Source organism: Paenibacillus sp. GYB004, from assembly GCF_036577605.1.
In the GTDB taxonomy this organism is placed as follows: Bacteria; Bacillota; Bacilli; order Paenibacillales; family NBRC-103111; genus Paenibacillus_AB; species Paenibacillus_AB oceani.
In genome coordinates, this window is the sequence record NZ_JARBDB010000002.1 from 230,687 (window position 1) to 288,357 (window position 57,671).

Here is a 57,671-nt window from a genome sequence, read left to right on the forward strand (position 1 = left end):
CATTTGACAGCAGCGCTTAACGGTGCAAACGCTAACGATTTTGTGATCACGCAGCCCAATCCGACATTAAACAGCGGTTCGCCGGCTACAAGCTTTACGGTTAAAGCCAAAAACGGCCTGACTGCGGGCACTTATACGGCAATGGTAACGGTGTCGGCAGACCAGATGACGGATGTGACATTTACAGTTACCCAGGTGGTGAGCTTGCCAAACGCTACGCATCCGCTAAACCTTACGGCTTCCGGAGGGGATCGTCAGATTGCATTAAATTGGAACACGGTTTCCGGAGCGACTTATTATAACCTGTTCATGTCGACGGTCTCGAATCCAGCTAGCTATACATCCATTGCTACCGTGAGTGGCTCTACCTACAACGTGCATAACCTGACTAACGGCACAACTTATTACTTTATCGCGAAAGCAGGCAATCTGGGAGGCTGGATCGCGGAATCCAATCAGGCATACGCGACACCGGCAACCGCTCCGGAGCTGCCGTCAGACGACACCGGCAACAGTGGCACCCAGACGCCGTCCGTGCCTGCAACACCGCCGACAACGGATAACACGAAAGCCAATGTCGACGTGCTCGTAAACGGTAAATTAGAGAAGGCGGGAACCGCATCCACGACCAGACGGAACGATCAAACCGTAACTACGATAACCATTGATCCGAAAAAGCTGAATGACAGGCTGGCGCAGGAAGGACAAAGTGCGGTGGTAACGATTCCGGTAAACGCCAAATCCGATGTAATCGTTGGGGAACTGAACGGCCGAATGATTAAAAACATGGAAAACAAGCAGGCCGTACTAGAGATCAAAACGGATCGGGCAACGTATACGTTGCCTGCCCGGCAGATCCATATTGATTCTATCTCCAAACAAATGGGCAATTCAATCGACTTGCAGGATATTCAGATCCAGATCGAAATTGGGGCACCTGCAGCGGAGTTGGTGAGGATCGTGGAGAATGCGGCAGACCAAGGTTCGTTTACATGGGTTGTACCGCCAATAGATTTTACGGTGAAAGCTGTACACAAGGGAGTAACAATCGCAGCTTCGAAGTTTAATGCCTACGTGGAACGAACCATTACGATTCCAGACGATGTCGATCCGACTAAAATTACAACGGGAGTCGTTATCGAACCGGACGGAACGGTACGTCATGTACCGACGAAGATCGTTGTACGAGACGGCAACTATTATGCGATAGTGAACAGCTTGACCAACAGCCTATACTCCGTCGTGTGGAATAAGGTGGAGTTTCAAGATGTAAGGAACCATTGGGCGAAACATGCGGTAAACGATATGGGGTCGCGAATGGTCATCAGCGGTATCAGCAGGGACGAGTTCAGCCCCGATCGCGACATTACCCGCGCTGAATTTGCGGCCATCATCGTTCGCGGCTTGGGATTAAAGCCGGAGACCCAAGGATCGCCGTTCGCAGATGTGCAAACGACGGACTGGTACAGCGGCGTAATCCATACCGCCTACGAGTATAAGCTGATCAATGGCTTTGAGGACAAAACGTTCCGCCCGAATGACAAGATCACACGGGAGCAAGCGATGGTGATTCTGGCTAAGGCGATGACCATCACCGATCTTAAAGCAAAACTTCCTGCAAGTGCAGCAGAACGTACGCTCCTTGCCTATCAGGATGCGTCGGATGCATCCGCTTGGGCGCTTGGCAGCATTGCCGACAGTATTCAAGCGGGAATCGTGTCCGGAAGAAACGCTGCTGAACTGGCGCCCAAAGCGTATATTACGAGAGCTGAAGTAGCGACCATCGTACAAAGACTGCTCCAACAATCGGATTTAATTTAAGTTGTTTTTCTAAGCTGTAACTAGATCGTTCGGGCTATTCTGCAACAGTAGCGCATGCTGCTGCAGGATAGCCTTGTTTTTTAGATATCGGATTTGAAGAATACAGATCAGAGAATATAGAAAATAAGTCCTTTCCCTCGGCGGCAGTCTCACCGTAGAATCGCCGGATGGCCTAAAATGTTCCAGCATATAGGCAAAATGCTCCTCATCCTCGTCAGAAACAATCGGAACTACCGTCTGTCAACTGGAAACAATAAGGAGGAACCGGATGAACCAAGAACCGTTAAGGAGAGAAATCGAATCGAATCGAATCGAATCGAATCGAATCGAATCTGGAGAGGAAAGTCGCATCCGATCCGAAGCTCCATAATGTTTGCTTTAGCCGGTCAATCCTTCTGACAGCTTTGCGCTTATTGACGGTAAAAGACAACGGTTATTATAATTTAGTTATGACCATTCCAATTGTAACAACGAAATTATATATCCCTCCTTTCCGGCCTAATGCGGTAATCCGCCCGCGGCTGATCGAGCGGCTGAACGACGGCTTGCGCCGCAAACTGACCGTCGTCTCCGCCTCCGCCGGCTACGGCAAAACGACGCTCGTCAGCGGCTGGGCCGCCGGTTGCGGACGCCCTGTCGCCTGGCTGTCGTTGGACGAAGGTGACAACGACCCGGCCCGGTTTCTGACCGGTCTCTTCGCTGCCTTGCAGACGATATCGAGGCATAGCGGAGACAGCGTTTTCGCCATGCTTCCATCCCCCCAGCCGCCTCCAATCGAAGCGGCAATTAACGCGCTGCTTCATGAAATTAATGCGAACCCGGAACCTTTCATTCTCGTCCTTGACGATTATCACGTCATTCAGGCCGATCCGGTTCACCGTACGCTCTCCTTGCTGCTTGACCATATGCCGTCACACCTGCATCTGGTCATCGCCACTCGCGAGGAGCCGCGTCTCCCCCTTCCCCGGCTGCGCGTGCGCGACCAACTGACGGATTTGCGGGCCGAAGATTTGCGTTTTACTTATGCCGAAGCTTCCGAATTTCTCGGCGGCGTCATGGGGCAACCTCTCTCTTCAACTGACGTCGCCCTCCTGGAGTCGCGTACAGAAGGCTGGATTGCAGGACTGCAGCTGGCGGCCCTGTCCATGAAGGAACATAGCGACGTCTCCGGCTTCATCCGTTCGTTCACCGGCAGCCACCGTTACGTCCTGGATTATCTGGTTGAAGAAGTGCTTCAGCGGTTGCCCGAAGACGTTCTTACTTTTTTACTGCACTCATCCATTTTGGACCGGTTATGCGGTCCGCTTTGCGATGCCGTCGTTGGCGATCAGGTCCCAAGCCGGCCCCCCTTTTCCCTTTCCGCCTCCGGACAAGACATGCTAGACGATCTCGAACGCGCCAATCTGTTCATTGTCCGTCTGGACGAGGAGCGGCGCTGGTACCGTTATCACCATCTGTTCGCCGAGCTGCTGCGAAAACGGCTGCAGCATAACCCCTCTCAGACCATAGAAACCCTGCATATACGGGCAAGCATATGGTATGAGAACAACGGCTTGGCCCTTGAAGCATTCCGTCACGCCGCAGCTGCGAACGATATCGGACGTGCAGCCCGGCTGGCGGAGGGCGGCGGCATGCCGTTGCTTTTTCGGGGAGCGGTCGCTCCGGTGAAGGATTGGCTGGACACTTTACCCGCAAAGGAACTGGACGCCAGGCCTTCGTTGTGGGTGATGTACGCCTCCGCGATGCTGATGACAGGCCAAATGAGCGGCGTCGAGCCGAAGCTGCTGGCCGCCGAGAAGGCGCTCCATCACGACGGGCAGGACGATAAAACCCGAGATCTGATCGGACATATCGCCTCCATACGCGCTACACAAGCCGTCAGCAGGCACCAGGCGGACACGATTCTCGCCGAGTCGCGCCGCGCGCTGGACTATTTGCACCCGGACAACCTGCCTGTCCGCACGGCGACGACCTGGTCGCTCGGGTATGCTTACCAGTTGAAGGGGGATCGCGCTGCCGCAAGCAACGCCTATATGGAGGCGTTATCGGCCAGCAGGCAGATCGGTCATCTCATCGTAACCATCATGGCTTCCCTTGGCCTGGGGGCCGTGCAGGAGGCGGAGAACAGGCTGGATCTGGCGGCTGAGACGTATCGGAACGTTCTGAAGCTGGCGGGTAATCCCGCGTTTCCGGCGGCATGCGAAGCGCATCTGGGCTTAGCGCGAATAACTTATGAATGGAACGACCTGGAGGCTGCAGTGGAACACGGGCGGCAGAGCGTCCGGCTGGCACAGCAGCTGGAGCGGACGGACCGGGCCGTTGCAGGCGAATTGTTTCTCGCCAAGCTGAAGCTTGCCCAGGGAGACATACGAGGAGCAGCCGGTTGTATCGCGACTGCCGATCACTTCGCCCGCAGCCACAACTTCGTGAATCAGTTGCCTGCAATTGCCGCTGCTCAAATCCTTGTCCTGCTTCGTCAAGGCAATCTGACGGCAGCCGCTCATCTGGCGCAGAAACACGAGCTTCCCATCAGCGGGGCAAGGGTACATTTGGCCCAAGGGAATACGTCCGCAGCGCTGGCGGTATTGGAGCCATGGCTCCGGCAGTCGGAGGCGAATAAGCTGGTGGAAGAACGCGAGCGGCTTCAAGCGTTGATTTTGCTGGCGGTTACCCTGTATGCGCATAACGAGACCGCAAGAGCCGTACAAGCTCTAAGGGATGCTATATTTGCAGCAACGGCAGGCGGTTTTGTGCGTATTTTTGCCGATGAAGGGGTTGTGATGTATCGTTTATTACGCGAAGCGGCTGGACAGGGAATTATGGCAGACTCTTTGAACAAGCTGCTAACCGTGATGGAAGCCGAAGACCGGAGTAGCGGGACCGGGCCTCCTCATAGGCCGATCTTATCCGGGAAGGGGTTGATCGAGCCGCTTAGCGGGCGGGAGCTTGAGGTTTTGCGACTGATCGCCAAAGGGCTGTCCAATGCTGAGATCAGCGGGCGGCTGTTCCTCTCCCTTAGCACAGTGAAGGGACATAACCGGAATATTTTTGATAAATTGCAGGTCAAGCGGCGCACCGAAGCGGTTGCTTATGCTCGGCAATTAGGTTTGCTGTAAGCTTGATTCCTGGAACGATACCACTAAAACCTGCTTCAAACCATACTTTAGTATCTTCAAGACAACTCCATGTACAGCTATACTCCTTACAAGACGACATGTGTAGGAGGAAGCCCATGAAAGCGATGGTATGCACCAAATACGGATCCCCGGACGTTCTGCAGCTCCGGGAGGTCGCTATGCCCGTCCCCAAAGATAAGGAAGTGCGGGTCAAAATTCACGCGACCACCGTAACCTCAGGAGATTGCCGAATCCGAAGCTTCAACAGCCCCGCCTTATACTGGATTCCGATGCGGATCGTACTGGGCTTGAGCAAACCGCGAAACCCGATTCTCGGAGTAGAGCTGGCCGGAGAAGTCGAAGCCGTCGGCAAAGCGGTTACAAGGTTCAAGAAAGGCGATCAGGTTTACGCGATAAGCGGATTCGCTTGCGGTGCCAATGCCGAATACATTTGTCTGCCGGACAACGGCAATCTGTTCCTTAAGCCGGCCAATGCCACCTATGAAGAAGCTGCAGCCCTTCCGTTCGGGGGAACCACGGCGCTGCATTTTTTTCGCAAAGGCCGCATTCGCCAAGGACAGCGGGTTCTGATCTATGGCGCTTCCGGATCGGTGGGAACCTCAGCGGTACAACTTGCCAAGTATTTCGGGACAGATGTTACGGGCGTATGCAGTACGTCGAATCTGGAATTGGTGAAATCGCTTGGAGCCGATCAGGTCATCGATTATACTCACGAACCGTTTACGGATCGGGGAGACCGGTACGATATTATTTTCGACGCCGTCGGCAAAATCTCGAAATCGTCCTGCAAAAACATGCTGAAGCCTGGCGGGAGGTTCCTGACTGTCGATGGTCAAGGTATAGCAAAAATACTTACGGAGGATTTAATACTCCTCAAGGAGCTGTTCGAGGCAGGCGGCATCCGTTCGGTCATCGATCGATTCTATTCCCTCGAGCAGTTGCCCGAAGCTCACCGGTATGTTGAGGCAGGACACAAAAAAGGAAACGTAGTGATCCGGGTGAGCCGCGGTAACCACTAGACGGAATCGCTAACATCTCAGCTTGTAAAAAAATCGCTCTGCCTTTCTTCGCGAAGGGGCAGGGCGATTTCTATAATTGGGGTATTCCTATTCGACGATTATGGCTTATCCGGCATGGCTCTATCGCTTTTACCAAGCGATTCGGATCAAGCAACTCCGACATCTTACGAGTCAACTCCGTTTCTTTTCATTATACCATGGCTGATGGAGGATTCTACAGGTTGACCGCTGGCTGCAAGTGAATAATTAGGCGGGACTTGGATGCCTCAGAGCCGGATAAATCCAAGACGCTTTGCAGAAACTTTATTCGTAATCCATCTCACGCGTACAACGTATAAGGAGGTTGGGGTCATTAAAAAATATATTATCATCGCCGCCCTTTTAACCGTTACAGCCTGCGGGAATCATACGGTCACCAAAAAACAGGCGGCTCCCGATTCGATTAAGCTCGAGTCCAGGTCGCATCAGGCTTCACCGTCGCCAAATTTAACGCAAGCATCCTCCCTCTCCACGGCGGATGGCGAAAATCCGTCGATTACGATGAAGCAGATTCCCTACGACGGTACAGGCTGGATGGACTGGCTCAATCGGATCAGCCAACCGGTCCCTCAGCAATACCCGGTGAATCCGCCGGTCAATCAGCCGGTGCAGCAATATCCGGCAAACCCGCCGGCGAGCGTGCCTGCGAATCCCAGCACTCCGGCGAATCCGGCAGCTCCTCAGCCGTCGGCCGATCCATCCCAGTATGCTTTGCAAGTGCTGGAGCTGGTGAATAAGGAAAGATCGAATGCCGGCTTGAATCCCTTGGCTATGGACGACAATCTGACGAAAGTCGCGATGGCCAAAGCTCAAGACATGTACAACAACAATTATTTTGACCATCAGTCTCCGACTTACGGGTCCCCGTTCGATATGATGAGGGCGTATGGCATCACTTACAACTCGGCAGGCGAAAATATCGCCAAAGGCCAGACAAGCCCGGCCGAAGTCATGAATCAATGGATGAACAGCCCCGGCCATCGCGCCAACATCTTAAACACCAGCTTCACCAAAATCGGGATCGCTTTTTACAATAACGAATGGGTTCAAGAATTTACAGGTTAAGTGTAGGATGCCCATTAGCGCAAAAAACACGCTGAATCAGCGTGTTTTTTGTACGGTCTTTACCGAAGACCGGTACACCATGACCTTGCTTCAAATGGCCAGCGCCGCCCTGCTTCGGATAACTCCCTTATGGACCAGACGGCTCCGAAAGAGACGGATCGCAAATCGGCCCATTTGGGCTTGCTAATGGTGTGGCTCGGGGACCATGTGTTAGATGCGATGGATGTGGAGCTATCGCCACTGGGCATTACCGAGAGCAAACTGGACCTACTTCTGCTGCTTACGCTATATAACGGCAGAGAACGCGTCACCCCCTCTTCCCTTGCCGACAGGCTGGGTATTCGGCGCGCTTCCGTGACGGCGCTGCTGGATTGGCTGGAGAAGAGAAAGTGGGTTGCCCGCGAGCAAAGTGAACTGGATCGTCGCATGATCCATGTCAGCATCACGCCGGAGGGCCGGCAACTGGTTCATCAAGCTTTGCCCGTCTTCTGGTCCACCTGCGCCTCGCTTGTAAGCGATATGACCCCCGAGGAACAAAAGACAGCAGAACTCATACTGAACAAGCTGAATGAGCGGATAGAAAAAAGGCTGGGCGTGGGCAGGTAATTTTTTTGCGAATATAGTTAGATTATCTAATCACCTTACAAGTACAAGCTTATATGTAACTATCCCCCTGCTATCGACATTTGCAGACACTTTCTTGATATCCCTGACGCAAGCGGCGGCTACAGGCAGCGTATTCTCGATGGGGTCTGCACCCTATTCGCCGATTTTAGAAGGCCCAAATCGCTCTTTTTTCCCCATCCACACGGATTTTGGACAAAATAAAAGCTGCGAACCGCTCTTATCCGGCTGCATCCTGCCCGGCAAGCAGGATGGCAGGACTGAGCGGCCGCGAACATCCTGCCGATTCATCCCCGGTTCGTTCCTCCGATCCCGGACCGAAGCCGAAGGCATTCCTTACGGACTCGCAAGCAGGTCCTCCGGGATATCCAGTCCGGCCTTTTCGGCCTCCCGAATATGATATTCCGCCAAAGATTCATCCGCTTCCTCATTCCCGCTCCTATAGATTCGGGCCAGCTCGATATGAGCGGTCGGGTAATCCCGCTCCAGAGCGACCTGGAAATACCGGATGGCCGAATCCGTATTTTTCGTTATGCCTATCCCTTGGCTGCAGCAAATTCCCATATTAAAAGCCCCCACCCCGCAGCCGTCCTCGTAAGCGAGACGGTAGTAGGAAACGGCCTTCTCGGCATCTCCGCGCCGCTCATGGATATAGCCGAGCCTAATGTAATTCGGAGTTTCCAGCGCTTCCCCTTGCTCATAATGGCCGAGCGCCTTGCCGAGATCGTGCGGGACCAGCAGTCCGTCAAAATAAAGGTCGGCCAAGTTGTTATGGGCGTACGGATTGTTCCGCTCCGCAGCCTCGCCAAGCCAGTGCAGCGCCTGATCGATATCCGTCGCTGTGCCGACGCCGTCCAGGTAGCAGACGCCCAGGCCGTTCATCGCATCGACGTCGCCCGCCTCGGCACCCTTTTCATACCAGTAAAAAGCTTTGTCGCCGTCGGCATACCCTTCTGTCGAATAATACGTGCTGCCGAGATTGTTCATCGAGGGGCCGTACCCTTTCTCCGCCGCGATCGTATCGTACAGAATCGCTCGCTCGAAATCGCCCCTTTCATATGCATCCTGAGCCTGGTTGTACAGTTCATGCGTCGGGTTCTCATCCGCAGCATCGCCCCCCGGGTCGTCCGAATAAGCATACGCGAGCAGGAGCTTGAGAACGTCCGTTTCAAAATAACGGCTGTAATATTCGTCTTCCGCTTCCTCTCTCACCGCCAGTCGGTCGGCACTCGTCAGTCCTTCCGGGCTCACGACATACACGTCCGGGCCTGCAATGGCGTAGGCGCTGGCTTCCTCCAGCATTCTCCGCTCCACATAATCGAATTCGAAGCCGCTCCTCCAGTGGTCATGCGAATCTGCGATGCCCCACCGTCCATTCCGCCGCAAGGCGAAAACATGCCCGTACAGCCAACAGACCGCCTCGTAGTCGTCCAAAGGAAACAGCCAGGACGGATGATCGGGGTCGCCGTTAAATACGCCTGTTTTCCCGTCCTTGCGCGCCAGCACCAGGTTTCTTGCCCCTCCTTCCCGATCGGCGGCCTGCAGATCAATAAGCGCATCGTACCCGTAAGGAAGCAGAAACGTTTCCTGCTTGATGCCGAGGAGACCGTATTGTTTCCCTTTGCGTACGATGAGCATGTTCGGGAAATCGGTTTGCCGGTTTAATTTATCGAAGCCCGATGCTAGAAGAGTGCCGTTTTTGCTGTACAAGGAGCTGCAGTTTACATTCGTATGCGGTTTTACTAGGAGAAGCCCGTCGCCGACCGGTTCCAGGGCGCTAACCGGAAATTGGCCGACGTAGGTAAATTGCTCGTTGAAGATGTGCCGGCCGGGTTGACCCTTTACGGCGGTATGGTAATAACCGAAGCCGTTCTCGAACGGTTCGTCATAGGTTATAGGAACGATGACGGAGCCGCTGCTGTCCAGCACGCCCCACTTCCCGTCCTGCTGCGCCGCAAAATAACCGCTGTAATCAATGGCTTCCAGCTGGTCATACCGGGGGTTGGCGACCAGGCCGCCGCTGGCGTTTATCAGGCCGAAACGGCCGCCGCGTTTGACAATGGCGGAGCTGCAGCCGTATTCGAAGTTGGAAGCATCCTCCCATTCAAGAGGGATCGTGACGACTCCGGATTTGTTCACATAGCCGAACTTGCCGTCTTTGGAGACGACGGCGACGCCTTCGGGGCCGAAATCGGCAAACACGTCGAATTGCGGTTGGAGCAAGATGCTGCCGTCCTTGTCCTTCAGTCCCCGCAAGCCGTTCTCCTCGAAAATGTCCACATCGGCTTCCTCTTCAAACGGCAGCCAGATGCATCCCCAGCCGTAGTCGTAGCCTTTATAGTTGAGCAGCTCGGCAAATGAGCGGAAGCCGGGGCTGACGCCCATCATATCGCCATAACGGAGCAGGGAAAGATCGTTCTGCTCCATCGCGTTTTGAATCATCGCATTGTTATGGGCAATTTCGGCCATCCAAGCTTTCGCCTGTTCGGCGTGAGGGATCTCGTCCATATTAAACACATCCCAGGCGTCGAGGTGAAAATAAGGCTGCTCCAGCCGATCCAAATAATCGAACAAACGGTATTTGGCTTCCGCAAAAGCTTCATGATCGCCGATAAGCCCGTCCTGCTTCTCCAGAAAGCTGTAAAAAGCTTTCAGATGCTCGATGCCGACCCGGGCATTGTAATAAAGCCCGGCATTGTCAGGCTCCGTATGATTATTATAGTTGTTGCCGGATATAAACCCGCCTTCGACCAGAAGCGGCTGCAGCAACAGGGGCAGCTCATAGCCCCATTCCATCATCATCGTATCGCTGTCCTTTGCTTGAGCGGGTTCGCTGACATTGTATAAGTAGACTCTATGCGACATGGCCGTCGATGCTCCTTCTGTATCGTTTTGCAAGTAAACGGAAGTCTTGTACTGCATTATAGCAGTTGTTCTTTCCCGCCTGTATGATCCTCTGGTAGGAATCAACCCGCGATTTCTGCGACTTTCGTTTCGAGCCCTTAGTTAATGCCGCAGTAACGTTATATGGAAAACCGTATCGTTTTTGTGACAACGCTCCGCATTCATTGACCTCGGCTCCGAGTTTGTTGATAATATAGGGGACAATCTATCGTTCGACTTGGGTTATCACGATATATACGGAAGTACCCGGCCTGCGCAAGCGGGTATTATCTTCAAGGGATTGGGGTCTTGCAGGTGAGATACAGCAATCTGGAGCAATGCATCATCGACTTGGAAAATCACGGACATCTGGTTCGCATCCGCGAGGAAGTGGACCCTCATCTGGAGATGGCGGCCATCCATCTGAAAGTGTACGCGGCGGGCGGTCCCGCGCTGTTATTCGAACATGTAAAAGGCTCGAAGTATCGCGCCGTATCCAATCTGTTCGGTACGATCGAGCGCAGTAAATTCATCTTCCGCGAGACGTTCGAATCGACTCAAAACGTCATCGGGGTGCGCAACGATCCGATCAAGGCTCTGAAAAATCCGTTTAATTACATCGGAACGGGCTTGTCGGCCCTGAAGGCGCTGCCGATCAAGCAGTCCGGCGGTCTTCCGCCCGGATTTCAGGAAATTCGCATCTCCGATATGCCGCTGATCAAGCATTGGAAGGAAGACGGCGGAGCTTTCGTTACCCTGCCTCAAGTGTATTCCGAGGACCCGGAGAAGCCGGGCATTATGAACTCCAATCTGGGGATGTACCGGGTGCAGCTCAGCGGCAACGATTACGAGCTGGACAAGGAAGTCGGCGTCCACTACCAGATTCACCGCGGCATCGGCATTCACCAGGATAAGGCGAACAAGCTCGGCCAGCCGCTGAAAGTAAGCTGCTTTATCGGCGGACCGCCCGCCCATACGTTGTCGGCGGTTATGCCGCTGCCCGAAGGGATGAGCGAGCTGACGTTCGCCGGACTTCTCGCCGGACGCCATTTCCGCTACAGCTATGTCGACGGGTATTGCATCAGCCATGACGCCGATTTTGTCATCACGGGAGAGATCCATCCCGGGGAGACGAAGCCGGAGGGGCCGTTCGGCGATCATCTCGGCTATTACAGCTTGACCCACCCGTTCCCCGTCATGAGGGTGCACAAAGTATACGCGAAGCAAAATGCGATCTTTCCCTTTACCGTCGTCGGCCGTCCTCCCCAGGAGGACACTTCGTTCGGCGAGCTTATTCACGAGCTGACGGGCGGAGCGATCAAGCAGGAGATTCCGGGGGTCAAGGAAGTTCACGCCATCGATGCGGCCGGCGTGCATCCGCTTCTGTTCGCGATCGGCAGCGAGCGTTATACGCCTTATGAGCAGGTGAAGCGGCCGGCCGAGCTGCTCACGATCGCCAACCGGATTCTCGGAACGGGCCAGCTCAGCCTCGCGAAATATTTGTTCATCGCAGCTGAAGAGAAGCGGACGTTAAGCACGCATCATATCGAGGATTTTTTGACGTATATCTTGGAGCGGATCGATCTTCATCGCGACATCCATTTCCAAACGAATACGACGATCGACACGCTCGATTACTCGGGGACCGGCTTAAATACCGGAAGCAAGGTCGTATTCGCTGCGGTTGGCGATCCGATCCGGACGTTGTGCAGGGAGGTGCCGGACGCACTGCACGGACTGCGGGATTATGAGCCTGCCCGCCTGATCATGCCCGGCATCGTGGCCGTCAAAGGCCCGGCGTTTACAAGCTACGCGAACGTGGAGCAGGATATCAAGAAGCTGATCGAGTCGATTCGCGACATAAGCGCGCTCTCCTCTTGCCCGATGATCATTTTGTGCGACGACAGCCACTTTATGAGCGCGTCGATCGACAATTTCCTCTGGGCGACGTTCACGCGCAGCAATCCGTCCCACGATATTCACGGGGTGAACGGCTATTACGAGCACAAGCATTGGGGCTGCGACAATGTCATTATCGACGCCCGGGCGAAACCGCATCAAGCTCCCCCGCTCGTGCCTGATCCGGAAGTCGAGACGAACATCCGGCGTTTCTTTGCGCAGGGCGGCAGTTTAAGCGGGGTTCCGATCTCGTAAGCGGCGCCGGGGAGATAAAGTAAGCAAAAAGGACTGATCTTGCGGCAGTCCTTTTTGCTTTTTTTTGTTGATCAGCAGCTTCGTTTGCCTCTTTCGCCGAAGGAATCGTCTTCTAAGCAAGCATATATCGGATCAATCCCGATAGCGCAAAGCCGAACAAAACTGTACCCGCTCCGATGCCCGTTATCGCACTGTTCGCCACCTGCAGCTTCCGGGACAGAAACGGGGATATGAACGACACCGCGACGAGGAGCGCCGCCAGGGCGTACAAGCTGGGATCGGCAAACACGCCCGATAAGCCAATAAAATGAATGCCTACGATAAAAGCGATCCAGGGGGCAACGTAATTGTTTTGCTTCAGCCTGATTAGCGCAAACGCCCCGACCCCTGCCACTGCAAATTCGACATATACTGTAACCAAATATGTGCCGAATGCCGCCGAGTCCGACAAGGCGGAAGGCGCATTCCAATTCGTCACGCTTAAGTAGACGCCGGCGAGGCATACGAGCAGGGCGGCGCCTGAAGCGATGCCGATATATTTGCGCCAGCCGGGTTTCGGATCTTCTTGCGCCCAGCCGAACCAGCAAAAGCTGAACAACCCGAACACCGAAGCATACATCATATAGTCCCGTACATATTCCATATAACTCCTCCTATCGCTTGGCGCTCAGCATGAAACCTCTCCGAACGGAGAGTCGCTGCTCCGATCCTTATTCACGAGCTGAAGCGGCCGTTCGCAATCCGTCTCAACTTGACGACGATCGCCCTCCGCTCCGTTTCACTTCCTCTATAATCGCCTTGACCCCCTCCTCGATCCGCTCCGGCTGGGCGCGCGAAACGCTGATCCGCAAAAATTTATCCCGCTCCGGATAATCGGACAAATAAAACCCTTTACCCGGTTCCACCCGGATGTTCCTCGCCTCCAGACGTTTCATCAGACGCTCCATATTAACCGTCTGCGGCAGCATAAACGGGATATAAACTCCCGATCGGATATCCCCCGCCCGAATCAGCCCGTCGGTATTATGCCGTTCAAGCGCCTCATTCAGCAAACGTATCCGCGCCGCGTATTGGCTGATGATTTTGTGCTTGTGCCGCTCGTACATGCCGTTTTTGATATACACCTCAAGCGCGGCCTGGGACAACAGCGAAGTGTCGGCATACCGTTTGTGCTTGCGGAACGTCTCCAGCAACTGACGCGGCATAACGGCGGCTCCCAGCCGCAAGCCCGGGAAGATGATTTTCGAGAAGCTTTTCAGATAGATGACGCGTGACGCGCTGTCGTACGAATAGATCGGCTCGAACCCCCGTTCCTCGCCCAAGTCGGCCATGTAATCGTCTTCCACCACGTATACGTCGTATTTGGCGGCCAGCGCCGCGATTGCTTTTCTCTCCTCCGTGCTGTAAGAGGTGCCCAGCGGATTGTGATATCTCGGCATTGTATACAAAAATTTGATGCCGCCGCTCTTGAATACCTCCTCCAGCTCGCGCAGATGGATGCCGGTCGTCGAACGGGCGATCCCTCTGACCGGCAAACCTTCCGTCTCCAAAAACCGCAAGTACAGATCGTAACCCGGCTGTTCGACCAGTATGGTTTCGTTCCCGTTCGGAAACGGCATTTTCGCCAAAATCTCAAGCGCGGCCTGCACGCCCGAAGTAATCATAATCTGATCCGGACCCGCAAACACCTGATCGCCGGCAAGATGAGAAACGAGCGTCTGTCGAAGCTTCTCCAGCCCGTTCAAATCCCCGTAGGTAAACAGGTTGTACTTGTAAGTATCGATCGCTTTGTTCAGGCAATGCTGAAAGTCCAAATACGGAAACAGATTCAGATCCGGCGAAGCCGAAGCGAAATCGATCGTCTGATCTTCGTTACGGGCGTCCCGGTCGGGCTGCCGCTCGACTACATAATAGCCGCTCTGGGAGATCGAATAAATCGCATGGCGCTTCTCCAGCTCCGAGTACGCCCGCAAGATCGTACTGACACTGCAGCCGTATTCTTTCGCGGCATCTCGTACGGAGGGGAGCTTTTCGCCGGAGCGGTACTGCCCTTCCATCAATTTCTGCTCCAGATCGGATAGAATGGACATATATTTTTTCACGCGGTCCTCCTGTTGTCAGCATTGGAAAATGGTCCTCACAAGTATATTATACAAAACTGCGCGTGCTGTACCGTAACACTTTTGACAAAAAGCTATTGTTCCGGCTCTCAACATCGCTTACCTTGTAAGTAATTGCTGCAGAGGAGGAACGGACATGAGTGAGCTGACTTCATTATTTCGCAAACGAATCGGATTATCCGGCGACGAGCCGATCGCCTGGGACTCGCTGCCAAGCGTCCTGGCTCAAATGGCGAAAACGATCCCGTTCGAAAATTTCGGTATTATTCGCAACCGAATCAACGACATTAGCGAACGGAATTTAATTCAAAAAATCATTTTCAATCGCGAAGGCGGCCTCTGTTACGAGCTGAATCCGCTGTTGTATCTCGTCTTGGTCGATAACGGCTTTGATGCCGTCCTGACACGCGGGGTCGTATATAATCATGCGTCCCGGACGTACATGTCCCTCGGAAGAACGCACGTAACGATCCTGATCGCTCATCAGGGAGAGACATACCTGGCGGACACGGGCTTCGGAGGAAATCTCCCCCTAACGCCCGTTCCATTATCCGGGGAAACCGTCTCTTCCCGCAATGGGCAGTTTCGCATCCGGCACCGGCCTACCGACCACGGAGACTACACGTTCGAGATGAAGCTGAAGCATAAAGATACCGATTGGAGAATCGGGTACGCCTTCGATTCGAAGCGGCCGGCAGCCGGCCTGTCGGAGTTTAACGAGATTCAGACGATCATCGCCGGGCACGAAGAATCGCCTTTTAACAAAAACCGGTTGATCACCAGGCTTACCGACAGCGGCAATGTTACCTTGACCGATCAGACGTTTACCGAGTGGCGCGACGGGTTCGTCACCAAAGAAGAAATGAACCGGGAGGCATTCTCGGAGCGGTTGAAGCAGTTTTTTGAGATACTGGATTGAACAGTGTTATAATTTGGATATAAGGCCGCTGCACAAAGCAAATCATGGAGGGCGATTTCCGGATGAAACCGCGAATATCTGTACTAACGCTGGGAGTAGACGATTTGGAACGGGCTGTGAGGTTTTACCGCGACGGCCTCGGGCTGCCGACACCGGGTATCGTCGGCACGGAGTTTGAACACGGGGCGGTAGCGTTTTTCGACTTGCAGGCGGGCGTGAAGCTTGCCGTCTGGAATCGCCAAGATCTCGCCCACGAGGCAAAAGTTCCGCTCGCTCCGCCAAGCTCGGGCGAATTCACGATCGGCCACAATGTAGGCAGTATCGAAGAAGTGGACGCGGTCATGGAACAAGCCCGTGCTGCCGGGGCCATAATAACCGATCCTGCCCACCATACGTTCTGGGGCGGATACTCCGGCCATTTCCTCGACCCGGACGGCCATTTATGGGAAGTCGTCTGGAATCCGGCATGGGAGATCGCAGACGAATCTTAGCTTTGAACTAATGAAAGTTAGCAGACGTGCACGAATCTTCAGATCGATCATAAGGAGGGATTTTACCGATGGAAATCGGCAACTTTACCCCGAAAGGCTACCAAAGCGTAACTCCATACTTTCATGTGCGCGACGCCGGGAAGCTGATTGATTTTCTCGCCCATACGTTTCAAGGGGAACCACTGCATCGTCATTCCGACGATAACGGGTTCCTGATCCATTCGGAGGTTCGCATCGGCGATACGATCGTTGAAGTATCGGAAGCCAAGGGCGAGTATCCGGCCCGTCCCAATACGCTTCATGTATTTGTCAAGGACACGGACGCCTGTTACCGGAGAGCGCTGGACGCCGGAGCCAAGTCGCTCTACGAACCGGCGGACATGCCGTACGGGGAACGAAGCGCGGGAGTGGAAGATCCTTTCGGCAACTATTGGTACATCGCTACTTTTACCAAAGGAAGCGGCTCCGGCTACTATTAGGCTTGCGCTCGGATAGGGGCGAAAAAAGCCCGGCGAATCAGATGTCGGTAACCGCCGGGCTTTTTCCACGCGTCAAGCATTTCTCAAAATCATCCACCAGTTGCGGTCGATTTTTGCTCTGTTTGATCCAGTCGATCCGTTCCGGACAAGCCCGCAGCTTATTCGTTGTTAGCGTATACGGATTTCAGCGACTCGATCTTCCGTTGCATGTATTCCACCGCTTCGGCCGGCTCCACGATTCTCGCATCCGCCCCAAGCCTCCATATGTGATCCGCATAAAAGCGCATGTTTTCCGGCGAGATTCGGATCAATGCCTTACCGCCTCCGTCTGCCTGCACCACCAGAGAAGGGCCGAACCATTCGTCCGACTCCAGCTGCCGCACACCGTTTCTCGTTAGACTTACCGTAAACGGGATTTTATTCGCATCGACGTTCTCCGGACGATTCCACAAATCCCACTGGTCCGCCTCTTCCCGCCATTCCATCGATTCGTTCAGAACGGCCGAACGGATCCGGTCCGCTCGGAACAGTCTGACTTCCTCTCGCAGAAAGCAATAAGCCGGGCAATACCAATAGCCGCCGCTAGCATACAGGCCGATAGGCTGAATATTGCGCTCCTTCACGCCTTGACTGGAGCTGTACCCGATCGTCACGACGCAGCGGATCATGATCGCCTGAAGCAGCGTCCTGAGACATTCCGGGATCATCGTCCGGCTGGGACTTAGGATTGCCACCTTCTGTTTCAAACGGTCGATCCGCTCTCTTACATCGACCGGCAAGTAGTGATAGAACTTATGGAGCGCGGATTCGGCCCCTTCGTCGAAGGGGAGAGCGCTGAGATTGTTCAACGACTGGCAGGCAACGAACATGGCGACGGCCTCGCCTTCGGTGAAGGCGATCGGCGGAAGTATCCGCTCCTGAAGCAGCCTGTATCCGCCACCACGGCCTTGGACGGAGTATACCGGGACGCCGAGTTCGCTCAGCTCCTGCAAATCTCGTGTAATCGTCCGCGCGGACAAGCCGAATTCGTCCGCCAACTGCTGAACGGTAAATGACTTAAGGGCATTGACCCGCATAATGAGCTGCACAAGCCGCTGCGATTTTAACACGAGCCTCCTCTCCCCTTTCCGTTTTATTTTTATTGTAACATGCAAATAAGACAAGATCTGTCTTATTTAAATGATACAGTGTTCATAAAGTACAACGCACCACCAGTAGCGATAAGCGGAGGGAAAATGATACTTATGAAGCAAGAACGGGTACAAGAGATGATCGGATTCGTATTTATACATGGCGCAGGTTTGGAGGGACGGGTATGGGAGCAAGTAACGGACGGACTCGGCTTCCCCGCTTTGCTGGCCGACTTCCCGCTTCGGGACAAAAATTACGAATGTAGACGCCGGCTTAAGCTGCAAGATTATGTAAGGCATATCCGGGATCAGGTGCTGGAGTGGAACGCAGATCGGATCGTACTTGTGGCTCATTCGCTCGGCGGAGTTCTCGCCCTTCAGCTTGCCGCTGAATTATCCGAACGGCTGGCGGGATTTGTGGCCGTTTCGGCGGCGATTCCGAAGCAGGGCGGATCGTTTCTGTCGACACTGCCGCTCCCCCAAAGAATCCTATTGCCGCTCCTGCTGAGCACAGCAGGCACCAAGCCGCCGGCGTCCGTCATCCGCAGCGGTTTATGCAGCGATCTGTCCGCAGAACAAGCCGAGGACATCTTTCGAGGGTTCGTGCCGGAATCGGTCCGCGTTTATACGGATCGGATCGATGCCTCCGCTCCGGAGGCGCCTAAGCTGTATATCCGGCTGAAAAAAGATAAAGAGTTCGGTCTGCCCCTGCAAAATAAAATGATAACCAACCTCTCGCCGCAGCACGTGTACGATTTGGACGCCGGGCACTTGCCGATGCTGAGTCAACCGGACCAGCTGCGCGCGATGCTGCAGCACTTTATGACCGAGGCGGTAAACCCGCTTTCAAGCCAAAAGAGATAATGAATCTAGCAACATGTTCCACCAAATGTTGAAGTTAGCTTTCCTCGTTTCCGGTATGATATAATGTGCTTTCGTAATAGAATTGCCTATATACCGTCATCTTTGATTCTTTGGGAGGCACGATTCATGAAAGGAAATCTTTGGAGCAAGTGGAGCCGCATGGCGGCGACCGGTTTGTTGGGAGTTACCGTTATGCTGGGCGGCACCGCCCTCACCGTGAAAGCGGAGCAGCCGGCCGTCCCGACGCCGTCGATCAGCGCCTGGTCTGTCCCTACCCTGAACGAAGGGGAGAAATACGGAATTTATCCGCTTAATTGGTACTATGACGGATCGTTTCAACAACCGATCGACGCCGCCAAGTTCAAATCGCTGATCGAAGCTACGGCAGCCAAGCTGGACCAGATCGGCCTTAAGAAAAAAGAAGCCCCGCTCTCTCTATCGATCGATTCGGCATCGATTACTAGAGACACGGTGACCCGCTCGATCTACGGGCTGTTGACCCAGTACGAGCTGCCGGCCGCTTTCGGAACCGGTGACGCCGATCCGATCGCCTACTTGCAGAGAAACGGCATCGTGGAAGGTACCGGCGAAGGACTTGAGCTCGATCAGCCGTGTACAGTCGAGCAAGCGGTCGTGCTGGCCACCCGGTTGGTGGAATTCAGCTACGATACGGCAGAAGAAGGCGCGAAAGGCGTGTTCTGGAAAGTAACGAACAACAAAAACACCTTGTATCTGCTAGGTTCGGTCCACCTTGGCATTCCGGAAATGTATCCGCTCGAGAAAAAGATCAGGGACGCGTTCGATACGTCGGACGACCTGTGGGTGGAAGCCGATACGCTGACCGGCGACATGACCGTTTTCACCAATCAAATGATGTACGATGACGGTACGACGATCAAGGATCACGTCTCGAAAGAAACGTACGAAAAGCTGCAGCAAGTATTGAAAAAGATCGGCATTCCGGAGCAAGCGTTCGACGGTTTCAAGCCTTTCGCCGTCAGCACCAATCTGTCGACATTTACCTTGTTCGAAAAGCTCGAGCAAGCCGAAGCGGCAGCGGCCAGCGGCATCGATCATTATTTCCTCGTTAAAGCGCTGTTGTCGAATAAACCGATCTACGAGCTGGAAAGCATCCAATTCCAGGCGGATGTATTCGCCTCGCTGACTCCCGAAGCTCAGGAGAAAGACTTGAACACACTGCTTGACACTTTGCTTGTTGATGGCGGCAAAGAATCGGCCGCTTCCTTTAAGCAATTGCAGCTGGATTGGGCGGACGGCGATGCGAAAGCCGTTGCAGACGGACTGATCCGCGGCGGATTGATGGAAGGCGAGCTGAACAAGAAACTGATCGGCGAACGCGACAAAAAGATGGCTGAAAAGCTCGCCGGGCTGCTGGAGCAAGACGGGGAACATACATCGTTCGTTATCGTCGGTTCCGCTCACTATGTCGTGAAAGATATGGTCATCGACCAGTTGAAAGCAAAAGGCTACGACGTGCAGCCGGTTCAATAACCGGAAGTGAGTACCATATCACCCGGCCGGGGCCGGCCGCTATAACAACCCGGGACAAGAACACTTTGCTCAAAAAGTGCCTGCTCCCGGGTTCTTTGCTGTATCGGAGCGATTTTTCGTTTTATTTCTCCCATGAGCCCGTCCGGGCCGCATGGAGCGCTTCGGCGAGTCTTGCGAACAAAAAGCCGCCGGTCGGCTGCTTTCGCAACGGAAACGGCGGCTTTTGGCCCAGCCCGGGCCTATTAAAGATAAGCTTCCAAACGAAAGCTTTTACGCGATGAATGACCCTTGCGGGAGAGGGAGCTTTTCTTACGAGCAGAAACTTTCAGCTCGATTTTTCGAAGCAACGCTCCCAATTTCCGGCGTAACTATAAATAGGCGCCGCCGTTGCCGATCATCGGTCTCCGTCGCGACGGCGGAACCGGCGATTTCCCGCGTGTATCGAAATAGTCCGGGCGCGGAGAGGACGCCCACTCCAAAACAGCCTGCTCCTGCCCAGGCCGTTCTTGCCAGGATTGGTCCTGCATCGCTTGCAGCTGCGCTTCCTGTTCCTGGACTGCCTGCTCCTGCCAAGCCTTCAACTGCGAGGCATGCTCCTGTATCGCCTGCTCTTGCATAGCTTTCAGCTGTTGCGCCTGCTCCTTCGCGGCTTGCAACTGCAAAGTAAGCTCCTTCAGAGCTTCCTCCACATCTTCCCCATCCTCTCCTTCCTGCTCCGCTCTCGTGTTTGTCTTGCAGCTGTTCGGCGGTCCGATGAACACCGTATCGGTGATCGGAGCGAACGTCTCCTTGACCTTGGCGGCGTCGAGGCAGTACGCTTGCGCGAATACTTCAGGCGGCGTCAACCGCAGCAGGTCGGAGCCTCCGATAAATTCAGGAATCGGCGCGTCGAATATGGCGATCAGGTGTGTATCGTCTTCCATGGCGATCTCGTAATGCCACCATCCCTGCGGCACATTGGCGACCTGGCCCGGCTTGATCGGGAAGTTCATCAGTTTTTTGGTGAACGGGTTAACGATTGACACGACCGCCGCCCCCGTCACGCAGTATACCAATTCCGACGCATTCTGGTGGATATGAGGCTCGACGATATTGCCCGCACTGAGATATATATCGAGCATAGAGGTGTTGCCGAGTGTATTCAGCTGATTAATCGAAAGGACATTGATATAATTCTGGTTATTTTTCTTGAAAAACAAGCTGGTGTTCACGTCAAACGAAAACTGGGTGGACGGTGACGTATAGTCCATATAAGAGATTGACACGGTATTCCCTGCCCTTCGTTAATAATAGGCTGAAGCCCTATGGGATACCATATGTATCCGCCCATAAGAACGTACGCCTATTTTGGCGCGGGACCGGTTATTTTGGATAATAGGTGTAGCCGGGATACGTAACGAATGCCAATGCAGCTCGCGCATCGCGCGGGCCGAGATCCGGCCCTCCCGCCCCATCCTCCCGAATCGGCTGGGGCACTTCAAGCTTCGGATCTTTCATCCAGTCCGAATTCCTCCTCCCGACAAAATGACACCTGACCGTAAGCCGTCTACTCCTATTTATGAGCGTCTGCTTGGATCATATGCCGTTCATGAAGGGGGTATCTTGCCGAAATCGAAAGGCAGCGTAACGATAAAAGCCGATCCAACCCCCGGACTGCTCTGGGCGCGGATCTCGCCCCGGTGGGCAAGCACGAATTCCTTCGCGATCGCCAGCCCGAGCCCCGTTCCCCCGCTGTTGCGGCTGCGAGCTTCGTCCGTCCGGTAAAACCGGTCGAACAGATGCGGCAGATGCTCGGGTCCGATCCCCGGACCGTTATCCCGGACCTCGACGGTCAGCACGGGTTCGTCCGCTTGATTCCGCCGCTCCTGCAGCAGGACGTCGACCGATCCGCCGGAAGGCGTATAATGGATGGCGTTCACAAGCAAGTTCAGAAACACTTGCGAGATCCGGTTCGGATCGGCGGTCAGACGGGTGCGAACCGCTTTGTTGACGAGTCTGATCTCGATTCCTTTCTCCTCGGCTCCCGGCAGCAGACGATCGACCGTTCTCTCCAAGACATCCCGTATATCCGTTTCCTTGAATTCGTACGACAGCTTGCCCGCTTCCGCCTGGGACAGCTCGTGAAGGTCGCCGACAAGCCGGGTTAAGCGGATCAGCTCGTCCTGCAGCGGCAGCAGCCGCTCCGGCTCGATAAGCCCGCCCCCCTGCTGCAAATAGTCCAGCTTCCCTTGCAGGATCGTAAGCGGCGTCCGCAGCTCATGCGCCACATCCGCAACCAGACAACGCCGCAGCTCCTCCGTTCGTTTCAACTGCATCGACATGCTGTTAAATGCAGACGCCACCTTGCCGTACTCGTCCCGGGACGCGATCCGCACCTGATCGCCGAAGTTCCCCGCCCCCACCCGGTCGATCGCCGGAATCAGCTGCCGGAGAGGAGCCGTAATCCGTCTGGATACCCAGTAAGCGACCAGGAGGGCGAAGGGCAGAAACAGAAAAACCGAGGCGGCGAGCAGGAACGATACGGAGCTTGGGATACCGATCCGCAATTTGGAATATACCGCGATTTCCGGGTCGTAATAAACCAGATAACCGGCCGGTTCTCCGCCGCTTCGCAGCTCGCGCTTCAAACCGAGGTTGCGGATCAGCTTCTCGGACGCCTCCCCTTTATGAGCGGCTACCGTCCGATCCGCAGACAGCAGCAAATAGCTGTAGGCCGGCTCCCCTTCCCCCGTCTTGAATTCGGGCTCGTACTGCCGGGCGCCCTCCCAGGAACGACCGTTCGTTTCGTAGTAGGCGACGAGCTCCCGGGACAGGCTGTCGACTTGCTCGCCCTTCGCCATCTCCGCCATAGCGCCCATCGACTCCTTGACGACCAACTGCGTGATGAGGAAATAGACGAGACTCAACGCCAGGATGAACGACGCCATCGCCCAAAACATTTTCCGGTTTACGCTCAAGGCCGGTCACCGAACCGGTATCCGAAGCCGTATACCGTTTTGATATACACGGGCTGGGAAGGATCGTCCTCGAGCTTTTTGCGGAGCCGGCTAATATGGGCGTCCGTCGTCCGTTCATCGTTCAGCATATCGTCGTCCATCGATGCCCTCAGCAGCTGGAGACGGCTGTATACGATGCCGGGTCTGGAAGCCAGCGTAACCAGCAATTTGAACTCCGTCGGGGTCAGCACGACTTCGGTGCCGCGTTTCCATACGCGGCATTCGGCTTCGGAGACCGTCAGGTCGCCGCGCTCCATCAGCTCGGGCAGCGTTCCGGCTCCCTCGATCCGCCTCAGAACGGAGCGAATGCGCGCCACGAGCTCCCGCAAGGAGAACGGTTTGGATATATAATCGTCGGCCCCCGCTTCCAGGCCGACCACTTTATCGATTTCCTCGACCCGGGCGGTCACCATAATGATGCCTGTATTTCCGGTTTTGCGCAGCTCCCGGCAGACGTCGATTCCGCTTTTCTCCGGCATCATCCAGTCCAGTACGACGAGCGACGGTTTCCGCTCCCTGGCGAGCCGAAGCGCGTCAACCCCGTTATAAGCGGTTACCGTCTGAAACCCTTCCTCCCGCAAAAAGGGCTCCATAAACTCGAGCACTTTCCTCTCATCGTCAACAAGCAGCAGCGTATGCGACATGTCCATCCCCTTTCCAGCCATGTGAAACTCCCTTATCCCCCCATTATAACCTTCATCGCCGACCCGTAGGCAACATTCACCGGTTCCGTAACGGATCGCAACAAGTTCGCAACAATTGCCCCAACACCACTACGCTTGGAGGAACGATTGCCGAACATTTCACGGAAAGCGCAATCGTTCGTCACAAGTTCACAACATTCGGCTGGTAGTATGATTCTCATAGAAACGTAGGGAAGGACCAAATCCATTACGGTAAAGGAGACATTCGGAATGAAACATAAACTGGCAGTTGTAGGAATGGCCGTGCTGGGCGGCATTGTCGGAGGGTTCGTGCTTTCTTCGTTTATCGGGGCCATCGGCTTCGTCGTGTTCGGGAAAGCGGTCGGGATCAAGTATCTCCCGGTCATCCTGCCGATCGTGTGCGCGGCGGTTGCCGTCATCTACACAGGCAAAAAGAACGGAGGGCGCACCCATGGTCAATGAAGGGAAGCTCAGCAAGCGGGTCCGTTTGTTCAGGGGGGCGTTCGTCTTCTTGTCTTGGACGCTTGTCGCCTGCATCGTCGTTCAGACGTATATTGCCGGGATGGCGGTTTTTCAGGAGCCGAGCCGCTGGAGCATGCATGTAAGCTTTGTTCATATTTTTGAATTCATCCCGCTGCTGATGATCGCTTTCGCCTTTGCGGGCCGTATGCCTAAAGGCACGGGCTGGTTAAGCTTCGCCTTGTTCGCCCTGATCTACTGCCAGTATTTCACCGCCAACCTGCCGGCGGCAGGCGCGCTGCATCCGGTACTGGCGCTTGCGCTGATCGTCCTGTCGCTGATCGTCGCGAGACGTTCGTCCCGGTATAGAGGCGGCGGCATAGTGCCGTAAAAAAACGGACTTTCCCTTAAGCATCTTAGCTCGGGAAGGTCCGTTTTCCTATTGGCTTTACGCTTCAGCTATCCGCAATGACCAGGCTCGTCCGCAGCTTTTTGAACTTCTGAATAAGTCCGGCTTCCGCGCCCGGGTCCGTCACGATCGCATCGATCCGGTCAAGCGGTGCGATGACGATCGTGACGTCTTTGCCGAATTTCGTACTGTCGGCCGCAACATACACCTCGCTGGCCAGCTCGATTATTTTTTTGCGCGTGATCGCTTCCTCCAGGTTGTAATCCGAGATCCCTTTTTCGATCGTAATCCCGCTGCAGCATATAAAGGCTTTCCGGATATTCAGCTCGTGAAAATTAAACAGGTACTCGTAAGCGATGACCGACCGTTCGTCCCGTCTTATTTTGCCGCCGATCATAACCATCTCGACTTCGCTGTTCATCAGCTCATTTACGACCGGGATCGAATTCGTGACGACCGTCAGCTTTTTCTTCTGCTTGATATACTTGGCGATTTGATAAGTAGTCGATCCGCTGTCCAAATAAATACAATCGCCGTCGTTAATAAATTCGCTGCATTTGCGGGCGATTTTTTCTTTCTCCTCGAGATGCTTTACCATCCGCTCGTCCATGGACGACTCGCCGAACTTGGATTGCACGAGCTTGACGCCGCCGTAAATCTTTTCGATTTTGCCCTGGCTCGTCAGCAAATTCAGATCCCGGCGGAGCGTATCCACGGATACGTCCAGCTCATCCGTTAACTCGGGTATTTTGAGAACTTTTTTGACGCCTAACAGATCGAGAATTTTCTTTTGCCTTTCCAGCGGCAGCATACCCTCACCCATTTTCTTGACATCGGTACGGCTGTAACACAGCTTGTCCTCATCTTCCAGTGTACAGATTTCGGCACATTCAATCAATACATGTTCCTTATTCGTTCATGAAATCAGGCAAATTTTAGATAAACTTATGCAACAGTTATTAATGATATATGCATAATTTACGAACATTTTACACAGAACCAGATCGAATTTAACAAAAGGCTTATATACTGGCTCTGTACCCGAGGAGGTGAGCGGTTTGCTGAAGCTGCAGCATATAAGCAAACATTTTGACAATAAGGCGGTACTCGACGACATCCACGTAGAGATTGGCACAGGTGAGATCGTGTCGCTGCTCGGACCGAGCGGAAGCGGCAAAACGACGCTGCTTAACCTGATTTTGGGCTTAACGAAGCCTGATCGCGGAAGCCTGGAATTTAACGGAGTGGACATTACCCGCTTCCCTATGAAAAAGCGCGGGTTCAATATCGTATTTCAGGACTATGCGTTATTCCCGAACTTGAACGCTTACGACAACATCGTCTACGGCTTGCGCAACAAGAAAGGCATCGTAAGCGAGAAGGAGGTTCAAGACTATATCGATTTTCTGGAACTGCGGCCACATCTTCAGAAAAGGATCGGCGAGCTGTCCGGCGGGCAGAAGCAAAGAGTCGCTCTGGCGAGAACGCTTGTCACGAAACCGAATATCCTGCTGCTGGACGAACCGCTCAGCGCGTTGGACGGGGTGATTAAGGAATCGATCAAACGGCGGATCCAATCGGTGGCGAGGGAATTCAAGCTGACGACGATCATTGTCACGCACGATCCGGAAGAAGCATTAACGCTGTCGGACAAAATCTTGATTATTCACCAAGGGAAAGTGGCTCAATTCGGCACGCCGCATCAAATCATTCATCAGCCGGCCAATGACTTCGTAAGTCAATTTATTATCGAGCAGTTGCATATTAAAAGACAAAATATTTTCAACTTGTTCGGTGAGCCGCATGACTAAAGTAAAACCGGAAATGCGCATCCTGTTCGCCTTGATTTTGCTCATATTTACGGTTTTCCTGTTCTTGCCGCTCCTTATCCTGCTGATCCGCTCGCTAGACACCGGCCAAGGTTATACGTTCGGCCATTACGCGGCGGTCTGGAAGGAACGGGATTTAATCGGAACGGTCCTGAACAGTCTGAAAGTGTCGGCGGCTGCGGCGTCGATCACTACAGTGCTGGGATTCATTCTGGCGTACGCCATCCATTGCACCCGCATCTTCCGCCCCGTGAAGGGCGTGCTGAGAACCGTCATCGTCGCTCCGATGCTGCTGCCTACCATTACTTACGGATTTGCAATTATGTATTCGTTCGGCAATCAAGGCTTGATAACGAAACTCGCGGGGCGGAATCTGTTCGACATTTACGGCTTTAACGGACTGTTGATCGGTTATGTCGTCTATACGCTGCCTTCCGCGTTTCTGCTGCTTCACAATGCGTTCAAGTATATGGACAAAAAATTTATTATCGTTTCTCATCTGATGGGCGACGGAACGGTCAGAAGTTTCACGAACACGATCCTTCGTCCGATGGCGGGGACGCTCGGCGGCGCGTTTGTCCTATCCTTCATTTTAAGCTTCACGGATTTCGGAATTCCCGCCTCGGTGGGCGGCACGTACAAGGTGGTCGCAGCGGAGCTGTACGAGGTGATGCTCGGGTCCATTCCCGATCTGAATCAGGGTGCGGTCATCGCCGTCCTGATGCTGGCTCCGGCCGTGTTCGGATTTTGGCTGCTGCATTACTTGGAGAAGCTTCATTTCCACTATGACAAACAAACCGGGATCGAGCTTCCCCGACATAAGCTGCGCGACGTCAGTTTCGGCATCGTCTCCGCTGCCGTCGCTATGGGCATCGTGTCCGTCTTCGCCGTAATGTTCATCGCGCCGTGGCTGAGCCATTATCCTTACGATCTTACGTTTACATTCAAGCATGTGATCAGCGTATTTCAAAAGGGCGATTTGACGAAGGTATACGGGCATTCGTTGTGGGTCGCTCTGCTAACCTCCCTACTCGGGACGCTGATCGCTTACTGCGCGGCGCTTCTGAACGCGCGGACTTCGCTTAGAGCCAAACCCGTGACGGATATCGTCTCGATGATTACAAGCACGGTGCCCGGGATGGTGCTCGGCATCTCCTACCTGCTCCTTTTCAATGGAAGCAGTCTGAAAGGAACGTTCGCCATCCTTGTGTTTTGCAATATCGTTCATTTCTTTACGACGCCGTATCTGATGGCCAAAAACTCCTTATCCAAAATGAATCCGTCCTGGGAAACGACCGGCGAACTGCTGGGAGACAGCTGGCTTCAAACGGTGTACCGGGTCATCGTACCTAATTCGGTATCCACTGTGATTGAGATGTTCGGCTACTATTTCATCAATTCCATGGTGACGATCAGCGGGATTATTTTTCTGGTATCGGCCCAGACGGCCGTTGTCGCGAGCAAGATCAAGGAGCTTCAGCATTTTGCCAAGTTTAATGAGATTTTCTTGCTGTCCATGCTCATTTTCCTGACCAATCTGATCGTTAAACTGGTATGTGACTACGGGCAGAAACGTACGACTCTAAAACAATAAGGTGAGGGATATCCATGTTGAAATCGGTTCGAGTTTTGCTGCTGTCTTTTCTCGCTGTAAGTCTGGTTATTGTGCTGGCTGCCTGCAATAACAGCGGCTCGGCGGAAGCGAAGAAAGTCGTCATCTACACGAACGGCGACGAGGAAGCGGTGGCCGCCGTAGAAAAATCGCTGGCCGGCGCCGGATACAAGGGGAAATATGTGATTCAATCGCTGGGCACTTCCGAGCTTGGAGGAAAGCTGATCGCCGAAGGAAACAAAATCGAAGCCGACCTGGTTACGATGAGTTCTTATTTTGTCGCCAGCGCACAAAGCAAACATTCGATGTTTAAAGAGCTGACGTTCCAAACAGGCGCCATCGATACGTACCCGGGTTATACGGCTCCGATCTTGGCGATCACCGGGTCGATCTTCGTCAACACGGAGGTGCTGAAGCAAAAAGGGCTGCCCCAGCCGAAGTCGATTCGAGACTTGACGAAGGCGGAATTCAAAAACCTTGTATCGATCCCGAACATTATGAACTCCTCCACCGGCTGGCTGCTCGTTCAAGCGATCCTTAACGAATACGGGGAGGCAGAGGGCAAGAAGGTACTTCACGATCTCATCGCCAATGCCGGCCCGCATCTGGAAAGCTCGGGCTCCGGTCCGATCAAAAAGGTACAGGCCGGAGAAGTGGCCGCCGGCTTCGGGCTGCGCCATCAGGCCGTCAAGGCGAAAGCGTCCGGGGCTCCGATCGACTTCGTAGATCCGACGGAAGGCAATTTCTCCTTGACGGAATCAATTGCGGTGGTCGACAAAAAAAGCGCAACGACGGAGCTGGCGACGAAAATGGCGGAAACAATTATCAAGGATGCGAGAAAAGAATTGATCGTTCATTATCCGGTCGCCTTGTACAACGCGGAGACGGTGGATGCGGTCAATAAGCCGGCGAAAGCGCTAAAGTTCGCGAAGCCGTTAACGCTGGAGCTGCTGGAGGAGCATCAGAAATTTTTCAATGCGGCGAAATAAACTATAATTCAAGGAGCGAAACGAGATGAACAGCTATAAACTATTAACACCCGGCCCGCTGACGACGACAAGCTCCGTCAAGGAAGAAATGCTTGTGGACCGCTGCACATGGGACGACTCGTATAAATCGATTACGCAAAAGATCCGGTCTCAGCTGCTGAAGCTAGCTGGAGCTGCCCCCGAGGCGTATACGGCGATTCTGATGCAGGGAAGCGGCACGTTCGCCGTCGAATCCGTCATGACGTCGGCCGTCTCCGGCACCGATAAAGTGCTGATCGTCACCAACGGCGCTTACGGCGAGCGGATCGTCGAGATGGCCCGGTATATCGGGCTGCCATATGCGGAATACCGCGTCGGCTATGATCAATATCCCGACGAGGCGGAGCTGAAGGCTATACTGGAAGCGGACGGGCAGATCACCCATCTGGCGATCGTTCACTGCGAGACGACGACCGGAATTTTGAATCCGCTCGAGAAAATTGCCGCCATTGCCAAGGCGTATAAGAAAACAATAATCGTCGACGCGATGAGCAGCTTCGGCGGAATCGAAATCGATGTGGCCGGCCTCGGGATCGATTATTTGATCAGCAGCGCGAACAAATGCATTCAAGGCGTTCCGGGATTCGGCTTCGTCATCGCGAAGCTGGACAAGCTGGCCGCCTGCCGAGGTATTGCCCGCAGCTTGTCGCTCGATCTGTACGATCAGTGGAAAGGGATGGACAAGGACGGGAAATGGCGGTTCACCTCCCCTACCCATGTCGTAGCCGCTTTTTCCAAAGCGCTGGACGAGCTTGAAGCAGAAGGCGGCATCCCGGCCAGATACGAGCGTTACCGGCACAATAACGAATTACTGCGGGACGGGCTCGGGAAACTTGGCATTCATCCCTATATATCCGGTGAGAAGCAATCGCCGATCATCACTACGTTTTTGTACCCGGACGAAACGTTTTGCTTCGATGAATTTTATGGTTACGTCAAAGAAAGAGGGTACGTGATCTATCCTGGCAAGCTTACCGACGTCGATACATTCCGCATCGGCAATATCGGGGAAATATACGAGGAAGATATCGAGCGGTTATGCAGCATTATCGAACAATATCGCGGAGGAACGGGGCGATGAACAAAATGAACAAAATCGAAGCCATTATTCTGGATTGGGCTGGTACGGCGGTAGATTTCGGATGTTTTGCTCCTGTCCGCGTTTTTATCGATATTTTCCGCCGGGCTGGGCTGGAAGTAACGATGGAGGAAGCGAGAGCACCGATGGGCATGCTCAAGATCGACCACATTCGCGCCATGTTGACCATGCCGAGAGTGGCGGCGCTTTGGGAGGCGAAGTACAACAGACCTTTTAACGAGGGCGATGTCGAAGAGCTGTACGCGGTATTCGAGCCTGCGCTGATGGCCTCCTTGTCCGAATATACGGACCCGATCCCCGGTGTCTTAGAGACGGTGGAAGCTTTGAGAGCAGACGGGCTGAAGATCGGCTCGACGACCGGTTATACGAGCTCGATGATGGAGGTTGTCGCCTCCAACGCTCGCGAGAAAGGATATCGGCCGGACTATATCGTCACTCCGGATGATACGGGCTCGTTTGGGAGGCCCTGCCCTTATATGATTTTCAGAAACATGGAGCAGTTGAAGCTGTCCGCGGTCTGGAAGGTCGTTAAAGTAGGCGACACCGTGTCGGATATGAAAGAAGGCGTGAATGCCGGCGTGTGGACGGTCGGCGTGGCCGTCGGGAGCTCGGAGCTGGGACACAGCCTGGAATCGTTTCATCGGATGATGGGGCCGGACAAGCAAGCTGCAATTGCGAAAACGAAACAGACGTTTCTGGAGCAAGGTGCGGACTTCGCGATTGGCACGATGAGCGGGCTCCCTCTAGTCGTCGGCAAGATCAACGAGCTGCTGGCCCAGGGGAAAAGACCGGGCTGTAAGGTATAACGTCCCTGAAGGTGGGTAAAGACGCTATCCTAAAACCGCTGTGTAGCGGGATGGGAGCGTCTTTTCCTGCGCTATCCTGCCATAGATGTTGTTCCAAAGCAATAATGGCTTTTGGGACAGCCTTCTTTTGAATTCGACAGCCTATCCCTGCAAATATTTATCTTGGATTACATTCATATGGTGAATCTCGTGCCCGGTCAAAATGTACGCCCAAGCCCGTGAGGTCGATTCGCTGCCGCTTACGGTCCCTCTGCGGTCCCACGCCTCTTCCGAAAGTCCATTCAGCAAAGTGAGCGTCGCCTGGCGGACAGCCGTATAATCCTCCAGCAGCTCGGACAGGGTGCAAGCGTCGAAGGACGCTCCGCCCATCAGTACGTCCTGATCGTAACCGGCGAGCGGCGTCCGGTCCCCTCTCGCGATCCGAAGCAGCCGGTAGCTCATAATCCGCTCGTTATCGGTAATGTGGCCCAGCACTTCCTTCAAGCTCCACTTTCCCGGCGCATAGCGATAATTAGCCCGTTCTTCCGAAACGGTTGACAAGACTTCGATCGTCTTCTTAAACGTCTCGGTCAAACATTCGCGGATGTCTCCATCCGGAACCAAGCTTACATACGTTTCAAAATAAGCGCTGTACTCTTCGTTTGACGGCCGTTTAGTCATGCTGCAGCCCCTCCCCGACAGTTTTATCCAGTATACCATGCCGCAGGCCGGCGAGGAATGTTCCTTCTGGAGACAGCGTTCGGTCAGAAGCCGCTAAATGGTAAGCCCCGGGCACGTTCCGGAAACAAAGCCGCTACGCCGCTAGCCCGAACGGAAGAAACGCTTCCTTTATTCCTGTACGATGGCTCCATATGGCACATTTGCGGAATATTAACTTCCGTTATTTCCCGGAACCGAGGCCTTTTTGCGCCTTTCATGTGAAATAACGGAAGAAATCGTTCCGCTAACTCGTCCCGTCGGCCATTTCCGACAGGTTAACGGAAGTCGGACTTCCGCTGAGTGAGCTTGGAATAATGGAAGCGAATCTCGCAACATGAATCAACCTGATCTTCGGGTGGCACGTAATAAAACGCCAGCAACCCGTCCGGACGGTTTTTTGGTAGGCAAACCCGTATTAGCGCGTTGGGGGAAATGGGCGCTCTTCGTTCCGGCTGTTCGGCAGTTCCGGCAGCTCCAGCAGTCCGTTCACAGGCCCGGTACTAGGTAATGGCCCGCGATTACAACACGACAAACCTATACGACAGCCGGAGCGCTCTCCAACTGGCTGCTGACAATCCGATGAAAAGTACGCTGAATCCTAAGGCGACGGGCACGCTTAAATACCGGGGAACCTCAAACAGAACCATATTCATCTGAATATCTACGCCTACCGTCCGCAATATTCCCGCCACAATCGTGACTACAGCGCACAGCGCCAATCCGGCCGTCAGCACACCGAACACCGGAAATGCAAATAACCCGACCAACCCTCTCAGCATCAGATTTGGAATCGACCGCATCCGCATTCTCTCCTTTTTCTTTTTTTATATCGAAATGTGCACCGTACGCTTTACAACGGAGCGGGGATCGACGACGACCGTTTTCGAATATCGCACTTCGCCGATGGTACAGCCCGCGCCGATCCGAATCTCCTCTCCGGCAACGAGTTCCGCCTCCAGATGGCTGACCTCGATTCGTGGGCTTTCCAGGCTGTCGCATATCGCTTTCCTTCTCCAGAATTGGAGCCAGTTCATGACGGACAGCCCGTCTGCACGCAGGTCGATCGACCTCTCCGCGTAAATACGCTTGATGGCCGCCGCCCCCTGCAGCTCGATCCGGACCTCTCCCGCCTTCAACGTATCGCCGATCGTTACGATTCCCTTTGCATGAAATGTGTCCGCTTCCACCGATTTGTCCGCCTGAAAGGAGCCTGCTGTATAGATGTGCTCCGCCGTTACGGAGCGAAAGTGCGCATGGCCGATATTCGACATCCGCAGGGCGCTGCAACGGCCTTTTACCCGGCACGAGCCCGAGCTTTTGAAGCTGCCTGCGGTCAAATTCCCCTCGAACCGTCCAAGACCGGCGATATGTACGGTTTCCGCCCGAACGTCGTCCCGGTAGACGCCGGAGCCGTTAATCCGGATATCGTTTGCCGCTTCTCCGGTGGATTGCTTCATCGGGTACCTCCTCGACTAATTTGTTTTAACAGTTAAATGTTTTATTAACTAAAATATATTACAGTTAATATAATTCGAAGCGACTCGATTGTCAAGAGCAGCAGCGAAACGAGTTCGACCGCGAAGCGTTATCCGATAGGGGGGTCAGGGGGGTAGCAACATTAACGGGGAGCGGAATAGCGAAGGTACCGAGTTTGCGGACTGCGGGGTAGCGGGGCGGCGGATTGCTGAGCGGCGGGGACAGTGGGAGCAGGGGCCGACTTCACTAAAAAATACGAAAAACCGTCCGGAAGAACGACCGGACGATCCTTGACGTGCAAACCCATACGTTGGTGCGAGTACCTTCACCTCCAGCCGTTCTTCACCCTCAATCGTCTTGTTTGAAGGAAGCCTTCCGGTTCGTCACGAACCTTTATCCAAGGGCAAATGTCCCTGCGCAGGCAGCAGCTTTTCTTCGTTCAAAATGTAGCCGTCGCCCCCCGCCCTCCATACCCTCGTTCATCCGCCGAAACTGATGCCGCGCCTCAAGACTTACTTGTTTTTCTCAGCCTCGATCCATTTGTTGGCTTCTTCTTCACTCTGCCGCATGAACGTGTTGATGTCGATGGTGCCGTTTCGGACCTGGGTGAAATTTCGGTCGATGATCCGCTTGATTTGATCGTCGGTTTTCGTTTCGTCGCGCACCGGGGCGGGTTTGCTTTTGAAGATGGCGGCAATGTTTTTCCCTTGCAAATAAGGAATGTCCGCCCCGAGCTGCTCCTCGATCTGCCGGTTGTCCAGCGCGGAAGCGCGGCCCGTCTTGCGCGCGCTGATCAGTTGCACCTCCTCGGAGGTCATCACCTCGATGACGCGTACGGCCTCCTCTTTAAACTCGCTCGTCCGCGAAACCATGATTTCATGCAGGTCGACCGGAGGGGCGACGTGCGGCTTTTCTTTGTAGCTTGGAAACTCGACCAGGTTCCATCGGAAGCCTTGACTGGACGCTTGCTTCAGCAGCGGGAACAAATTGATCGTACCGACCATGGCCAACGTCCGGTCCTCCGTAAAAGCTTTCGCATAAGACGGCGATTTCTGGTTGCCGGGAATGTCCTCGAACGATTTCATCAGCTGGAATACGTTTTTCCAAGCATCGTTGTTAATGGCCGCCTTGCCCGTGCTTTTGTCGACGAAGGGCAAAGACAGCGGGTATCCGAGCCAGTAAGGCATAAAATAATCGTACCCCTTGTACTGAACGCTTCCCTCCGTGCGGGTCATTTTACGGGAGATGGCGAGAATGTCTTCCCAGAACAGGCCGTCCTTCGGATAATCCACGCCGAATCTGTCGAACAGCTCCTCGTTGTAATACAGCGCGTTGGTATTGGTCGCGTACGGCAAGCCGTAAACTTGTCCGTTGTCGGAAAAGCCTTCGACCACGCCCGGCCGGAAACGTCCCAAATCGATCTCGTGTTTTTTCAGAATCGGCAAGATGTCGGTAGTAAGTCCCAGCTCTTTGTATTGATCCTTGCTTGCTCTCGACAGGATGATCAGATCGGGTACCGTTTTGGCGGCGATCAGGTCCTGAATTTGCGTGCCCGTTCCCGGCCGAACTAGGTCGATGGTAATGTGGGGATATTTTTTCTTCAAGGGCTCCGTCAGCAAAAGCCGAAAATCATCGTCGTACAAATAGGCCTCGCTCGCCAGCAAGGTCAGACGAACCGGCTTGTCGGCCGCCTGCTCCTGCACCTTTGAAGGAGTTGCCTCCGGATTTGCGCCAGGCGTACCCGCTCCCCCTTCCCGGCCGCCACAGCCGGACAAAGCAATGGCCCCGACCAGTACGACGGCGCTTGATGCCAACAACGAATTTCGTTTCATGAATGTTGCCTCCCCTTTTTGTAGGTTCTTCGACGCCCCGTCTCTTCCGGAAGCGGATGCGGATCAGGCCGGCATTGGATTTGGATATTAGTAATCGATTACCCAACAGCCCGATCTGGAATAATCATAGGGGATAATCCGGTTCCAAGTCGTTGTCATTATCGTCGCAAGTTTTGCAATAATAGACAACAGAACCGCTTCCATACAGCGGAAGCCGCGGCGTATTCGGACAAATGTCCCTCCTCGGGAACGACATACCTTTCTACCCCCCGGGAAGCGTACTGTCTCTTGGCGCGTATAAAATAGTTCAGACTGTGGCAGATTAATCCTTGTCGCAAAACAAGGAAGGAGGTGCCAGTATGACCAATTCCCAAAACGGACCGACTAAAGCGGAAGTGCAATCGACCGAGCTTAACAAACTGCCCGTTCCGGGCGAGAATGATACCGAGTTTTCCGCGGAGGAAGCAGCCGAAGCGTTTCAACAAAACGGAAACGCCGAGCTTGAATCCGAGAATGAAGAATAAGGGTTTGATACATACGCAAAACCCGCCTCCAATTGAAGAGGCCATTGAAAAACTTGCATTTTTCTGTATTGGCGGTTACTCGGGATTGAAAAGCAGAAGAAGACATCCAACCCCTATTCTAAGGTCGAATGTCTTCTTTTTTTCTTTCACGGAAAACGAAAACGCTTTCAAACCGATTGCAAGGGATCGCCGCCATGGACGAGTACGGACTGTGGAGCTTTTTTCCGCGACGTTTTGCTGGCGATCATCCGCGCATATTCGGTCGGAGCGAAGCCGGTCGCTTTTTTGAAATGCTTCGAGAAATAATGGACGCTGCTGTAGCCGAGCTGATCGGCGATTTCCGTGATGCTGTACATATTCTCGCGAATTTGCCGCTTCGCGTACTCCAGCTTTAACTTGCTGTAATATTCCATGACCCCGGAGTTCGTCCGGCTTTTGAACAAATTTTTCAGAATCGTGCTGCCGATCGCAAACTCGCTGCATATTTGCTCGAAAGACAGGTTGTTTCTGACGTTGTCTTTTAAATACAGGGCAATCCGTTCGAACAAGTCCTCGTTTCTGATGGCTAGCAGAGCCGACTCCGGCCTTGTTTTGCCGGTCCCGGCCGATCCTTTGCGAATGAGCCGGATCAGCAGCATCTCCAGCATGTTTTTGATCATTTGCTCGCTGCCGAAAAGAGAACCTTCCTTGCGCTGCGGAACCATCATCTTGGGATGGCCGACAGGCGGATCGAACGCTACTTTTCCTTCCGAAATCAGCTCGTAAAGAAGCTCCTGCTCGGTCTGCTCCAGATGAAGCACCTTGCCCCTGAAATAATCGACGGCCGGCGAATGGCAGACGAACGACATAATAATCAGGTTCGGAGCGGTCCCGTTGACCGCATAACCCGTATGGTATTCATTCGGCGAGTAAAAAATCATGTCGCCCTGACTCAGACGGTTGCTCCCCCGATCGGTGATGAGGACCACTTCCCCTTTATCGACATAAACGAATTCCCAGAAATCGTGCTTTTCGCCGGAAGCCTGAAAATATTTCGGAAGCTCCATATACAGAAACGAAAACAGCTGTTCAACGACCACATCTTCCTTCAACCGCAGCATTCCGCTATCCGTCACGAGACCGCCGCCTCCTCTGGCTGATTTTGCAAAACTTGCGACTATCTTTGCAAATACCGTTTGCGATTTCACCTGTATTATACAAACAAAAAGGAGGTATTGTATATGAACGATCATCAAGCCGACTGCGCTCCGATACTGTGGAGCCGAAGAAAAGTGCTCGCTTCCATGGGCATCGCCGGAGCTGCTTTTGCTGCGGGAAAATGGGACAATCTTGCACTTGCCCAAGGCGTGCCAGAATCGGTTTATGGCAAACCGCCTTCAAAGGGCTCTCCGTTTTCGCTTTTCGACGATACGGTCCGGAAGACAGATACGATTGCGGAGCTTCTCACTTGGCCGGGTTCGAGCCCTCCGGCCGACGGTTTTGTCGCGGAAGCGTTAGGCTACTATGCCAAAGGAGACGGGGGAGGCGGGCTGCTGTATTGGGATGCGGCCTCCGCAGAGCAAGACAACGGAGGCACCGTATTCCGGCTGGCCGGGACGACGGGGCCCGGCCGCTGGAAGCGCCCCGAAGACGGGAATCTGTATCCGGCGCAGTTCGGGTGCGATCCATCCGGCACGACGGTGGACGATAACCGGCTGAATGCGCTGTTTGCCTATGCGGCGTCCGTTCGCAAGGCTGTCTATGTAGCCCGGCACGAAGTGTTTCGTTACCGCAAGCTCGTCTTTCCGAGTTATCTCACCTTGATCGGCGAAGGGACCTTGCTGCTGGACGACAACCAGAGCGGCTCCAATGCGGAGCCGAGCATCCGGGGCGGCAATGCGGCGCAAAACCAGACGACGTACCCATCGACCCGTGTCGGGGATATTTTCGTCGGGGGGATTACGTTTGACGGCAATTTGAGCCATCAGGCGGCGGGAGCGAAGCTGACCGGGCTGCAGTTTTGGGCGATCGACGGCTTGACGCTGGACCATACCCGCTTTGTCGGCTGGGCCTGGATGGGCCTCCGCGTACTCGGCATGCTCGGAACGGTGACCGACCCGGAAACGGCTCCGGAGGCTTTGGATTACTGCACGAACGTTTTTTTGCGAAACGTGCATGTTGAGAAGTGCGGTTATGCCGGCGTTCAGTTGTACTGCGTCAAGCACGGGGCCGTTCTCCATTCGACGGGTTACGATACGCCGATTCTCATTAATGGCGATGTCGAGCTGCGCGACTTCCACATCATGGATTGCCAGTCCGTCTGCGATCACGTGACGACTCCCTTCCCCGCGTTTACGATCGACCAGGGGTCCCGCTTTTGCTCGATTACCGATTGCTCTGCCTGGGGACATCTGGCTTGCACGTTCGTCGAAGCGGCGTTCGACATTCTCGTTGCCCGGAACAAGGCGTATCGCTGCACAGGGAACGGCCACTACGCCTATCCTTCGTCCATCTACGGAGTTCCGCTGGAATCGGGCAGATTGGTCTACGTGGATAATGAAGCGCACGAATGCTATGACGGCTTCCGCATCGGAACGACCAATACCGCTACTCGTCAGGTAACCTGTATCGGCAACAAATCGTACGGTCATACGAACCCTTATTCCAGCGGATTTCTCCTGATCAACATCGCCGGCATCGCGTTCGAATCCAACCATACCTACGGCACCTTTACGGGCGTCAACGCGATCTCCGTAACCGGCATGACCGGCGGAAGCAACCGGATCTACGGCTCCAGCGCCGGCTACCGCCTGCAAGCGGCCGGAAGCTGGCAGTTGGAAAGCGATACGCTGAGCGGCGGCAGCTCGGCTCACATTTACGTTTATAACACCGCCCCCTTGAGCGGACCGGTTCTCTTTCGTTACCCCTGCCTGGGAACCGGCAATCCCGTTTACAAGGACGGAGCCGTTTCCCCCGGACTGCTGCAGGTGATCGACTACAGCGTCGAAGGCAATGCCCCTCTGACTGCCGTCACGTTCGCCTCGGCTGACGTAGCCGCCCGATCCGCCGTCTCTCAAACATTTACGATCGACGGAGCGGAATACGGCTGGCAGATCGAAGCGATGCCGCTTACCGATATCGTTCCGCTTCTTGCAAGCGCTTGCGTAAACGGCGCCGGCTCGGTTCGCGTCACCTTGCTCAACCCCGGGGATTCGCCTGTAACGGTGCCTGATAGTGCAATTCGGCTTCGAGTCGTCCGCCATATGGTGAAATAGATGCTCCCATGAAAGGAGCGCATACAAAAAAGGGTGCAGCCTCCTCCCGTCTCGGAGCGGTTGTACCTTTCTTGCTTCAAAGCGCTATATATGCGGCCTTGCCCGAAGGCAGTCAGCCGCTCCTCTCATTCGACAATCCGATCCATCAGCTCATTGACTTGCTTGAACACGTCCGCGATCGTGCGCAGCTTCTGCGGCGGGATCCGCTTGAATATTTCGCTTACCTTCTCTTCCCCGGCCTCGGTTAAGGCGACCATCACCACCCGACGGTCTTCCTTCGTCCGAGTCCGGCACACAAGCCCCTGATCCTCCAGCTTGTCGCACATCGAGGTCGCCGCGCCGGCCGTAATGAAGAAGCGCTCGGAAATATCGGTAATCCGCATGCTGCCGGTCAATTTCAAATCCATCAGCAGCGTGATATGATTTTGCGACAACACGTCATTGCGCGTCAACAGCTCCACAAACGATCTCGATTTTTGCTGCACCTGCCGCATCTCCGACATAACGGCCTGTATATCGAAATAATCCGGGCGATCCTCCACGGTTTGAACGGCCCCCTTTTTTATTTGAAGAGTTGTATATTCAACTTATTAAAATATATAGAACCGCTATCCGTTAGTCAAACGAAAGCATCCTTATCCATGACTTTTTTCCAACAGCCGGAAATTGGGTTAGCCAAACAAACGCCAAAAAGCCCCCTTACTCCAGTTGCAGTAAGCAGGGCGCCCTCGGCTTCTATTCCATACCTAGCTTTATGTTCGTTCCAAATAGACTTCACCTAACATTTCTTTCACGGAACTGCTTCCCGCCAGCAGCTTTTGTTCGATATAGGAAGCGACCTCCTGCTGCTCCAGATCGTACAAAACTTCGATTTCTTTGGAAAACAGGCGTCCTTCCTTCTGCAGTAGCTCGTCCAGTTCGGGAACCGGCTTCGCTTGCAAGGATTCGGTCTGCAGCGCCTGCTTCAGTCCCGCAACGTAAGTGTCGAGCGGCCTTGCCCCGACGATCTTGACTCCCTTCCGCTCTTCGTTCACGAGTACGATCGTCGGAAATCCGCGAACGCCCAAAGACCGGGATAGCGCAAAATCCGCCTCCAGCATCGCCTGCGCCTCGGGGCTGCCCGCTTCCTCTACGATCGCGGCGCCATCCAGCCCCATCCTATTCACGATATCGGTTAACACCTGATCCTGCCCGATATTGCGATTCCATACAAAGACGGCTTCCCGGGCTTTGCGCAGAAATACGGAGGCGAGCTTCTCGTCTTTTTGCTGAATCACCTTATAGACGCGGGACGGCGGATACGACGACAACACGGGGTTATCGAGCCATAAGGAACCGTCGATCGGCATACGCGAATGCTCGCCGACCTCCCTCCAATGCCCCGCCACATCGGCAGGACGGCTGATTCCGTTGCCGGCGTCGGCGAAGCCGTTCCAGCTTGAAAGCAGTCCCCCCATCACCGTGCGGAACTGGACGTAGTGCCCGTACTGCGTCTCAAACCTCCGCAGCACCGGCTCCAGCGCCCAGCAGTGCGAACAGATCGGATCGGTTACATAATAGAGCTGAACCTGGCGTTGCGGCTCGTTCAAATCGATTGTCTCCACAGCGTCTTCGCCGGGATCGCCGCATACTCCCGTTTCCAGATCGCATATCATATTGTTGTTATTCATTGTACGCTCCCCTTTCAAGTTATCGGTCACGATATTGCAAAGCCCATTGTTGAACCGGCCCAAGCGCCGCTGTCAAAGCCCGCCCCTTCTCCGTCAGCCGGTAGGTGATGACGACGGCCGGCTCGGCCGTTACTTGTTTCTCGAGAAACCCGTGCTCGGCCAGATCGGTTAATTTCAAAGAAAGAGCTCTCGGCGTAATATCGGGCAAGTCTTTCAGTATCTCCGAGAAATGGGCGGCACCGTCCGGGCACAGCGACAAATAGTGCAGGATCAACCCGTTCCACTTCTTCCCCAAAATGCTGAACGCATATTCCAGGTACGGACAAACTTGAATAAGTATCGCCCCCTTATATACTTAGTATATCAGATATAAAAAATATATCAATTGGCCGCTGCCCAACAAAATAACAAATCGGGCCGAACAGATAAGCATTCAACCGGGTCCGGGAAGCAGCTTCACGTAGATGCCTGCGTTCGGTTCGGGATGGCCTTGCTGCATATAAACGTGCCGTTTGTACACGTCACCGCGGAACACCCATACTCCGTTTGCAATGACCTTTAGGTCTTCCAGCAAATAGATGTAACCCTCTCTGCCGTTTATAAAAGTCCGGTGATGGGACCGCGCCGAAGAACTGGTCACGACGTTATCGACATTGCAATCGATCGTCAGCCGCTGAGCGACATTCCGCAATATCTGATTCGGTACAGGATGGGTGAAAGCGTTCCGGTTACCCCCGCCGTCCGCTGCACTCCCGTAGACGCTGTCCGTTACGCTGCCGGCAAGCGAACTTCCTTTTGTAAGCATAGTGCCTGTAACGGCGAGCGTTCCTGATGTGCTCATAAAAGAACGGATGGTAAACCGCCCACTTTTTTCCTCATTACGATATCCCACCCCCCCAATATATAGTAACGTAAACGAATTACGTAGTATTCAAGAAAAGTAATAGGGAGGATACGCAGGATGAAGAAGAAAATATTGATCTGCACGGCGGCTTTCACCTTGTTGATGACCGGCGCCGCTTACGCCAAAGCGGACCATCCGAACAAACACGAAGCGAAAAAGACCGGCCTGGAAAATGCACTGGAACGCGGGAAGAAAAACGACACGGCCCGGGAGGCGATACGCCGGGCGATGGAGCGTAAGCTCCAGCATTCCGACTTGACGGAGGCGCAGCGGGTTGAAGCGGACAAAAAAAAGCTGGAGATCACATTCGGCGGTACGGATTCCGCCAATCATGTTACGCAGCCGTTGGCTTTGCCTCTTGTAGGTTCACACGGTTCGGCGATTTCATGGACATCAAGCCATACTTCGGTTATCTCGAACGACGGATTAACCGTCAATCGACCTGCAGTCGGCCAGGGTGACGCAGCCGTCACACTTACGGCAACTATCCGTTACGGGGAAACAACTGCCGTCAAAACGTTCCATCTGATCGTGAAACAGCAAACGACGGACGCTCAGCGGGTGGCAGCCGATAAAGCCGCAACAGCAATCACGTTTAGTAGCGGGGATACAACGGATTCCGTTACAAAGCCTTTGACACTGCCGGCCAGCGGGCCGAACGGCTCCACGATCACATGGACGTCCAGCAACGCTTCCATCATCACAAGCGACGGCAAAACGGTTAACCGTCCGTCTGCGGGACAAGGCGATGCCGCCGTAACGCTTACGGCTACAATTACTTACGGGACTGTTACGGATACGAAAACATTCGCTCTGACCGTCAAACAATCGTTTACGGACGCCCAGCGTGTTGCCGCCGACAAAGCGACGCTAGCCGTTACTTTTAGCGGAGGGGATACGGCAAGCAGCATTACACGCCCGTTAACGCTGCCGGTGAGCGGGCCGAACGGCTCTGCGGTAACCTGGATCTCCAGCAACGCATCTGTCATCTCGAATGACGGCAAGATCGTGAACCGTCCTGCCGTTGGCAGCGGAGACGCTTCCATCGTCCTGTCGGCCGTTATCACTTATGGAAGTTCTTCGGATATCAAAACGTATACTTTGACGGTCAAACAGCAATTGACCGATGCGCAGCGCGTAGCGGCGGATAAAGAAGCTTTGGCTATCGTATACGGAGGCTCGGACTCGGCATCTGCCGTCACGCAATCGTTGACGCTGCCGGCTTCGGGCGTGAACGGTTCTGCGATTACGTGGGTTTCCGCCAATCCTTCCATCATCTCGAACGACGGCAAAACGGTTAACCGGCCGGTCGCCGGACAAGGGGATGCGACGGTCGTACTTAACGCGATAATCTCGGCAGGGGGGTACTCGGATGCGAAATCGTTCACTCTGACCGTCAAGCAGCAATTGACGGATGCGCAGAAAGTAGCGGCAGACAAGGAATCTTTGGCTATCGTATATGGAGAAGCCCAATCATCATCGAATGTAACCGGATCGATCACTTTGCCGGCAAAAGGGCCAAACGGCTCGAATGTTCAGTGGGTATCCAGCAATACTTCGGTTGTCGCGAGCGACGGTACCGTTACCCGGCCGGCCGCAGGCAGCGGGGATGCCTCGGTTATACTGACGGCGGTACTTACTAGCGGCGGTCACGCCGACACGAAAACGTTCGTGCTAACCGTAAAACAGAAGTAAGAAAAGCTTGTAAACGAAGCCCTTTCCACGACGAATGACCCTCCGTTAGCGGAGGCTTTTCTTAGTAAAAAATGTTTCATTTTACCGTTTTAACGCTTTAGTAAACTTAAGCATTCTATTTCGTTAAACAAGAAACCTCCAGCCCACTTTAGTGGAATTGGAGGTTTTTTTAGCCCGCCTTCTTTAGATACGCCTCATAGTTTGCCAGTTAGCCGCTATCGCTTACGACTCGCTCAAGGCCCGAATGTCCAGCTCCAGCTTCGCTTTGTCGAAATGCTCTCCGATAAAGACGGCCACATCGGGAACGACGCCCTGAGGCATAATTTTCATCAGATCGAGCTGTTTGTAGGCGTACTGGAACATGAACCGGGAAGCGGTGTCCGTGAACGTCAAAATGCCCTTGGCCCGGTATACGCCGTCGGGCAGGCGGCCCATCATCGCTTCGAACCGTTCGCTGTCGATCGGGCCTTCGAAATAATGGGTGTATGCCATCACGTGCTCATGGGTATGGTGGTGCTCGGGATGATGCGACGGTTCCGAGCATTCCGAATGATCGTGCTCATGTGCATGGTCATGGCCATGGTCGTGAGCCTCTCCGCCGCAGTTGCACGAGGAGCCCGTCTCATCGGAAGCAGCAAGGACGGAACCGTGATTCGCCGCAGAACCGCCTTCGGCAGGTCCCTCCAGCAGTCCGATCCGGATCACCGCTCCTACCGTGCGGTAGATCGGGGCGTATCCGTTCCATTCGCGGACAAGCCGCTCCATCTCCGCCGTGTCCGCTTCCGGGAGCAGGTCGGTTTTGTTCAGCAAAATGACCGAAGCGCAGCTAATCTGCTCCTTCATGAGCCGGTACGTCGAACCTTTTCCTTTCCGCGCCCACTCCTGCAAATGCCCGGCATCCACAACCGTGACGATCCGCCTCAGTTCGACCCGCTCCAGCATCGACGCATCCGTCACCGCATCGATAATCTCAAGTGGATTGGCCGCGCCCGTCGATTCGATCAGGATCATATCCGGATCGTGATCCTGAATCAGCTTCAGCAGCTCCGTACCCAGGTCGCCCCGCACCGTGCAGCAAATGCAGCCTCCAAGCATCTCAGCCATACGCACGTCGTCTCCAAGCTCGATGCCGTCGAAGTTCACTTCGCCCAGCTCGTTCATCACAACAGCCGGCTTGCGGCCTCCCGCTTCCGCCGCTTCCAGCCATCTTTTCAATAAGGTCGTTTTGCCGCTGCCGAGAAATCCGGACAGCAGGTAGACCGGTGTCGGGTTTCGTTTCATATAGGTTCACCGTTTTCAATTAGAAGTATGTTGGATAAAGTTGAACGGGCCACCAAATACTGTTTCGTTCGGATCAGTTAAGAAAGGCGATTCGTCCGTCCAACTATTAATTTAACATTAAAGAGTTACACCCGTTTTGTCAAATTAATAGTAATAATTATCATTACATTCACGCCGCCCATCAAGTTCCAAGCATGGCGGTCCGAAAGCCCGGGCAATATACGGGAAAAAGGAGGGCTGCCCGATGGAACGCGAAGAAATCGAAGCGCTTGAGCCGAAATATACAGGCAATATGCGGCGCTTAACCGAAGGCGAAGCATATGCGATCAAAAACGATCCCAATTACCGCGGAACCGATGACGATAGTTTGCTGGAAGACATTCCGGCCGTGCTGTTGACGGGACTGACCAATACGCGGAGTAATTCTACGACCAACGGTTTGTAAGTCCCCCGAGAAAAGGACCTCAGCTTCCACGTTACCGTGGAAATTGAGGTCCTTTCGTTTGCAAATGGCAACATTCCATGTCATACGAGCACTTTCGGGACACTAGTCTCCAGATGCTCAGGCCGGGCCGCTCTTGGAAGAGACATTCGTCGCACTCACTTTAAAAAGAGACAGCGAGGCGTTCAACTCTTCCGCCGACTGGGCCAGCGAATACGAGATCGCCGCCGTTTGCTCCGAGGCTGCCGCCGCCTCCTCGCTAGTGGCAGCGATCGATTCGACCGACTGCATCACCTCGCCGGTTTGAGCGGATTGTTGTTCGCTCGCCGCAGCGATTTCGGCTACTTTCAACATGCATTCTTGAACTTTGCCGATAATATTGTCAAACGCTTTCCCGGTGACAACCGATTTCTCAACACCGTCCGCTACCGATTCGACGCTTTGCTTCGTGTTGTACTGCATGCCCTTGATAATTTGCGTAATCTGCTTGGTCGCTTCGCTGCTTCGTTCCGCGAGCTTGCGGACTTCTTCGGCGACAACCGCAAACCCTCTTCCTACCTCGCCTGCACGGGCAGCTTCAATCGCAGCATTCAAGGCAAGCAGATTCGTCTGCTCGGCTATGTCGTCGATCACCTCGATAATTTCGCCGATCCGGCCGGAGTCTTGTTCGAGCCGCGCCATCTGTTCGCTCACACGATTCATGCCGTCTATGGAGGCGGTAACCGCCTTGCCGCCCTCCATAGCGGTTTGTGAAGTTTCGTTCGTGAGCTCCGCCGCCTCTTCCGCTTTGCCCGCGACGTTATCGATCGCGGCAGACAGCTCCTTGAACAACTCGGCGATCGTTTGCGAAGCATTTGCCTGGGTCGTGCTGCCGCTGGCGATCTCCTCTGTGCTGGCGGATATTTGCTGGGAAGCGGCCGCTACGCTTTGGGCTGTCTGCGAGATTCCCTCAATCAGCAGCTTCAGCCGGTCCACCATCGCATTAACCGCTGCGCCCAATTGACCGACCTCATCGTTTGTCCGGACCTGGATTTGCCTCGTTAAATCTCCCTCTGCGATCTGTTCCACGTTGGTGGCAATCTCGGCCAGCGGTCTGGTTAAGCTGTTGGAGAATACGGTGATAATCACCCCTCCTGCGGCAACTGCAATTACCAGCGTCACAATAATGACGTAAAAGATCTCATTGGCACCCTTGTTAAAATCGCTCATATATGTGCCTGCGTTAATAATCCAGCCCCAGTTCGGCTCCATCTCCGAATAGTTGATTTTGGGAGCCGTCGTAGTCGGATCGTCCGGCAACGCCCATTCGTAGTATACAAAACCGCCGCCGCTCTTCCCCTTCTTCACGATCTCTTGTCCGAGCATAACCCCGTCGGGTGTTTTCGTGTCCCAGAAATTTTGACCTTCCAGCAACGGATGGGCGAGTACATTCGCTTTATCGTCATAAATGAACATGTAACCGCTCTCGCCAAGATCGAACTTTTTGTTGATCGGTCGTTTGCCGTCGACCGATTTCGCGCCGAGCATTTGCTGCTTGACCGTTTCCTGCGCTTCTTCCAGCGGCAGCAGCCCTTTTTTCACTTGCTGATCCAAAGCATCGATCATCGCTATTACATAACGGACGTCATTTTTGAGCTGGACTTGACCGCCAAGATTCAGGCTGGCTTTCGACTGATTATAAGCGATCATGCCGATGACAAGACTCGGCACAAGAAGGAGCAGCGAACATAGCAAAATTAATTTGATACGAATCGACCGGAATCGGAACAGGGATCTCATAGTTGCAAAGTCAGCCACCTTTATGTAATAGTCGGTCTGGTTACGGATGCTGTACATGTCTGACAGGTGCCATGCCATATGGCCTCTAGATGAAGAGATTCAAGTCGTTTCCCGCCGCTTAGACGTCTGAACGGCCCGACAACGAATAAGTCCGAAATGCTGGAATGCTCTGGTTTGCCGCCAGCAATTCCGTCGGCTTTAACCAAACGTTTTTATTTTCCTCCTTCCGAATGGAGATGGATCTTACGAATCAGATAACTTCGACACAATTCGATATATTTCGATTATTTTCCACATTTCAACCTTATAGTACATGAACATATACCTATTAATCAAATGTTTTTTTGTCGATTTTTGTATTAAGAAAAGAGAAATATTGTCTACTGGGACGATGTTGAAAGGTAACAACGGCAAGGATAAAAATGGAATAATCTTCTGGCTGAAGTTACGTTACCGGGATACTCCTTCCCCACTTGAAGCAGGGCATAGAAAGTTCTATTGCCGCCCACGATGCACGACTCGCGACGCTGGCCGACTCGAAAGGGAAAGACCCCTCCCCCGTTTAGCACGGTGAAGAACTAAAAGGTGCCGACGTCAACGAAAAACAGCAGCCGCCATTGGACGGACTGCCGTTTATCATCTTCAGTATGCCGTTGCTACTTGCCGGTTGGGTCGGTATGCTTGCCCAGCAATTGGGTCAGTTCCTTCATGAACATGTTGATGTCCTTGAATTGACGGTATACGGAGGCAAAGCGGACGTAAGCCACCTCGTCGACCGGATATAACTGCTCCATAACAATCTCCCCGATATCCCGGCTCGCTACCTCGGCGTGAGCCTGGCTGCGCATTTCCTTCTCGACCTCGGAGACGATCGCTTCAAGCTGCTCCACCGACACCGGCCGTTTCTCGCAGGCGCGGATAAGCCCTCTGAGCATTTTGTCGCGGCTGAATTCCTCCCGGCTGCCGTCCTTTTTAATGACGATCAGCGGCGTTTCCTCGACCATCTCGAACGTGGTGAACCTCCGTTGGCATCTCTCGCATTCCCGGCGGCGCCGGATCGATTTGTTGTCGTTTGCGGGACGGGAATCGAGTACTTTCGTTCCGGAATAATCGCAAAAAGGGCATTTCATGACGGCTTCCCTCCTGAGAGCAATTGCCTGTAGGCAATTGCTTACTTCGTAAGCGTTACTGACTTTTGCCTCTTAAGGCAAAGTCACTTTCGTAAGCACTCCGTTCCTCAACATCTCGCCAGACATATGGCAGGGGTGCGCAGGCGTGCAATCTTTTTTGATAATCGTGTTCTCAAGCCCAGCCTTGCCTAGCTGCTTCAACCCCCGCAATCCAACCTTCTAACGGAGTCATAGCGCATTACCATTCACTACCTGTTATGAACTGCCGGATTACGCACATAATACAGGTACAATCCAACAAGGAGGTGAAACGACATGGCACAAGGATCCCGTTCCAGCAACCAGCTTGTAGTTCCTCAAGCGAACGCCGCTCTCGACCAACTGAAATATGAAGTAGCTCAAGAGCTTGGCATCGCGATTCCACAAGACGGTTACATGGGTAACATGGCTACTCGTGACGCCGGTTCGATCGGGGGCAACATCACCCGCAGACTGGTACAAATCGCCGAACAACAGTTGTCCGGACAAGCTCGTTAATTTTATGTATCCTATCTGAGAAGTGCCGGGTAAGCTTCCTAGCCGAAGCTTGTCCGGCATTTTCCCATTTATTATATCATGCCGGGAACTGGTATTTGTACAGATCGACATATTTATCATAGTAATATAACACTCTTTGGATATAGTGCCGGGTTTCGCCAAACGGAATTTGATCGACGTTTTTCAGCGTTCCGTCCCAGGTGCCGTTGTCCAGCCATTTCCTGGCGTTGCCGGGGCCCGCGTTGTAAGCGGCCAGCGTAGCGATTTTGTTGCTGCCAAATTGATTATACAATGAATTTAAATACCAGGCACCTACTTCGATATTAACGTCCGCCCGATGCAGCAATTTGGACGTTTCCTCCGCATAACCGGCCTTCTTGACGATCCATTCGGCGGTATCCGGCATAAGCTGCATCAGGCCGATCGCTCCTTTTTTGGAGATTTTCTCGGGATTGTAGTTGGTTTCGACACGAATAATTGCGGCAATCAGAAAAGGGTCAACCTCGTAATTTTGGGCGCTGATCGTAATGTCCTTCTCATAGCGGATCGGGTACAACAACTTGCCCAGCCAATCCGAATTATAAAACAGCAACACGAGAAACAAGATGAACAGAATAGCAAATACCCGCTTTTTGCGTAATACTTTCATCCCAGTCCCTTTCTTGTCCAATATTGGTCGATCTGCCGTTCCGTCTGCTCCAGCGTTCCGCTGTTGTCGATAATTGCATCGGCAAGAGCGCGCTTGTCATCGATCGGCATTTGCGCAGCCAGCCGCCTCTCCGCCTGTTCGGCCGATATGCCGTCACGCTCCATCAGACGGACCAGCTGCAGCTCCCGGGGTATGTATACAAGCAGCGTTTCCTCAAACATAAACTCCAGCTTCGATTCAAACAATAGCGGAACGTCCACGACGACCAGCTTGTCCGGCGTTAGGCGGTTCGTTTCGTCCATCCGTTCCTTCATCGTCGCCCGGATTTGGGGATGAAGAATCGCTTCCAGGTCTTTGCGCGCTGCTTCCTCCTTGAAAACGATCTCCCCGAGAGCTTTACGGTTCAAGCTGCCGTCTTCATTCAGCACCGACTCGCCGAATCGTTCCGCCACGGCACCGAGCGCCGGAGCGCCAGGGAGTACGACCTCCCTGGCAATCTGGTCGGCATCGATCAGAATCGCTCCCCGCCGGACCAACATGGCGGCTACCGTGCTTTTGCCGCAGGCGATGCCCCCGGTTAATCCGATATTCATACGTTTCTACACACCTTTACTTCGTATTGGTCATGTTCAGACGCGCTCGGACAGCTCCGGTTAGTGTACAACCCGGGTTACATTAACTTCATAATCCCCATGGCGATCAAGATGCAGCCGGGAAGAACCGCCAGCCTTTGCAGCCACCGGGTATCCGCAAACGTCAGCCCGACCCGGAGCCCAAGCGTAATAAACAATCCGCTGGCTACCGCGATGACAGCAGCCGTCAACACTGGCGCGAAGCCGATAAAAGCGGCGCCGATTCCCGCCCCAAACGCATCCAGCGACAAAGCAACGCCGAGCAGCACCGCCTCCGAAGAAGATATGTAACCGGATCGGTCTACGTCGGCGAGCGACGGCGTGCGCAATATTTCAATTACCAGCCCAATCCGCTTCATCTCGATCCGGAGTACGGTGCGAATCCCGCCCTCGTCGGCTTGATCCTGAGCTTGAGTTTGTTCGGCTTCCGCTTGCAGCGAAACTGCCGGTGCACCGGCTCCCATTCGGACGGTTCGCGGATCAACAGTAGCTGGCGTCAACGAATCTTGGCCGCTGTCTTGACGCTGCCTCCACATTTGAATAATCGCCCATATTCCGATTCCGATTAATATGACGGCCCCCGTCGCTTTGGCAAAAGCAGGCGGCAAGTACCGGGCGGCAAAGGCGCCAATTTGCATCGATGCAAAAATAACGAAGCCCGAACAAACGGAGATGATTGCAATCGACAGAAGCGGAATTCGGATTTTCCTTAAACCGTACATGACTCCGACACCGAAACCGTCGAGGCTGACCGCAAGCGCCAAAAAGGCTAGGGAAAGAAAAGGCAGCATAAACACCCTCCTGTTCAAAAGCTTTCTCGTCAATGACCGTAGGTACGATCATCGTATGAAGCTTCTTCCGATAAGGTGCCGACACTGCCGTTATTTCAAGTGTGCTTCCGTGCGATGCGCTTCGGCTTCAAAACCTGGCAACTCGGACAGAAATGAGTGCCCCTGCCTGCAAGCACAGTCTTGACGATCGCTTCCCCGCAGTGGGGACACGGCTCGTCCTTGCGCCCATAAGCCGCGAGCTGCTGCTGGAACATCCCCATCTCGCCTTGTCCGTTCACGTATGATTTGATCGAAGAGCCTCCGGCCTCAACGGCCTCCAGCAGCGTCGATACGATGGCGGCGTGAAGCGCCTGAAGCTCCGTTTTCGTAAGCGATTCGGCGGGGCGTTCCGGATGGATGCGGGCTTTATGAAGAGCCTCGTCTACATAAATATTACCGAGACCGACCACGTATTCTTGATTCAGCAAAAGCGGCTTGATTTTCGTTCCTTTACCTGCAACCGTATCGCGGAACGATGCATAGCTGAAGCTCTCGTCAAGCGGCTCTATGCCGAGCTTGTTCAGCGGAGGCTGGCTCAAGTCTTCGCCCGGCTCGAACAGATGCATTGTGCCAAACTGACGCACGTCCTTGTAGCGCAGCTCGGTTTCGTCCGTGAAATGGAAGACGACATGGGTATGTTTTTCCACTGCTTCGCCGGCCCTATACACCCCATACCGCCCCTCCATCCGCAGGTGCGAAACAAGGACAAGACCGTCAAGCAAAATGCGCAAAAATTTCCCGCGCCGCTCCACGGTTTGAATCGTGCGTCCTTCCAGCATCGCGCAAAACACCGCTTTGTCGTCGGGACGCTGAATGATTCGCGGCAGATGAACGGCTACCGAGCGGATTGTTTTACCGGCCACCAGCTGCTCCAGCGTTCGGCGCACCGTCTCCACCTCCGGTAATTCCGGCATGGCGTGATTCCTCCCTTTTGTTGTGCTCTTGTAGTGTGTTTTTGGGTTCTTGGGTTCTTGGGTTCTTGGGTTCTTGGGTTCTTGGGTTCTTGGGTTCTTGGGTTCTTGGGTTCTTGGGTTCTTGGGTTCTTGGGTTCTTGGGTTTCGCTTTTGTGTTCAATTTCGTGCCCATGTCGATTGCCGGGTGTCCCAGTTCGAGTCGCTTGTTCTCAATAGAAGCGGTTTGGAACTCTCTCTTATTTTGGGCATTTCATGGTTACTTCAACTAATAAGAGCCGTTTGTACTTCTTATTTTCAGTTACTTAACCCGATTATTGGCACTGAGGTTAAAATAAGAGCCTTAAACCGCTCTTATTCTTGCTCATTCGCGCAATCTGACCAAAATAAGAGCTGCTATCAGCTCTTATTTGACAGATACGTTTGTTAGCAGGCAGATACGCCGTTTCTAATACCTAAACGCTACGGTAGTGCAACCGGTTGAACCGTTATTTTGGAGATCCTGTCCGCACATCGCACTCGCATAAGCCAGCCAACCAGCCAACCTGCCGCCTACTTCGAGGCTGTCGATTCAAATGTGTAGAAGTGTTAATTGGCCGTTCCAAGTGAAAAGTTGCCTTCTTCTGCTCAGACAGTTGTCCGGAATCCCTTGATTTTAAAGGATTTTAACGTTTGGGGTTCCAGACAAAACTCGCCAGAAGGCAATCTTTTCCTTTCTACTAGGTTGTTCATAATGAATCGACAGCCGCCTACTTCGCCTCATACCAATTGTCGCCGTAGTTGACATCGACCTTCAGAGGCACGTCAAGCGCCAGCGCGCTCTCCATCACTTCCGGCACGAGCCGCTTCATCAGCTCCAACTCGTCCTGCGGGACTTCGAATACAAGTTCGTCATGCACCTGCAGCAGCATCCGGCTGCGCACCTTCTCCTTCGCCATCCGTTCGGCGAGCTGTACCATCGCCAGCTTGATAATATCCGCGGCGGAGCCTTGGATCGGCGAGTTCATCGCCGTCCGCTCGGCGAACGAGCGCAAGTTGAAGTTGGAGGCGTTAATCTCCGGCAAATACCGGCGGCGCTGCAGCAGCGTCGTCACGTAACCGTTCGAACGAGCCTGCTGAACGATATCGTCCATATAGTGGCGGACGCCTTGGAAGACAGCGAAATATTGCTCGATGAACTGGGCCGCTTCCTTCCGCGTAATGTTCAGGTTCTGGGACAAGCCGTAGTCGCTGATGCCGTAGACGATGCCGAAGTTGACGGCTTTCGCCTGGCGGCGCATATTGGCGTCCACGTCCGCTTCGGACACGCCGAAGACGTCCATGGCCGTTTTCGTATGAACGTCCATATCGTTGCGGAACGCTTCCTTCAGCTTCTCGTCCCCGGATATGTGAGCCAGCACCCGCAGCTCGATCTGCGAGTAGTCGGCGGCCAGGATCAGCCAGTCCGGCTCGCTGGCGACGAACACTTTGCGGATTTTCCGGCCTTCTTCAAGCCGGACCGGTATATTTTGCAGATTCGGGAACTGGCTGCTGAGCCGGCCCGTCGCTGCGATCGTTTGCTGGTAATAGGTGTGCACCTTGCCCGTCTCCACGCGGATTTCCTTAAGCAGTCCCTCGACATACGTCGATTGGAGCTTCGCGAGCTGACGATAGATCAAGATGCTGCTCACCACCTCGTTGTAAGGAGCGAGCTTCTCCAGCACCTCGGCATCGGTCGAGTAGCCGGTTTTCGTCTTCTTGACAACCGGAAGGCCTAGTTTGTCGAACAGGATTTCACCGAGCTGCTTCGGCGAGTTCAGGTTGAACTCGCTTCCCGCAGCCTTGTAGATGCCGTCCACGAGCTTCTCGATCGTCTGGCCGAGCTCGCCGCCAAGCTGCTTCAAGCCGTCGGCGTTAGCCCGGATTCCCTGCTTCTCCATCGAAGCGAGCACGCGAGCGAGCGGGAATTCGAGCCCATGGTACAGCCGGTGCATCTCGTTGTTGTCCAGCTCGTCCTGCAGCACGGGAACGAGCCTCCGGAGCAGATCCGCTTTGCGGGCCAGATGCTTGCTCAGCACGTCCGCTTCCGGCACTTTGAACTTCGCGCCTTTGCCGTACACGTTCTCGTCCAGCGCTATGACAGGCAGCTTGTACCGCCCGGCCAGTTCGCTCAGCGTATGCGTCGACTCGGTCGGGTCGAGCAGATAAGCCGCGATCAGCACGTCAAACGACACTCCGCGCAGCGGAACGCCTTTCCAGTGCAGACCCACTTCCGTGCGGTGCATATCGTAAACGATCTTCGGGGCGTTGTCGTCGGCGAGCCAGTCCCGGAGCCGTCCGGCTTCCGGAGTATGGAGCAGCTCGGCGGGAACGAACCGGTTCGCCCCTTCGGCCGTGCTGAAGGCAAGTCCGATAACCTCGGATACGTGCGGATTTTCACCGATCACCTCGATATGAACCGCGGTCACGCCCGTGAACGCATCGGTCAGAGCGGCCAAGCTTTCCCGGGCGACAATCTCGACCTCGATCGAGGTTTCTACGGCAGGCTCTCCTCCCGACAAATCCATCTTCTCGAGCAGCGACTTGAACTCCAGCTTGCGAAACATCGCGCCGAGCGTCGGCCCTTCGTAGCCTTTGTACGACAGCTCGTCCAACTGCAATTCCATCGGAACTTCGCGGAAGATCGTGGCGAGCTCTTTGGACATTCTGGCATCGTCGGCGTGCTGCTTAATTTTTTCCTGCATTTTGCCGGTAATCTCGTCGGCCTTGGCCAGCACTTCCTCGACGGAGCTGTACTGGTGAAGCAGCTTGAGCGCCGTCTTCTCGCCTACGCCCGGAATGCCCGGTATATTATCGGATGCGTCGCCCATCAAGCCTTTCAAATCAATGATCTGCTTCGGCACGAGCCCGTATTTGTCTTGAATCGCCTGAGGCGTGTACAAGTCGACTTCGCTGATCCCTTTGCGCGTCAGCGCGATCGTCACTCGGTCCGACGCCAGCTGCAGCATGTCTTTATCGCCCGATACGACGATCACGTCGAGGCCTCGCTCGTCCGCCATCCTCGTCATAGTACCGATAATGTCGTCCGCCTCATAGCCGGCCAGCTCGTACTGGTTGATCGAGAACGACTGGATCAGTTCTTTAATAAGCGGGAACTGCTCGGACAGCTCCGGAGGCGTTTTCTCGCGCCCGCCCTTATATTCTTTATATCCTTCGTGCCGGAACGTCGCTTTGCCGGCGTCGAACGCCACGAGGAAATGCGTCGGTTTCTGCTCTTCGATCAATTTCAGGAGCATCGTCGTGAAGCCGAATACGGCATTCGTGTGAAGTCCGCTCGAGTTGCTAAGCAGCGGGAGTGCAAAAAAAGCACGGTAGGCGATGCTGTTGCCGTCAATCAAGATCAATTTTTCCATAACACACACCCCATTCCAAAAGAGAGGTTGTTCAAAAAGTCCACTGCTGAAAACCGGACTTTTTGAAACACGCACTAAGAGAAACTTCGGATCGGAGCCTGCCAGGCCCCTTGAAAAAATCCTCCCTTCATCATAGCATATCGATCGGCACATATGAACTGCCGCGCTTGCATAGTTATGGGAAGAGGAGCGCCCGCCGCCGCAATCGGCAGGCTTCGCTTAGGCGGTTAATACACCGCTGCGAGAATACGGTTAGGAGGCGGGGGGATGAAACGCCAATGGAATCCGCAAACGGCAAAAATCGTATTTTTCGATATGAACAATACGTTAATCGATCCGAAATCTTCATTTGATTCATGCTTTTTGAGCGTACTGGTCGATTTTACCGGAAGATGGGATCATAGCGAGGGTGATTGGAACCCTCAGCGAGTACTGGACACATACCGCTCGGAATGGACCAAGAAGGCCAAGCTGCTGGCCCGCAAGCCTCGGGAGCTGGAGGAGGCGAAAAAGCAGTGTCTGGAGGCTGCGCTCCACCGGTATCCGTTCCAGGTGAACGACGCGTTCGTCAGCTCTTTTTTCCGGGAGATGAAACGTCAGATGCGCGCTCACGCCGTCCCGTTTCCGGATGCGGGCGGCACACTCGCGGCGCTGTCCGAGACGCATACGATCGGCATCATTACGAACGGAAGCAAGGAGCATCAACGCAAGGTAATCGCCAGACTGAACTGGTCGTCCTACATCCACAGCGAACATTTGATTGCCTCAGACCAAGCAGGCAGCCGTAAGCCGGACCCGGCTATTTTTCGCCTTGCCCTCCGCTCCGCCGCCATCCGGCCGCAGGAAGGAGTGATGGTAGGGGATTCGTGGAAAAACGATATCGAGGGAGCGGTGAAAAGCGGCATGAACGCCGTCTGGCTGAACCGGTCCGAAACCAAAAAAAGCTCCCGCCAGGCCGGGAACGTGAACGTTCCGGTCGTCCGGAGCTTAACGGAGCTGAAAGAACGGCTAACCGGTAAATAGAGCGACCGCTGTCTGACCTTTCTGACCACCGCCAGGCGAATAATAGGAGCCGGCAGCAATGTCAACAGCCTGTCTCTGTCTCCCAAGGGAGTCGGTTTTGCGGCTGGAAAGGGGCGGCTGGCAGATTCCATTCCGTTCGTCGACCTTCGAGCCGGTTCTGACGTATGCGCTAACCGGAAACCGTCCGTTGTCCGATCCGCTCTCCGAAATAAACGCTGCCCATATGCGCCTTCGCCCGCTTCTTCAGCTTGGCGGCCTCGCTCGATATATATTCGGCGGTTACAGCCGAGCCGCATTCGCAGACGATCAGGGAGAGCGATATGTTGACACGGTCCGTCTGCACGGGCCGGCCTTCGCGGTCGACCGCTTGTCCCGGCATCTCCGGGTCCATAAAGACGACTACCCCGGAATCGAACCTCCGGATAATCTCCTCGCATAGCTGATAAGGCGAATCCGTCCGCGACAGCACGATGAAATCGTCTCCGCCGATATGTCCGACGAAATCGTCCGGAAGCCCGCATAGCCCGGAAGCCTCCTGCAAGACGTCCGCCGTGAACTGGATCAGCTCGTCCCCTTTTTGAAAGCCGTACCGGTCGTTATACCACTTGAAAAAATCGAGGTCGGCGTAGATGACGGAAAAACGGTGGGATTCGATAATCCGCTTGCCCAGCTCACGCTGAATCTGCAGGTTGCCGGGAAGTCCGGTCAGCGGGTTGGCGATCCGCGCCTGCTCGATGCGCACCTTCGTAATCGACTCCAATATGGAACGGATCGAAGCCGTCCCGAGGAAAGCGCCTTCGCAAGTAATGACGACATAATCGTACAAGTTGTTCGTTTCCCGCGCAGTCGACATTTGCGATACTTGATCGAGCGGAACGAGCTCGTCGACGATGAGCGGGTTGCAGTCCATCAGTTTGCTGATCGGGCGATTCCAGTAGAGCGGGATGCCGTATTGCCCGGCCAGCTGCTGGAACAGCTTCTCCCGCATGATCAGCCCGACCGGCGCTCCGCCCTGGACAACGACGGCGCATAACTCGTTCTCGTACTCCCTGAAATAACGCGCCACTTCGGAGATATGAGTGCCCGGATCGAACGTGCGCACCTGAGAGGCGATCGTGCCGATCGTCATAAAGCTGTGCATGCTCCCGCGGCGTGTCCGCATATCCGCCATCTGCCGGGCGAGGTTGTCGTCGATGCCCGCCATTTCGCTCGAAGGACGGGCGAGCAGATACCCTTGTCCGAAATGGATGCCCATCTGCATTAGCTTGAACAGCTCGTCCGGCAGCTCGATGCCTTCGGCGATAATCCGGATGTTCATCTTCTCCGCGAAGGCGACGAACGTCTCAAGCATATGCTCCTTGATCTTGTCTTTATGGATATTGTGGATCAGCGAACGGTCCACCTTGATATAATCCGGCTGAAGCTCGGCGATCGCCTGCAGCGACGAGTAGCCGGCCCCCGCATCGTCGATGGCGATCTGGTAGCCTTGGCTCCGGTAATGCTGCAATATTTTTTTGGCTGTGGAAAAATCTTCGATCGAGCACCGCTCGGTAATCTCGAAGACGACATTGTGCGGCGCCAGTCCCATCCTCTCCAGCAGCCCGAGCGTCCGTCCCGGGGTAAAATCGGGATCGTGAATCACGTCGGCCGGGATATTGATGAACAGGCGCTGGTCGCTCTCGAGCCCCGTGCAGCCGGCGATCGCTTTCTCCCGGGCGAGACGGTCGAGCGAATAAAGCAGTCCTTCGTCCTCGGCAAATGCAAACAGTTCCCGCGGGGACTGAAAGTCGGTGCCCTTCGGTCCCCGGACCAGCGCTTCGTAGCCGAAAACGTCTCCGCCCGCAAGCGATA

At 54.2% G+C, this 57,671-nt stretch carries 51 protein-coding genes and 1 pseudogene (2 of these 52 running past the window's edge); 25 read left to right on the forward strand and 27 right to left on the reverse strand.

Going from position 1 to position 57,671, the window contains the following annotated elements:
- From PV433_RS01095 to PV433_RS01120, 6 genes and pseudogenes are all read left to right on the forward strand, one after another.
- A protein-coding gene (locus PV433_RS01095) for an S-layer homology domain-containing protein (RefSeq protein WP_332070358.1) crosses the window boundary here: on the forward strand, positions 1–1,821 show its final stretch. Its footprint begins 2,400 nt before the window's first position; 1,821 of the gene's 4,221 nt are visible here — the last part of the coding sequence; the start codon falls outside the window, past its left edge; it ends in the stop codon at positions 1,819–1,821.
- Between the two features lie 449 nt (positions 1,822–2,270).
- On the forward strand, positions 2,271–4,937 hold the full coding sequence (locus PV433_RS01100) for a LuxR C-terminal-related transcriptional regulator (RefSeq protein WP_332070359.1): 2,667 nt from the start codon (positions 2,271–2,273) through the stop codon (positions 4,935–4,937).
- Positions 4,938–5,053: 116 nt separating this feature from the next.
- Positions 5,054–5,977: an NAD(P)-dependent alcohol dehydrogenase gene (locus PV433_RS01105; RefSeq protein WP_332070360.1), complete on the forward strand. Its 924-nt coding sequence runs from the start codon at positions 5,054–5,056 to the stop codon at positions 5,975–5,977.
- Between the two features lie 261 nt (positions 5,978–6,238).
- The gene (locus PV433_RS01110) at positions 6,239–7,081 is read left to right on the forward strand and encodes a CAP domain-containing protein (RefSeq protein WP_332070361.1); all 843 of its coding nucleotides are present in this window, start codon (positions 6,239–6,241) and stop codon (positions 7,079–7,081) included.
- A gap of 129 nt (positions 7,082–7,210) precedes the next feature.
- Positions 7,211–7,687 carry a MarR family winged helix-turn-helix transcriptional regulator gene (locus tag PV433_RS01115; protein ID WP_332070362.1) on the forward strand — a complete coding sequence of 159 codons (477 nt, stop codon included), beginning with the start codon at positions 7,211–7,213 and terminating at the stop codon, positions 7,685–7,687.
- Between the two features lie 13 nt (positions 7,688–7,700).
- Positions 7,701–7,838, forward strand: a pseudogene (locus PV433_RS01120) (MFS transporter); the annotation flags it as partial.
- Between the two features lie 203 nt (positions 7,839–8,041).
- On the opposite strand, the gene PV433_RS01125 reads toward PV433_RS01120, so the two are convergent.
- On the reverse strand, positions 8,042–10,570 hold the full coding sequence (locus PV433_RS01125; protein WP_332070363.1) for an SEL1-like repeat protein: 2,529 nt from the start codon (positions 10,568–10,570) through the stop codon (positions 8,042–8,044).
- A gap of 333 nt (positions 10,571–10,903) precedes the next feature.
- Between PV433_RS01125 and PV433_RS01130 the strand changes: the two genes are divergently transcribed.
- Positions 10,904–12,742 carry a UbiD family decarboxylase gene (locus PV433_RS01130; RefSeq protein WP_332070364.1) on the forward strand — a complete coding sequence of 613 codons (1,839 nt, stop codon included), beginning with the start codon at positions 10,904–10,906 and terminating at the stop codon, positions 12,740–12,742.
- Positions 12,743–12,854: 112 nt separating this feature from the next.
- Here PV433_RS01130 and PV433_RS01135 read toward each other — a convergent pair whose 3' ends face one another.
- Together PV433_RS01135 and PV433_RS01140 are read right to left on the reverse strand one after the other, a co-directional pair.
- Complete coding sequence (locus PV433_RS01135) at positions 12,855–13,385, reverse strand: hypothetical protein (protein ID WP_332070365.1); 531 nt, start codon at positions 13,383–13,385, stop codon at positions 12,855–12,857.
- A gap of 103 nt (positions 13,386–13,488) precedes the next feature.
- Entirely contained in the window at positions 13,489–14,844 is a 1,356-nt protein-coding gene (locus PV433_RS01140) for an aminotransferase-like domain-containing protein (RefSeq protein WP_332070366.1), read from the reverse strand.
- A 154-nt stretch (positions 14,845–14,998) separates the two neighbouring features.
- Here PV433_RS01140 and PV433_RS01145 point away from each other — a divergent pair, with 154 nt between their 5' ends.
- From PV433_RS01145 to PV433_RS01155, 3 genes are all read left to right on the forward strand, one after another.
- On the forward strand, positions 14,999–15,781 hold the full coding sequence (locus tag PV433_RS01145) for an arylamine N-acetyltransferase family protein (RefSeq protein WP_332070367.1): 783 nt from the start codon (positions 14,999–15,001) through the stop codon (positions 15,779–15,781).
- Positions 15,782–15,843: 62 nt separating this feature from the next.
- A complete protein-coding gene (locus PV433_RS01150; RefSeq protein ID WP_332070368.1) occupies positions 15,844–16,272 on the forward strand; it encodes a VOC family protein in 429 nt (142 codons plus the stop codon).
- A gap of 68 nt (positions 16,273–16,340) precedes the next feature.
- The gene (locus tag PV433_RS01155; protein WP_332070369.1) at positions 16,341–16,751 is read left to right on the forward strand and encodes a VOC family protein; all 411 of its coding nucleotides are present in this window, start codon (positions 16,341–16,343) and stop codon (positions 16,749–16,751) included.
- A 158-nt stretch (positions 16,752–16,909) separates the two neighbouring features.
- On the opposite strand, the gene PV433_RS01160 is transcribed toward PV433_RS01155, so the two are convergent.
- Positions 16,910–17,860 (reverse strand): helix-turn-helix transcriptional regulator, encoded by a 951-nt coding sequence (locus tag PV433_RS01160; RefSeq protein ID WP_332070370.1) that lies wholly within the window; start codon positions 17,858–17,860, stop codon positions 16,910–16,912.
- A gap of 135 nt (positions 17,861–17,995) precedes the next feature.
- On the opposite strand from PV433_RS01160, the gene PV433_RS01165 reads away from it, so the two are divergent.
- Together PV433_RS01165 and PV433_RS01170 are read left to right on the forward strand one after the other, a co-directional pair.
- Entirely contained in the window at positions 17,996–18,745 is a 750-nt protein-coding gene (locus PV433_RS01165) for an alpha/beta fold hydrolase (RefSeq protein WP_332070371.1), read from the forward strand.
- Between the two features lie 126 nt (positions 18,746–18,871).
- Positions 18,872–20,257, forward strand: coding sequence for a TraB/GumN family protein (locus PV433_RS01170; protein ID WP_332070372.1), 1,386 nt, complete (start codon positions 18,872–18,874; stop codon positions 20,255–20,257).
- Between the two features lie 368 nt (positions 20,258–20,625).
- On the opposite strand, the gene PV433_RS01175 is transcribed toward PV433_RS01170, so the two are convergent.
- The 4 genes from PV433_RS01175 to PV433_RS01190 all read right to left on the reverse strand — a co-directional run bounded on the left by PV433_RS01175 (position 20,626) and on the right by PV433_RS01190 (position 23,897).
- Positions 20,626–21,522, reverse strand: a complete 897-nt coding sequence (locus PV433_RS01175) for a cupin domain-containing protein (protein ID WP_332070373.1) — start codon at positions 21,520–21,522, stop codon at positions 20,626–20,628.
- 97 nt (positions 21,523–21,619) lie between these two features.
- The gene (locus PV433_RS01180) at positions 21,620–21,754 is read right to left on the reverse strand and encodes a hypothetical protein (protein ID WP_332070374.1); all 135 of its coding nucleotides are present in this window, start codon (positions 21,752–21,754) and stop codon (positions 21,620–21,622) included.
- 89 nt (positions 21,755–21,843) lie between these two features.
- Positions 21,844–23,214, reverse strand: coding sequence for a sensor histidine kinase (locus tag PV433_RS01185; protein WP_332070375.1), 1,371 nt, complete (start codon positions 23,212–23,214; stop codon positions 21,844–21,846).
- Positions 23,211–23,897 carry a response regulator transcription factor gene (locus PV433_RS01190; RefSeq protein WP_332070535.1) on the reverse strand — a complete coding sequence of 229 codons (687 nt, stop codon included), beginning with the start codon at positions 23,895–23,897 and terminating at the stop codon, positions 23,211–23,213. Before PV433_RS01190 ends, PV433_RS01185 begins: the two co-directional genes overlap by 4 nt.
- 270 nt (positions 23,898–24,167) lie before the next feature.
- Here PV433_RS01190 and PV433_RS01195 point away from each other — a divergent pair, with 270 nt between their 5' ends.
- Entirely contained in the window at positions 24,168–24,380 is a 213-nt protein-coding gene (locus tag PV433_RS01195; protein WP_332070376.1) for a DUF5957 family protein, read from the forward strand.
- Positions 24,370–24,768: a DUF6220 domain-containing protein gene (locus PV433_RS01200; RefSeq protein WP_332070377.1), complete on the forward strand. Its 399-nt coding sequence runs from the start codon at positions 24,370–24,372 to the stop codon at positions 24,766–24,768. The genes PV433_RS01195 and PV433_RS01200 overlap by 11 nt, the downstream gene beginning before the upstream one ends.
- Before the next feature lie 64 nt (positions 24,769–24,832).
- Here PV433_RS01200 and PV433_RS01205 read toward each other — a convergent pair whose 3' ends face one another.
- Entirely contained in the window at positions 24,833–25,684 is an 852-nt protein-coding gene (locus tag PV433_RS01205; protein WP_332070378.1) for a DeoR/GlpR family DNA-binding transcription regulator, read from the reverse strand.
- A gap of 160 nt (positions 25,685–25,844) precedes the next feature.
- Between PV433_RS01205 and PV433_RS01210 the strand changes: the two genes are divergently transcribed.
- The 5 genes from PV433_RS01210 to phnX are packed head-to-tail and all read left to right on the forward strand — an operon-like array spanning position 25,845 to position 31,160.
- Positions 25,845–26,597, forward strand: a complete 753-nt coding sequence (locus tag PV433_RS01210; protein WP_332070379.1) for an ABC transporter ATP-binding protein — start codon at positions 25,845–25,847, stop codon at positions 26,595–26,597.
- On the forward strand, positions 26,590–28,209 hold the full coding sequence (locus PV433_RS01215; protein ID WP_332070380.1) for an ABC transporter permease subunit: 1,620 nt from the start codon (positions 26,590–26,592) through the stop codon (positions 28,207–28,209). Before PV433_RS01210 ends, PV433_RS01215 begins: the two co-directional genes overlap by 8 nt.
- Positions 28,210–28,223: 14 nt before the next feature.
- Complete coding sequence (locus tag PV433_RS01220) at positions 28,224–29,216, forward strand: extracellular solute-binding protein (RefSeq protein ID WP_332070381.1); 993 nt, start codon at positions 28,224–28,226, stop codon at positions 29,214–29,216.
- A gap of 25 nt (positions 29,217–29,241) precedes the next feature.
- Positions 29,242–30,336, forward strand: a complete 1,095-nt coding sequence (gene phnW, locus PV433_RS01225) for a 2-aminoethylphosphonate--pyruvate transaminase (RefSeq protein WP_332070382.1) — start codon at positions 29,242–29,244, stop codon at positions 30,334–30,336.
- A 5-nt stretch (positions 30,337–30,341) separates the two neighbouring features.
- The gene (phnX, locus tag PV433_RS01230) at positions 30,342–31,160 is read left to right on the forward strand and encodes a phosphonoacetaldehyde hydrolase (protein ID WP_332070536.1); all 819 of its coding nucleotides are present in this window, start codon (positions 30,342–30,344) and stop codon (positions 31,158–31,160) included.
- 141 nt (positions 31,161–31,301) lie between these two features.
- Here the strand turns inward: phnX and PV433_RS01235 are convergent, their stop codons facing one another.
- The 4 genes from PV433_RS01235 to PV433_RS01250 form a co-directional block, all read right to left on the reverse strand.
- Complete coding sequence (locus PV433_RS01235; protein ID WP_332070383.1) at positions 31,302–31,820, reverse strand: DinB family protein; 519 nt, start codon at positions 31,818–31,820, stop codon at positions 31,302–31,304.
- 557 nt (positions 31,821–32,377) lie between these two features.
- Entirely contained in the window at positions 32,378–32,659 is a 282-nt protein-coding gene (locus PV433_RS01240) for a hypothetical protein (protein WP_332070384.1), read from the reverse strand.
- Positions 32,660–32,683: 24 nt separating this feature from the next.
- A complete protein-coding gene (locus PV433_RS01245) occupies positions 32,684–33,316 on the reverse strand; it encodes a hypothetical protein (RefSeq protein WP_332070385.1) in 633 nt (210 codons plus the stop codon).
- 531 nt (positions 33,317–33,847) lie between these two features.
- Positions 33,848–35,167 (reverse strand): ABC transporter substrate-binding protein, encoded by a 1,320-nt coding sequence (locus PV433_RS01250; RefSeq protein ID WP_332070386.1) that lies wholly within the window; start codon positions 35,165–35,167, stop codon positions 33,848–33,850.
- A 359-nt stretch (positions 35,168–35,526) separates the two neighbouring features.
- Here PV433_RS01250 and PV433_RS01255 point away from each other — a divergent pair, with 359 nt between their 5' ends.
- The gene (locus tag PV433_RS01255) at positions 35,527–35,691 is read left to right on the forward strand and encodes a hypothetical protein (RefSeq protein WP_332070387.1); all 165 of its coding nucleotides are present in this window, start codon (positions 35,527–35,529) and stop codon (positions 35,689–35,691) included.
- Between the two features lie 167 nt (positions 35,692–35,858).
- On the opposite strand, the gene PV433_RS01260 is transcribed toward PV433_RS01255, so the two are convergent.
- Positions 35,859–36,806, reverse strand: coding sequence for an AraC family transcriptional regulator (locus PV433_RS01260; RefSeq protein WP_332070388.1), 948 nt, complete (start codon positions 36,804–36,806; stop codon positions 35,859–35,861).
- A 105-nt stretch (positions 36,807–36,911) separates the two neighbouring features.
- Here PV433_RS01260 and PV433_RS01265 point away from each other — a divergent pair, with 105 nt between their 5' ends.
- Positions 36,912–38,945, forward strand: coding sequence for a hypothetical protein (locus PV433_RS01265; RefSeq protein ID WP_332070389.1), 2,034 nt, complete (start codon positions 36,912–36,914; stop codon positions 38,943–38,945).
- A gap of 125 nt (positions 38,946–39,070) precedes the next feature.
- Here the strand turns inward: PV433_RS01265 and PV433_RS01270 are convergent, their stop codons facing one another.
- The 4 genes from PV433_RS01270 to PV433_RS01285 all read right to left on the reverse strand — a co-directional run bounded on the left by PV433_RS01270 (position 39,071) and on the right by PV433_RS01285 (position 41,507).
- On the reverse strand, positions 39,071–39,487 hold the full coding sequence (locus tag PV433_RS01270; protein ID WP_332070390.1) for a MarR family winged helix-turn-helix transcriptional regulator: 417 nt from the start codon (positions 39,485–39,487) through the stop codon (positions 39,071–39,073).
- A gap of 210 nt (positions 39,488–39,697) precedes the next feature.
- Entirely contained in the window at positions 39,698–40,615 is a 918-nt protein-coding gene (locus tag PV433_RS01275) for a DsbA family protein (RefSeq protein WP_332070391.1), read from the reverse strand.
- Positions 40,616–40,634: 19 nt separating this feature from the next.
- Positions 40,635–40,889: a winged helix-turn-helix transcriptional regulator gene (locus PV433_RS01280; protein ID WP_442951460.1), complete on the reverse strand. Its 255-nt coding sequence runs from the start codon at positions 40,887–40,889 to the stop codon at positions 40,635–40,637.
- 159 nt (positions 40,890–41,048) lie between these two features.
- On the reverse strand, positions 41,049–41,507 hold the full coding sequence (locus tag PV433_RS01285) for a hypothetical protein (protein ID WP_332070393.1): 459 nt from the start codon (positions 41,505–41,507) through the stop codon (positions 41,049–41,051).
- Between the two features lie 69 nt (positions 41,508–41,576).
- Here PV433_RS01285 and PV433_RS01290 point away from each other — a divergent pair, with 69 nt between their 5' ends.
- Entirely contained in the window at positions 41,577–43,214 is a 1,638-nt protein-coding gene (locus PV433_RS01290; protein ID WP_332070394.1) for an immunoglobulin-like domain-containing protein, read from the forward strand.
- 222 nt (positions 43,215–43,436) lie between these two features.
- Here PV433_RS01290 and PV433_RS01295 read toward each other — a convergent pair whose 3' ends face one another.
- Positions 43,437–44,495, reverse strand: a complete 1,059-nt coding sequence (locus PV433_RS01295) for a CobW family GTP-binding protein (RefSeq protein WP_332070395.1) — start codon at positions 44,493–44,495, stop codon at positions 43,437–43,439.
- Between the two features lie 244 nt (positions 44,496–44,739).
- On the opposite strand from PV433_RS01295, the gene PV433_RS01300 reads away from it, so the two are divergent.
- Positions 44,740–44,940 carry a hypothetical protein gene (locus tag PV433_RS01300; RefSeq protein WP_332070396.1) on the forward strand — a complete coding sequence of 67 codons (201 nt, stop codon included), beginning with the start codon at positions 44,740–44,742 and terminating at the stop codon, positions 44,938–44,940.
- 117 nt (positions 44,941–45,057) lie between these two features.
- Here PV433_RS01300 and PV433_RS01305 read toward each other — a convergent pair whose 3' ends face one another.
- Both PV433_RS01305 and nrdR read right to left on the reverse strand, forming a co-directional pair.
- Positions 45,058–46,716 (reverse strand): methyl-accepting chemotaxis protein, encoded by a 1,659-nt coding sequence (locus PV433_RS01305; protein ID WP_332070397.1) that lies wholly within the window; start codon positions 46,714–46,716, stop codon positions 45,058–45,060.
- A 656-nt stretch (positions 46,717–47,372) separates the two neighbouring features.
- Positions 47,373–47,846 carry a transcriptional regulator NrdR gene (gene nrdR / locus PV433_RS01310; protein WP_190929458.1) on the reverse strand — a complete coding sequence of 158 codons (474 nt, stop codon included), beginning with the start codon at positions 47,844–47,846 and terminating at the stop codon, positions 47,373–47,375.
- Between the two features lie 315 nt (positions 47,847–48,161).
- Between nrdR and PV433_RS01315 the strand changes: the two genes are divergently transcribed.
- The gene (locus tag PV433_RS01315) at positions 48,162–48,383 is read left to right on the forward strand and encodes an alpha/beta-type small acid-soluble spore protein (RefSeq protein ID WP_190929457.1); all 222 of its coding nucleotides are present in this window, start codon (positions 48,162–48,164) and stop codon (positions 48,381–48,383) included.
- A gap of 76 nt (positions 48,384–48,459) precedes the next feature.
- Here the strand turns inward: PV433_RS01315 and PV433_RS01320 are convergent, their stop codons facing one another.
- The 5 genes from PV433_RS01320 to polA form a co-directional block, all read right to left on the reverse strand.
- Positions 48,460–49,032 (reverse strand): lytic transglycosylase domain-containing protein, encoded by a 573-nt coding sequence (locus PV433_RS01320; RefSeq protein WP_190929456.1) that lies wholly within the window; start codon positions 49,030–49,032, stop codon positions 48,460–48,462.
- Positions 49,029–49,625, reverse strand: a complete 597-nt coding sequence (gene coaE / locus PV433_RS01325; protein ID WP_332070398.1) for a dephospho-CoA kinase — start codon at positions 49,623–49,625, stop codon at positions 49,029–49,031. The genes PV433_RS01320 and coaE overlap by 4 nt, the downstream gene beginning before the upstream one ends.
- Positions 49,626–49,702: 77 nt before the next feature.
- Positions 49,703–50,455, reverse strand: a complete 753-nt coding sequence (locus PV433_RS01330; RefSeq protein WP_332070399.1) for an MntP/YtaF family protein — start codon at positions 50,453–50,455, stop codon at positions 49,703–49,705.
- A 95-nt stretch (positions 50,456–50,550) separates the two neighbouring features.
- Complete coding sequence (gene mutM, locus PV433_RS01335) at positions 50,551–51,408, reverse strand: DNA-formamidopyrimidine glycosylase (RefSeq protein WP_332070400.1); 858 nt, start codon at positions 51,406–51,408, stop codon at positions 50,551–50,553.
- A 746-nt stretch (positions 51,409–52,154) separates the two neighbouring features.
- A complete protein-coding gene (gene polA / locus PV433_RS01340; RefSeq protein ID WP_332070401.1) occupies positions 52,155–54,797 on the reverse strand; it encodes a DNA polymerase I in 2,643 nt (880 codons plus the stop codon).
- Between the two features lie 267 nt (positions 54,798–55,064).
- Here polA and PV433_RS01345 point away from each other — a divergent pair, with 267 nt between their 5' ends.
- Positions 55,065–55,820 (forward strand): HAD family hydrolase, encoded by a 756-nt coding sequence (locus PV433_RS01345; RefSeq protein ID WP_332070402.1) that lies wholly within the window; start codon positions 55,065–55,067, stop codon positions 55,818–55,820.
- A gap of 169 nt (positions 55,821–55,989) precedes the next feature.
- Here PV433_RS01345 and PV433_RS01350 read toward each other — a convergent pair whose 3' ends face one another.
- On the reverse strand, positions 55,990–57,671 hold the 3' portion of the coding sequence (locus PV433_RS01350) for a GGDEF domain-containing protein (protein ID WP_332070403.1). 544 nt of this gene lie beyond the right edge of the window; only the last 1,682 of its 2,226 coding nucleotides appear in the window; its start codon lies beyond the right edge, outside the window; the stop codon is at positions 55,990–55,992.

Excerpts from the sequence above, each read along its gene's own strand:
- PV433_RS01245 (WP_332070385.1), bottom strand. The coding sequence starts at position 33,316 with ATGAAGCAATCCACCGGAGAAGCGGCAAACGATATCCGGATTAACGGC.
- PV433_RS01100 (WP_332070359.1), top strand. The coding sequence starts at position 2,271 with ATGACCATTCCAATTGTAACAACGAAATTATATATCCCTCCTTTCCGG.
- PV433_RS01195 (WP_332070376.1), top strand. The coding sequence starts at position 24,168 with ATGAAACATAAACTGGCAGTTGTAGGAATGGCCGTGCTGGGCGGCATT.
- PV433_RS01300 (WP_332070396.1), top strand. The coding sequence starts at position 44,740 with ATGGAACGCGAAGAAATCGAAGCGCTTGAGCCGAAATATACAGGCAAT.
- PV433_RS01150 (WP_332070368.1), top strand. The coding sequence starts at position 15,844 with ATGAAACCGCGAATATCTGTACTAACGCTGGGAGTAGACGATTTGGAA.
- phnW (WP_332070382.1), top strand. The coding sequence starts at position 29,242 with ATGAACAGCTATAAACTATTAACACCCGGCCCGCTGACGACGACAAGC.
- PV433_RS01330 (WP_332070399.1), bottom strand. The coding sequence starts at position 50,455 with ATGCTGCCTTTTCTTTCCCTAGCCTTTTTGGCGCTTGCGGTCAGCCTC.
- PV433_RS01135 (WP_332070365.1), bottom strand. The coding sequence starts at position 13,385 with ATGGAATATGTACGGGACTATATGATGTATGCTTCGGTGTTCGGGTTG.
- nrdR (WP_190929458.1), bottom strand. The coding sequence starts at position 47,846 with ATGAAATGCCCTTTTTGCGATTATTCCGGAACGAAAGTACTCGATTCC.
- PV433_RS01265 (WP_332070389.1), top strand. The coding sequence starts at position 36,912 with ATGAACGATCATCAAGCCGACTGCGCTCCGATACTGTGGAGCCGAAGA.
- PV433_RS01275 (WP_332070391.1), bottom strand. The coding sequence starts at position 40,615 with ATGAATAACAACAATATGATATGCGATCTGGAAACGGGAGTATGCGGC.
- PV433_RS01305 (WP_332070397.1), bottom strand. The coding sequence starts at position 46,716 with ATGAGATCCCTGTTCCGATTCCGGTCGATTCGTATCAAATTAATTTTG.
- mutM (WP_332070400.1), bottom strand. The coding sequence starts at position 51,408 with ATGCCGGAATTACCGGAGGTGGAGACGGTGCGCCGAACGCTGGAGCAG.
- PV433_RS01170 (WP_332070372.1), top strand. The coding sequence starts at position 18,872 with ATGAAAGGAAATCTTTGGAGCAAGTGGAGCCGCATGGCGGCGACCGGT.
- coaE (WP_332070398.1), bottom strand. The coding sequence starts at position 49,625 with ATGAATATCGGATTAACCGGGGGCATCGCCTGCGGCAAAAGCACGGTA.
- PV433_RS01250 (WP_332070386.1), bottom strand. The coding sequence starts at position 35,167 with ATGAAACGAAATTCGTTGTTGGCATCAAGCGCCGTCGTACTGGTCGGG.
- PV433_RS01215 (WP_332070380.1), top strand. The coding sequence starts at position 26,590 with ATGACTAAAGTAAAACCGGAAATGCGCATCCTGTTCGCCTTGATTTTG.
- phnX (WP_332070536.1), top strand. The coding sequence starts at position 30,342 with ATGAACAAAATCGAAGCCATTATTCTGGATTGGGCTGGTACGGCGGTA.
- PV433_RS01345 (WP_332070402.1), top strand. The coding sequence starts at position 55,065 with ATGAAACGCCAATGGAATCCGCAAACGGCAAAAATCGTATTTTTCGAT.
- PV433_RS01220 (WP_332070381.1), top strand. The coding sequence starts at position 28,224 with ATGTTGAAATCGGTTCGAGTTTTGCTGCTGTCTTTTCTCGCTGTAAGT.
- PV433_RS01105 (WP_332070360.1), top strand. The coding sequence starts at position 5,054 with ATGAAAGCGATGGTATGCACCAAATACGGATCCCCGGACGTTCTGCAG.
- PV433_RS01240 (WP_332070384.1), bottom strand. The coding sequence starts at position 32,659 with ATGCGGTCGATTCCAAATCTGATGCTGAGAGGGTTGGTCGGGTTATTT.
- polA (WP_332070401.1), bottom strand. The coding sequence starts at position 54,797 with ATGGAAAAATTGATCTTGATTGACGGCAACAGCATCGCCTACCGTGCT.
- PV433_RS01180 (WP_332070374.1), bottom strand. The coding sequence starts at position 21,754 with ATGAAAGATCCGAAGCTTGAAGTGCCCCAGCCGATTCGGGAGGATGGG.
- PV433_RS01200 (WP_332070377.1), top strand. The coding sequence starts at position 24,370 with ATGGTCAATGAAGGGAAGCTCAGCAAGCGGGTCCGTTTGTTCAGGGGG.
- PV433_RS01190 (WP_332070535.1), bottom strand. The coding sequence starts at position 23,897 with ATGTCGCATACGCTGCTGCTTGTTGACGATGAGAGGAAAGTGCTCGAG.
- PV433_RS01145 (WP_332070367.1), top strand. The coding sequence starts at position 14,999 with ATGAGTGAGCTGACTTCATTATTTCGCAAACGAATCGGATTATCCGGC.
- PV433_RS01115 (WP_332070362.1), top strand. The coding sequence starts at position 7,211 with ATGGACCAGACGGCTCCGAAAGAGACGGATCGCAAATCGGCCCATTTG.
- PV433_RS01295 (WP_332070395.1), bottom strand. The coding sequence starts at position 44,495 with ATGAAACGAAACCCGACACCGGTCTACCTGCTGTCCGGATTTCTCGGC.
- PV433_RS01255 (WP_332070387.1), top strand. The coding sequence starts at position 35,527 with ATGACCAATTCCCAAAACGGACCGACTAAAGCGGAAGTGCAATCGACC.
- PV433_RS01110 (WP_332070361.1), top strand. The coding sequence starts at position 6,239 with ATGCCTCAGAGCCGGATAAATCCAAGACGCTTTGCAGAAACTTTATTC.
- PV433_RS01155 (WP_332070369.1), top strand. The coding sequence starts at position 16,341 with ATGGAAATCGGCAACTTTACCCCGAAAGGCTACCAAAGCGTAACTCCA.
- PV433_RS01290 (WP_332070394.1), top strand. The coding sequence starts at position 41,577 with ATGAAGAAGAAAATATTGATCTGCACGGCGGCTTTCACCTTGTTGATG.
- PV433_RS01315 (WP_190929457.1), top strand. The coding sequence starts at position 48,162 with ATGGCACAAGGATCCCGTTCCAGCAACCAGCTTGTAGTTCCTCAAGCG.
- PV433_RS01235 (WP_332070383.1), bottom strand. The coding sequence starts at position 31,820 with ATGACTAAACGGCCGTCAAACGAAGAGTACAGCGCTTATTTTGAAACG.
- PV433_RS01125 (WP_332070363.1), bottom strand. The coding sequence starts at position 10,570 with ATGTCGCATAGAGTCTACTTATACAATGTCAGCGAACCCGCTCAAGCA.
- PV433_RS01165 (WP_332070371.1), top strand. The coding sequence starts at position 17,996 with ATGAAGCAAGAACGGGTACAAGAGATGATCGGATTCGTATTTATACAT.
- PV433_RS01320 (WP_190929456.1), bottom strand. The coding sequence starts at position 49,032 with ATGAAAGTATTACGCAAAAAGCGGGTATTTGCTATTCTGTTCATCTTG.